Raw genomic sequence first — 57,671 nt, 5'->3', positions numbered from 1 at the left:
AGAGAGCGTTTTTAAAGATTGTTTCAACAATTTTTTCGCTAATAAAATGTAACGATGGTTTCTTTCTACATTTTCCATATCACTTTCTACTTCATGCTCTTCTATTTGCTCTATTTGTTTCATTAACATTTTGGCAACTGTTAATCTGTTAATTTCGTTCGTTCCTTCAAAAATACGACTAATTCTAGCATCACGATATAAACGTTCTACCTCGTACTCTTGCATATAACCGTATCCACCATGAATTTGTACAGCCTCATCTACAATATTGCCCAGTGTTTCAGAAGCATTTACTTTATTAAGTGCACATTCAATTGCAAATTGGGACATTTTTTTCATAAGATCTTCATCACTCTCATGAATTGCTTCATCAATTACACCCGCTGTGCGGTAAGCTGCACTTTCTGCTCCATATGTAGAAATAATCATATTGGCAATTTTCTCTTGAATCATTGTAAAGTCCACTAATTCAGTTTGGAACTGTTTTCGTTCTTTTCCATATTGAACCGACAAACCGATTGCTTGTTTTGCTGTTCCAATATTTCCAAAAGCAAGTTTCAATCTAGCGAAGTTAAGAATATTAAGAGCTACGTGATGCCCTTTCCCAACTTCCCCTAAAACATTTTCAGCGGGGATGACAACATCTTCTAAAATAAGCGTCGCTGTTGAAGAACCTTTAATCCCCATCTTCTTTTCTTCTAGTCCTATTGATACACCTTCACATGTTCTTTCGACAATAAACGCTGTCATTCCTTTATTTGTCTTCGCAAAAACAACGTATACATCTGCCATATGAGCATTTGTAATCCACTGCTTCTCACCATTCAACTTCCAAGCTGTACCATCTTCATTCAATACTGCACTCGTTTTTGCACTTAATGCATCAGAACCAGCATTTTGCTCAGTTAAAGCATAAGCACCAATCCATTCTCCTGATGCGATTTTCGGCAAATACTTTTCTTTTTGTTCTTTCGTTCCGTAATATATGTAAGGCAACGTACCTACACCAGCGTGTATATTAAAAGAGACGCTAAATGCACCAGCGTAACCCATTTTCTCTGCTACAAGACCTGAGACAGCCTTTCCTAACTCGAACCCGCCATAATCTTCTGGTACCTCAATGCCTAATAATCCAAGTTCCCCAGCTTTCTCAAATAATTGACGAGAAACTTTATAGTTATGTTGTTCAATGTTCTCAATTTGTGGAACAATTTCTTGTTTAACGAATTGTTCTGTCGTTTTTGCAATTAAATCTTCATCCCCTGAAAAATCTTCTGGTGTAAAGAAAGTATTGTTCACATCTTTATTGAGTGAAAAAAATTCATCCCATGGTAACTTCGTTTTCTCCATCTGAATCCCCCTATCATTTCGGCCTTCATTGCTCTTTGCATATGCTCGTCTACGATGAGTGGAATATCTTATTATTGAAAACAGAAGGCGATGAATTTTCACATCAAGCAGTTCGTTTTGCCAAAGATGTATTCTCATCGCCTAAGTCCTTCTACCTATTGATCTTCAGATAATACGGTTTTCGCAATTCCAGTATCTAACTCTTCAAAGTCATGATATGAAATTGTTTCATATAACTCACTTCTCGTTTGCATATTAGAAAGTGCATCTTTTTGAGAACCTGTCTCTTTAATTAGCGTAAATACATTCTCATATGCTTTTGCAGCAACTCGAAGTGAAGTTACAGGGTAAATAACCATTTGGAAGCCCATATTCGCAAATTCCTCTGCACTATAATATGGTGTTTTTCCGAACTCAGTCATATTTGCTAGTAAAGGTGCATTCACTTTGCTAGTAAATAAACGGAATTCTTCTTCCGATTGAAGCGCTTCTGGGAATATTGCATCTGCCCCTGCTTTTACATATGCGTTCGCTCTTTCAATCGCTGCATCTAATCCTTCCACGCCGCGAGCATCAGTGCGCGCTACAATATATAAGCTCGGCGCAACTTCTTTAATCGCTTTAATCTTTTGAACTAATTCCTCAGTAGTAACAAGTTTCTTACCATTTAAATGTCCACATTTCTTTGGTAATTGTTGATCTTCAATTTGAACAGCCGCTACTTTCGCTTCTACCATTTCTACAGCTGTTCTCGCTACGTTTAGTACTCCACCAAATCCTGTATCAATGTCAACAAGAACTGGTAAATCTGTAGCTCTTACTAGATCCCTTGCTCTCTCTGCTACTTCAGTAGACGTCACGATACCTAAATCTGGTAGCCCTTTACTTGCAGTGTAAGCAGCTCCCGATAAATATAGAGCTGAAAAACCTGTATTTTTCGCAACAAGAGCCGCCATTGCATCATGAGCACCTGGAATTTGCAAAATATCATTTGCTTCTACTAAAGCTCGGAAGCGATTCGCAAGCTCCTCTTGTGTTGACTGTTTATTCACAACCCAAGCCATTCTATATTCCCCCTATTATTAGATTAAGAATAGATCTACAAATTCGTTGACATTCATATTTTCTAGTTTCTCTTCATTTAGACAAGTTTCATGAATTTGTTCTTGTTGCTTACTAGAATAATGCCCTGCCATATTTGCAGTGAATTTTTGAACAACTTTTGGAATTGCTTCGTCTCTACGGAAACGGTGGCCAAGTGGGTATTCACATTCCACATTTTCTGTTACAGTACCATCTTTAAAATGAACTTGAACAGCGTTGGCGATTGAGCGCTTGTTCGGGTCAAGGTAATCTAAACTGTACTGCTTGTTTTCAACAACAACCATCTTATTACGTAATTCATCTACACGTGGATCATTCGCTGCTACATCTTCATAATCATCCGCAACGATATCTCCTTTTAATAAACCGATTGCAGTAATGTATTGTAAGCAATGATCGCGATCAGCTGGGTTATTTAATGGTCCCTCTTTATCGATAATACGAATTGCTGATTCATGAGTTGTAATTGTAATACGATCAATTTCATCTAATCTTTCTTTAATTTCCGGATATAATTTCACAGCACATTCTGCAGCTGTTTGTGCATGGAATTCTGCTGGGAATGACACTTTGAATAATACATTTTCCATTACATAAGATTCTAGCGGTCTTGCTAATTTTAATTCTTGCTTGTTAAATAACACATCTTGGAATCCCCATCCTGGTGCAGATAAAGCTGTTGGATAACCCATTTCACCTTTTAAAGCAGTCATTGCAAGATGAACACCGCGGCTCGTCGCATCTCCTGCTGCCCATGATTTACGTGAACCAGTATTTGGAGCATGACGATATGTACGAAGACTAGAATTATCAATCCACGCATGTGATAATGCATTAAAGATTTCTTCACGCGTTCCGCCAAGCATTTTCGCAACTACTGCAGTTGTTGCTACTTTTACATATAATACATGGTCAAGACCAACACGATTTAAGCTGTTTTCTAAAGCAAGTACACCTTGAATTTCATGTGCTTTAATCATCATTTCTAGTACTTCACGTACTTTTAATGGTTCTTTTCCTTCTGAAACACGAACGCGGCTAATATAATCTGCTACTGCTAAAATTCCGCCTAAGTTATCAGATGGATGTCCCCATTCTGCTGCAAGCCAAGTATCGTTATAGTCTAACCAACGGATCATACATCCGATATTAAATGCGCCTTTTACTGGATCTAGCACATAAGATGTTCCTGGTACACGTGTACCATTTGGCACGATTGTTCCTGGTACAACTGGTCCTAATAATTTCGTACACTCTGGGTATTGTAGTGCTAAAATTCCACATCCAAGTGTATCAAGTAATACGTAGCGAGCCGTACTGAATGCTTCTGCACTTGTAACCTCTTTATTTAATACATAGTCCGTAATTTCTTCTAATAATGCATCTTTTTGTTTAATTTCATTTGTTTTAATCATGCTATTCTTCCCTTTCTGTCGAAAATTCGTTATTATTAATGATGGGTGTCGGTCAAACACCCATCTGGCGGGCGGCGCTAACAACTCCCCAGTTGTTTTTATTTACTAAATGCATGTCGCTCGCCAATATAATTTACACGTGGACGGAACAAACGATTGTTCGCATGTTGTTCAATAACGTGCGCACATAGTCCTACTGTTCTAGAGCTAAAGAAAATTGGTGTGTATAGTTGAATTGGAATACCGAGCATCCAATATACTGGAGCAGCATAATAATCAAGATTCGGATAAATTCCTTTTTCTTTCTCCATAATCTTTTCTCCAGCTTCACACATTTCATATAGTGTATAATCACCTTTTACATCACATAGCTGTTTTAAAGCTTCCTTCATCATAAGTGCTCTTGGATCCATCTTCTTCATATATACGCGATGTCCAAAGCCCATGATTTTTTCTTTGTTATAAAGTTTCTTCTGCAATAGTTCTTCAAATTTCTCAACATTGCCAGCTTCTAAAAGCATGTACATAACCGCTTCATTTGCACCACCATGTAAACTTCCTTTTAAAGATGCAACTGCACCTGTAAGAGCACCGTATAAATCCGATTGTGTTGATGCAATTACGCGAGCTGTAAATGTAGAGTTTGGCATTTCATGTTCACTATATAAAACAAGGGAACGATCAAAGATCTTTTCCTCGAGTTCAGTTGGTTTTTTACCAGTTAACATATAGAAGAAATTCGCACTATATGACAATTCCTCAAGGGGCTGAATTGGCTCCTCATTATTTAAAATATGATAGCTATTCGCTACAATATTTGGCACTTTACTTAAAAGCTTGTACCCTCGACTTTTATTCACTTCTAACGAGCGGTTTTCGATATCACTATCGTAACCAGCTAATGCAGACACACCTGTACGTAACCCATCCATAGGATGCGTTTCTTTAGGCAATGCCTTTAGCACATTAAATACACCTTCTGGCACTGCATATTCTTCTTTTAATTTCTTTTCAATTGTTGCTTTTTCATTCTCATTCGGTAGATGTTCTTCTAATAAAAGGTGCACAATGTCTAAATACTCTTTTGTTTTTGAGAGTTCGATTAAATCATACCCTTGAATTACAATTTCACCTTTTACTGTGTCAAGAAACGAAATTTTCGTCTCCGCTGCTACTACACCATCTAATCCCGGGGAAAATTTTTCTTCAGCTTTCATCATTATTTCCTCCAATCCTAATAGATCTTCGTGCACATAACTGTAAGCCTTTACAATACTGTGAAACTACATTTCTATTTCAATGTATCAGAGTTTTTAGAAGATTTCAATTTATTTTATAATGATAAGTTTCCAATACTTTTACCGATGTAATAATACAATTTTTCAAAAATAACTTTCATCTTTTATAAAGAAAGGACAGACATCTTTTTACGACTTTCTAAAACGAAATATAACAATTATCCATATAATCCCACTAAATATACCTTTAATCTCTTTTTCTTTAACAAACATAAAAAAACGAGCTGCACTCATGCACAGCTCGTTTTTTTATAATATTTATTTCATATTCCCATAAATATAATTCTTATATAGAATTTATTTATTTTTAATAAAATTATTATTTTACATAATTAAATTAAATTTCTTCCGTTTCTTTACGATAGCTTACAACTAAATCATAGTTTTGAAAGTACCAAAGATCATCAAAATCTATAAAAAATAAAATACCGTCTTTCTCAACTGACACTATTTCCCCATCTGATTTCTCAGAAACAATCCCTAAAGAATAGCCGGGCTGAATTGAGCTATTTCCTCCGTATCTTACAATAAAGTGAAACTTTAATCAGTGGGGGTTTTGTCCCTCCCCCACTGATTATTAGTTGAACCAATCGGGCATTTACGAGCAGTTAATCTCCTGCTTAACTTCCTTGTATTTGCTGAATTTTGAGGTGGAGGTCTTACTGCTCGTTAATGCGGGGTAAATCAAATAGATTCATCATGCTTTATACGCAATTCTTCCTTAAACCATTGTAGAGCATCACGATCAATTGAAATTTTCATGTTCGCTCCTCCTGTTTACGCAAAATCCTTTTTGCCTAATCGTTGTTTTACAAAAATGACAAATATAATTAAAGCTATTAATCCTGAAATTGCACTACCTGCGAATAAAATACGATAACCAAATATTTGTGAAACAAATCCAAGTAAAATTGCACCTAATCCAATACCTAAATCAAATGCGGTAAAGAATGAAGCGTTAGCAACTCCTCTTTTACTCGGAGCAACAATTGTAAGCATCGCTGCTTGCAAAGCAGGTTGTGCTGAACCGAATCCAACACCGTATAATGCCGCTGCGATAATTACACCCATTAAACTATTTGAAATAGTTAATACAACTATAGCTAAAATGGTAATACATAGTGCCGGGAGTATGATAAATACTTCTCCATACTTATCTAATAATTTCCCTGAAATCGGACGTACAATTGTTAAAGCAATTGCATATACAAGAAAGAACGTCCCAGGATTCACATCAATTGATGACGCAAATAACGGTAAAAACGTTGTTATGCCTCCGTATGCAAACGATAAAAAGAAAACAACAATTGTAATTGATAAAACGGATTTTTCAAATAGCTGGATTTTCCCTTTTTCTTTTTGTGGCGTGAATGGCACTTTCGTTATTAACGATAATACGACTGCCATAAAGGATAAAAGAGTTGCTAATAAGAATAGGCCATGAAATGAATAATTTTGTACAACCCATAATCCAATCATCGGGCCGATTGCCATCGCAATTGTCATCGCCATCCCATACCAGCCCATTCCTTCTCCGCGGCGTGAATCTGGGATAATATCAGTTATAGCTGTCCCAACAGCTGTTGTAGAAACGGCCCATGTCACGCCATGAATAACGCGTAAAACCGCTAAGAATATAATAGTTGTTGCTAAATTATAAGAAAACATTGTTAGTCCAAAAAAGATAAGTCCCCAAATAATAAAAGATTTCCTACCATATTTATCTAACATACCTCCAATAATCGGTCGTATCATTACTGCCGCTATTGTAAACATTCCCATCATCAGTCCAACTTGTGATTCATTTCCACCAATCTCTTTAATAAAGAGCGGGAGCGTTGGAACAAGTAAATAAAACCCTGTAAATAAAAATAACATCGCGATAGTCATTTGAATAAATGATTTCGTCCATAATCGTTCCATTAAAATCCCTCCATAAACACGTAAAATATTGCAATCAACACATCAATTGTATATTTTTCATGTTCCCTTGCCCTCCGCTAATAGACGTATCTTTTCATACTAAATGGTCCACGATCAATTTAATTTGGTCTTACGACTTTGTACGTATGTTTCATTCGAAAGTCTTATCCATATGTACCTTTATAGCTGTTAAAAGAATATACTACTTTATCATTAAAACTTAGGAGTGATTGTTTTCATGTGGGTATCACCAAGAATAACCGCCGTTGTCCCATCAGTTCCCTCAGTACATGTGCCTGCCGTCCATACAGCCAGTTCCGATGTTGGTATCGAACTCCCCGCTTCCTGGCAACAATATCAATTCCCTGGCCAAGTCAGTCCGTCATTTTGGCATCACGGTACACACCCTAGTAGTACCTCTTATTATCACCCTAGCTATCCCCAAGTAGCTCCAACTCAAATTTTCTATCATTTCCCATCAATTTACTTTCAACATTTCTATGGTACTTTTAACATTTAAATATAACTACGAAAAGAAATTCTCCCTAAAAATAACAAAAAGCACGTAAGGAACCATTTTTACGATCCCTTACGTGCTTTTTAAATACATTCTTATATATTTTACTTGTTATCCATTATCGGAAACGGCCTCTCCAATGTTCCCTCCGGTACTTGGTTGCGTTGGATTCTCTTGGCCGCCACCAGTAGTTGGTGGGGTTGGAGTTCCTTGACCACCTCCAGTAGTTGGTGGGGTTGGAGTTCCTTGACCACCTCCAGTAGTTGGTGGGGTTGGAGTTCCTTGACCGCCTCCAGTAGTTGGTGGGGTTGGAGTTCCTTGACCACCTCCAGTAGTTGGCGGGGTTGAAGTTCCTTGACCGCCTCCAGTAGTTGGTGGGGTTGGAGTTCCTTGACCATTTCCATTATTTTGTTCATTTTGCTTATTTAATTCATCTTGTTTCTTTTGCTCTTCTTGCTTCTTTAGCTCTTCTTGTTGCTTAAGTTCATCTTGTTTCTTTTGCTCTTCTTGTTTTTTAAGTTCTTCCTGTTTCTTTAATTCTTCTTGCTTTTTCTCTTCTTCAGTTTTTTGCTGTTGGTCTTGTTTTGGTTGTTCCGTTGTATCCGGTACGCTCGTATTTGGAGATGAATCACGTTTTTCACCTTTTATACGTAACTCGCTACCTTCTTGAATAACACTACTTGGCATTTTAAAGCGTGATTTATCTGTAGCCATTTCACTCATCATTGATTTAAAGATCAACTGTGCAATTTTCGTATTTTTACTACTAATATACTCGTCTTTACCATCTTTCATATATCCAGTCCATACTGCCATCGTATATTGCGGTGTATATCCTGCAAACCAACTATCACGAGTTGCACTTTCTGGAATTCCATATTGTGCTAGTTGTTTTGAAGAATAGTTAGTTGTACCTGTTTTACCAGCTACATCTAAAGAGGCCACATTTGCCGATGTACCAGTACCTGATGTAACTACAGAACGAAGCATATCAGTAATCATATATGCTGTAGAATCCGCCATAACTGGTTTTGGTTTTTGTCCAAAACTTTGTGACTTGCCATCTGGATAAACTACTTTCTTAACAAAATGCGGCTTCGTATACTTACCGTCATTCCCAAATGCCGCATAAGCACCTGCAATTTCAGTTGGTGACGCTTCATTTGTACCGATCGCTGTTGATTCTGTCGGTGCTACATTAAATGTAATACCTAATTTCTCAGAGAACTCTTTCGATTTACTAATACCTACCTCTTTAGCTGTTTTAATAGCTGGGATATTACGTGACTTTGTTAGTGCTTCACGCATTGAGATTGGCCCTAAATGACTTCTATCTGCATTTCTCACTTCTTGGCCAGTTGAATACTTAAATGGAGAGTCATCAATTTGATGATAAGTAGCCCATTTTAAATATTCAATTGCAGGAGCGTAATCAAAAATTGGTTTCATCGTTGAACCAGCTGCACGATCTAATTCAATTGCCATATTATGCCCTTTAAATACCGCTTTATTTTCACCACGTCCGCTACCTATAGCACGAACTTCTCCTGTTTTCGTATCCATAAATGTGAAAGCACCTTGGAAGCTCTCATTTGGATAATTAATAATATTGTCATTTAAAATCTTATCAGCATAATTTTGTGCTTTTGGATCCAATGTTGTATAAATTTCTAAACCATCAGAACCAATATTAGCATCTGGTAGTTCTTTTTCTACTTCTTTCACAACCGCATCCATAAATGCAGGATATGGCATTGTTTGTACAGTTGCAGTCTTAAGTCCCTTTGTTACTGGAACTTTTGATGCTTCTTCCATTTCTGCCTTTGTAATATAACCATGTCGATTCATTAAGTTTAGTACAGTATTTCTTCTTTCTGTTGCCCTTGGAACATTTTCTGATTTCGTTGGATCATAGTTATTTGGTGCTTTCGGTAAACCTGCAAGCATCGCAACTTCTGGTAATGTTAAATCTTTCAATTCTTTACCGTAGTAGTTTTGTGCTGCTGTTGCGATTCCATATGAACGATTACCTAAATTAATTTTATTTAAATACATCTCTAATATTTCATGTTTTGAATATTGCTGTTCTAGCTTATACGCCAAATATATTTCCTGAACCTTACGCTTTGACGTTTTTTCCATCGATAAGAAGTAATTTTTAATAACTTGCTGCGTTATCGTACTACCACCTTGAGAGCCATAATCTCCCTTAAGACTAACTAAAACTGCACGAGCAGTACCTTTAAAGTCTACTCCACTATGCTCATAAAAACGTGCATCTTCTGTCGCTAAAAATGCATTTTCTACCAATTTAGGAATTTGATCATACGTAACATTCGTCCGTTTTTCTTTCCCGTATTCATATACCAAATTCCCGTCTTTATCATAAATTTTTGAGGATAACGGATTAACAAGTTTTGTTTTCTCAAGTTTCGGCGCGTCCTTTATCATAACGAAAAAGGTAGCCACCCCTGCCACTAAACCTACAATACCAAGTAGTAAACAACTAATTAAAAATTTACGGAAAAACGATGTTTTACCTTTTGGTTTCGTTTTTTTAGAAGCTGGCTGTTTTTTCTTTTGAACTTGTCTTCGCTCCTCTCGAGAACGATAATTTTCTGACATGTTACTTTCTCCTGCCTTTCAATTCTCCCGTTGATTTACTTAAAAATATTGAGGTCACTTTCACAAATACATTTAGTCAAGAAAGTATATTGACCTGGAGCATTCAATATTTTCCTAATTCACAGATTATAAATTTTAGAATACTTCTTATACAAACTATTTTCACTTCTATTTTTCTAATAATACTGCCCCTTAAAGCATAGAATGTAAGAAGTGAATTTTGAATACCTCGTATAAATAATATACCTTTTTTTCAAATGGTCAATATTTTCTTATTGATAAATCAAAGGTGAAATAAAAATAGCACAACGATATGTACTTCGTGTGAACTTCCTTATAATTACGTATAACAAACATTTAATATATTGCATATAAGTATAATACTCCTTTAATTATTAGGATTTCAACACGACAATCCCCTTCTCTACAAGAAACCATCTAAAATGAAAAATAAGGAGTTGCGTAATGATGAAACTATCTCCCGTTATTTCAAAAAATTTAGTTGCTGTTGGCTATAATCCTTTTTCTATGATTTTACGTATTCAACTAAAGAATGGTATGTATGATTTCTTTAATGTGCCAGAAAGCATTTACACCGGTTTATTAAACGCACACTCTAAAAGTTATTATCATAATACTTATATTAAAAATTCTTACCGCTATACTAAAATTTAAACTTGATTGGCATACAAAAAAGAAAGGAGAATCAAATCCCCTTTCTTTTTTGTATGCCAATCGCAATTTACCTTCTATTTCTTTTATTAATTTCATCGTACGCTTGAACTTGTCTTTTAAGTCGCCTATCGGCTTTTTTATCATGTACGACAAGAACTGCGTGTATCGCTCCTGGAACCCAAAAAATTAAGGTTAAAATGAAATTAATAATCGCTTGAAACGGCTTTCCGCAAAATAAAACAGCTACCGGCGGAAGTAGAATTGCTAATAAGTACATCATGTCTGAAAAACTCCTTACTGTTTATTTTTCAATTCTTACCCATCCATCTCCTACACTATCAAACCTATGAAATCATTTTATTTCTAAAAGCGTATATAAGAACTCATCATTACAAAAATCACATATAATAGTATAACTAAATGAGGGGCCTCTCACTAACGTTAACAAGCTATTTTCACCTGTTCGTTTATATGTATATTCTACGCCTATATGAAAAAGCCTACAAAAAGAATTATCACATCAATCTTGTCCTACTTCTAAAATTGAAATACTCCAAACTTCATTTAAAAGAGTATTTCATTTCCTTTTCTTAGATTCCAATCTTTGTTCCTCTACTATTTCTGTTAATCCAATTGCTGAAATTACAGTACCTATTGCCTGTATCCAAATACCTATTAGCCCTATTATACGTTGATCTTCTTTATCTATATTACTGTCTTCATTTCCCTCTTCTTCTTTTGATATATTGTGAATACCTTCATATGCTTGTAATCCTGCACCTAAACTTTGCATTGAATTCCCTAATACAATAATCCACTGTATTCCATTTTTCTCATTCAATGCTACTTCTACTCCTAAAAAAGCTCCAATTGATTGCAAACTATTTCCAGTAATTATAAGGAAATCATTTTCTTTCATTTGTTCATTTAGATTAAAATACGTTCCTATTACATTAGAAATATTACCTAAAGCTAATAACTCAATCCCCGTCTTTGCTAGCGCTTTATTTTTATTATCTATAGCTACATCTTGCTTCTCACATTCATCTTTCGCATCAATAGTTGCTATAATTTGTAATATATATCCGAGGGCTTGTAATGAACTCCCTACAATAACAAGATCCGACTCAATCTTTTCTTCTCCTGCAAACCCTCTAGTTATTCCAATAGCTGCTATAAGATTTCCTCCTACTTGAAACCATGCCCCTGTCAATTCTAAATCGCGTAGGTTCATTTCCCATCACCTATATTAAAATTTTCTAGTACATTCGAAATAAACAAATATCACCTTTAATTCATTATTTTATTTTTCATATGTAATTTTGTGCATCACTTTATGTACTAATAATACAAAAGAGCACATTTCAGGTGCTCTTTTTGACAGGAGTTTCTCGATGAATGTATAATTTGCAAATGTTTCCTACATACTTAAATATATGCTTGTCCTTCAAAACTGTGAATATAACATTTAATACCTATCTGAACATTAAATGTATACCGGACATGTCAATGAATCTCCGTTTTTATCTATTGATATATTTAATATATAATGAATTGCTTTATGTGACCACATTTCAGGTGTAGGAGATTCTTTTACATATTGAGGTGCACATAAGTGAAGCATTGGAGTGCTAATACTTCCACCTGGATCTAAAGCAACTACTGCCATGCCACTTGGCAGTTCCATTGCCATTGACTGCGTGATACCTTCAATAGCAAACTTCGAAGCACAATATGGCGCAAGTTCAGCCTCGCCTTCTCTTCCCCAACTAGAGCTCATATTAATAATAATTCCTTCTTTCCTAGCTATCATCGCCGGGACGAACGCCCTAATGACATTTACTACCCCGTTCACATTTACACTCATTACACTTTCAAATTCTTGAGCGGTAACTTTCCATAGCGGTGCATTTTGATTAACAATCGATGCATTATTTATTAACATATCGGGAGCCCTATACCTATTAATAATACGACTTGCCCATTTACTAACTTGGTGATGATTTGAAACATCAATTATTTGAAAATCATGTGAAGCACCGTAATATTTATTAAGCTCTTCAATTTTATTTTTTGAGCGTCCACACCCTGCTATGTTCCATCCCAATTCATGAAACCTATCAACCATTGCACGTCCTAACCCTTGCGTTACTCCAGTAATAATTACAAGTTTCCCAATGTCGTTTCGCTCCAACTTCATCTCCTCCTTTCCATTAATATTACTCTTTTTATTCTTATTCAACTTCTCACTTAAGTATCAATTCATTTCATACTTTAGAAGTATTTTTGATATTACATATTACAAACAAAAAGAGTAACTATCATAGTTACTCTTTTTGTTTGTATCGTTATTATTTTTAAATTGTATCTTCTCTTCCCTACATTTCTCACATCGATAAATATAGATTACACCTTAATGAAAGTATATTTATGTTTATGGTTCGATTTATCCAAATACTTTTCAATCCACTTTTGCAACTTAACAGAGCCCACCTCTATCAAAGAATTTCCACCTAGTCTTATAGTATACTTTTATTTAGATTCTCAATCTCATTTTGCAACTTTTTAAATTGCTCAAAATGCATTGTTATAGATTGAATACTATTCCTTTCAACATTTTGCTTTACTAATAAAACGCCTGTATCGTGAAAAATCGCTTCAAGTTCTTTCCTTATAGATACTTTCGTAATATATGCTGTTTTAATTGCCGATAAAATTGCTATTTCATTAAACTTTAATTTTATTTCATTAGGACAAAATGCTTTTTCGATCAATGTAACATCATTACTATAAATAAAAGCAACAAGTTTACTTGATTCTGCATCTGTTAAATCCACTGTTTTTATAACATTATCCATTACATTTTGCTTCCTTTAATTCCGTATATATTAATTATTCAAATTTGTTCTTTTTAAAATTCAACTCTTCGTTAATTTTAACATACTTTTTGCTCGATTGATTAAACAAAGCTTCAAACATTTTTCTATTCCGGAATATTTGTCAAATGAACCAATTAGACTGTACCTTCATATAGTAATGCAAACAATTACTTATAAAGCAGGTGAAAATTATGCCCTCAGTTGTTGGGAATTTAGTTGTACAAAATAGTAACGGATCTTTTAACTTAGGTGATTTCTACAACGTTTCTCCAAAAGAGAATACGAAAGCTTATAACGGCTCTGGCGCATCTAACGTTGGTTTCGTAGTGAACACTTTTAGTGGGGTTAGCGCGACTAATACATTTGATTCTGATCTAGCAGATCAAAACCAAGTTGGTACGGCCTAACCAGATCTGTAATCATTTTTGTATAACATTTTAAAATTTGTCTATACTATACTCAGGCTGATACACAGCTATCGTCGATTTTTTGAGTGCCAATCTTTTTCTCCCTTTCCCTGGGACTAAGCAGCTAGCTTGCATCTAGCTGCTTTTTCATTTAGTTCTTCACCTCTTCAAAAAAATTAGGCTTTTACAGGTAGCCTGACTCACAGCCGAATTTTGAGGTGTAAATCTAATTGCCCGCAAATAGCTGGATAAATTAAAGAAGCTAAATTTCAAAATCCAGCTTCTTTCATGTTACATCAATTATATCCAAAATAGAAAATACATACGTTTTATAAAACGCATCTGTACAAACCACATTCTGCTGAATTGGATTTATATGAACCACTGTCATATAACTTGTAAGTATGTACCCTTCTTCAAAATATGTCACTAACATCTCTTCTTCAGAAAATAATGAAGTTAACAATTTGTCAGAAATACTTTCTTTCGCTTCATTCGTTATTAGTGGTCTTTGGACTTTTAATTTTTCTCCAATAATTTTTCTCATACTTAATAATTGTTCCGACATTACTGTAAACGGAACCCACTCTCTTCCTTTTTCCTGTATCTTTACATAATTCATTTTCTTTACTCCTCAATTTTCTACATCTATCTATTCATAAAAACAGAAACTTTACTTCTAAATACACTTTATCCATCTCTTATTTATATGTAGCGTAGCTTTCTAATTCAAAACTATTTATGCATTTGTAGAAATCTCCACCCTAAAAGAACATTTGTTCTAATTATACACAAACGAACGTTCTTTCGAAAGTGCAACATGTAAATTTTTCAAACAAAATGCAACTTTAATCTATGAAATTTATTCATACTCATTGATTACTTCCTTTTATTAATCAAATTTCTTTGCACTTCCTATCACATCATAGAATACGTGCAGCAACAATAAAAGCGACTCCACCTAATGTGAAGTCGCTTTTATTGAACTAATTATATTTCTAATTTTACTTTTCTATCCTAACTAACGTTCTTTCTGGAATACAAATTTCAGCTACATCTCATTAACCATCCTTCAACAAAAGCATATACTTTTATTATGAACGAACTCACAAAGCTTTAGAAACTTATGATGTAAAACAATTCATTCCTCATAAGTTTCATACATATCGACAATTACTACCATTCTTTAAATTATGTCCTCTATTCAATTTCTAAGAAAATATATTTAGTTTATATTTAACAAAATTAATTAACTACAACATTATCATTTCAACATTTTGCGAAGTAATTGCTTATTCCTTTTTATTTACACCAAAATTTTCTATTGTAATTCTTAATATTTAAATGTAATATTGTATTGTCTTACTATCTATTTATAACTCACACACTAACGAGAAAAGGGAACTCTATATGAGTTCCCTTTTCTATTGAAAATTAAAAAACAGAAATATAGCACTATGCTAAATCTCTGTTTTTCTTCTAAACCTTACTTCTCATCTAAGAATTTAAATGTATCTTTAAATTCATTATCTGTTACTTTAATATCCGCTTCTTTCAATAGATCATTGATTACTTGTTGTTTCCATTTACCTGTCGTATCTTGTAGTCTTTGTTGTTCTAAATCTTTTCGAATCGTATCTTTCACTTCATCAAATGGTTTCAATTCTTTTTTATCCGTCACTTTTATTATATGATAACCATATGATGTTTTTATTGGCTCACTTACTTGTCCTGCATCTAATTTATATGCAGCTTCCTCAAATTCTTTCACAGTTTGACCAGGGGCAAAACCAGCTATTTCTCCGCCCTGTTCCTTTGAACCACTATCTTCCGAATATTGTTTCGCTAAAGCAGTAAAATCTTCACCATTATTTATTTTCTCTTTTACTTCTTTCGCAGTTTTTTCATCTTTCACTAAAATGTGACTTACCTTCATTTCTGGTTTATGGTTATCTTTCACATCTTTATCTGTGACAGTCGCTCTAATCGCTTTCTCAAGTGCAATTTCTGGCTTCATTCTCTCTTTTAATTCATCTTCATTTTTTAATCCTACTTGCTCTAAAGCCACTTTAAACTTGTCACCCATTTGTTCCTTCGCTGCTTCTACTTGTTTTTTAGCTTCTTCATCTGAAACTTCATATTTATCTAGCAATGCCTTATTTAACATCATTTGAGATAAAGTACTTTTTCCATATGTTTGCCTTAATTCTTTACTTAACTCCTTCTCTGTCACGTTTCCTACTTTTGATGTTGCAACATTTTCTGAGGAACCACACGCAGACAATGTTAGTGCCACACATGTAATAATAGTTCCCATAAATAGCTTTTTCTTTTTCAATTCAAATACCTCACTTTGATAAATGTATATTAGGAACTATACAGCGCTATTGTGAAATTAATGTGTTTTCCGCAAGTATTTCTCTTCATGCCAGAGACAAGCTTTATTAAATACAAAAGCCGGCATAAAGCCGACTTTTTAACATCATTTAATCTGCACATGTTCTTCTTTGATCCATTTGTTCCCATCTATATCTATATATCCATCTTGACGATTCCAAATACGATAAGGGACCTTCCCATCGACCGCACCTGTATCATTCCCGTTTGGTCCATCGTACGTTCTAATTTCATATCCAGGTGTGTATTTTGAATATGCATAAAACCATTGTACATTAAAATGTTCTAACTTAGCCCACTGCTGATCACCACCCAAACAAATCATATCTTTTTCGCCACCTCCCCAATAACCTTTAAAGATTAAATATGGGATTTTTTTCGTAAGTCTTCCTGTAAACTGTGGATTCGCAGGTTTTTCATATAAATTAATGCCGTATCCATCATCATATTTTGAAACTGCAATACCAATTCCATTTGGTTGCTTACTATCTCCAATACTAGATTGATTTGTTTGATTTGAACCTATAAACCAAGAAAGATTTTTATTCCCAATTAATTGATTTAAATCACATTTTCCAATACCAGGAACATTTCCTGAATCAGTATATTGCCAAATATCACAAGGATATGCTGGTTTATTCCCTCCATAACGAGGAATCCAAATAAAATCAGCATCAATATTGCGAGCTCCAAATGATACATACGTGTGATGTCCTACATATAAACCAATTTTTTTTGCACCTAATCGGCGTAATTCATCAATAAATGCTTGAGTCCCACCTTGTATATCTACCATTGTTTGAACTTCTACATCTGCCACCCAAAATTTGGCGCTTTTATCGCCACGATTCCAAAAATCTTGCGCTTCTTTTTTTGCATCTGAAATAGATATAAAACGGCAAAATGCATAATTTCCAAATGGAATACTACGTTTCTTCATTTCTTTCACATAACCTTGATACATAAAATCGACCGTATTCGAACCATCTTGAACTCTAGCAATAACTAAATCTATCTGAGACGCTGCAATATCCCAATTAATATTTCCATTCCATTTCGAAATATCTACAATATAACCCATTACTAATCAACTCCTTTTTATTATCTTATTCAAAGCTTGTATTATTGCTAGACCCGTATGCCTAATAGTAAGCTTCTATAAGACAAATAAATATATTTTCATCATTTTTTAAAACTAAATAATTTCTTTTTATCCATAATAATCAAGTTCTTCTTTTTTGCATTTGTAAACGATAGACTTACGTTTATTTCATACTAAATATTGGGATAAAACTATAAATAATGTGCATACTATATATAAGCAACTTTTGCTTATACTCATGAATGACCTCCAAGATTTTACAATTTGTTATATAGAGACAAGTTAATTACTGCTTATTCCCTCGTACTAGTATTTTTTCAAGCTTATTTTTAACATGATATATATTTTTTCACAGCACTATTTTGATACGTATTAGAAAAGACTTTTCCGATTTAGGAAAATGCCCTTTCCTTTTCACCGTTTAATAAAACAATTTAGAAACAGTATGCTAAATTTCCCCACCGTACTTTCAAATGATATGGTGAAATAAAACTCCGTATATATAATAATCAAATACAATAAAATTACATATTATATTAATATGTCTTCCTAATTAAAAAGAAATAAACATATAACCCCTATTATATAAGGAGTTGATTTAATGCAAAAAGTCCCTATTGTATTCAAAGTCCCCCCGAATTCAAAGCTAACAGTTACATTCTACGGCCCTTGTAACGAAGTAATTACAAATGTATCTTTAATTAATCAACTACTCATCCCTACCTGCCAAACTGCATCTCAATATCCAGACTTTAAGAAATATATAACTGAAGTCCGATCATTATCAAATTGTTAATCGTATAATTTTATGATTTATCATTTCGAACAGTACGATAACGAAGTAATAAAAAGAGCCGCATCTTTCAAAAGAAACGGCTCTTTTTTCATTTCACAAAAACATGACTTCATTAAAAAACTAAAATAACTCATTAATTGATATTCTATTGATATTTTGTTGATATTTTACACATATTAATGAAATGAGCATATATTATCGTATGGAGATTCTTCACTCATAAAACCTATCTTTTTTTGAGCATACTTTATTTGTATGCTCCTTTTTTATTCTTTACTTAACGGGTTATCCTGTTAGCATTTCCAAATATCCACCTAGACAAACATTGAATATTTCAAAAAAAGATTTTCTTATTATGCACTATGAATATAAGTTTAATAATTTATCTGTAGCTACATTTTCAGTATCACTTAAATCGACAAAATAATGAAGTTGCCACAGTTGACTCTTCTTAGCTTGATTACTAACAGGCTTATCCCAAATAGGGTAAACCCTCATAGCCATTTTCCCTTTTTGGTTTTGAGTTTTTAATATTTTTTCTTTTAGAAGAATCTCTTTTGGAAAAATAAATTGTCCTAGTTTATTATCCGCTATACAAGTGATAACTAAAAGGTTAGGAGCCGAATCATAAGAAAATGCCTGATTGCTCATGGAGGCATTCTTCTCCCAAAAAGAAACAAATTGTCCAATCTTATTAGGCGTAATTTTTGATACCCTAAATCGTATGCTTCTATTATTTAGCTGAAATACCCATCCTGCATATTCTGAATTTTGCTTTTCTTCTTTTCGTTTAGTAATTAATAAATTATTAGGTTTGTAAATTATTTCATCTAGTTTTTCAATTATATTACTAAAATTTGTCATGTAAACGCACCTTTTTTATTTTTCAGTATACCAAGAACATTTGTTCTTGTATATCGAACTTAAACAAATGATGGCTTTGAATAGTCTTTCAAAGATTATTTGATCTACTCCATCCATAACTTCAAATTTACCTTTATAGTATTTATTACATTGCTCTTCCAATTTCTTGTATTTTTCATTATTATATTAATATATCAACAAAAAACGAGGTACATATTACATGAATCCATCCAAAATTGACTTCGGCTCCATAGAGCAACCTTTCTTCCTATTAGTTTTATATCTTATCGCAATTCTTTTAACACTCGGCATTACATTTAGTATATGTCATTCCCTTTTACTAAATTTAAATGCACCGAGATGGGTAGCAAAACTGTTAGCTATCGTATTAACTCTAGGTGTTGCTTATCAAGTATTTATAAACTTATTCTAGTATATTACCTTCTAAACAATTTTAACTAAAAGGCCCTACCATAAGGTAGAGCCTTACAAAAAAAGATAGTCCATAAACAGTTATGACATGTCTTTTATTTTATTGGAGATGGGAATCTTGCAGCTTCAAAATGAGAACCATCTTCTGTACTACTAATAACCCCATCTATACTACTTTGTGCAAAAATCTCGACAATATCACCTGCATGTAATTGAAGTATTGTCGAAACACTTACGACATTACCGAAATTTATTGGACCAAAAAAGTCGTTATCTATAGCAATTGCCGCATTTCCATTCACTCGAACTTCTACACGCGCTCTATAATTTAAATTTGTATCGTTCGGAAAGAAACCAATCGTCCCAATTACGGAATAAACTCCTCTAGTCTTCGGAGTAAAATCTGATGTTGCTGGGTTATATTCGTTCGCTAAATCAAATTGTTCATTTTGAAATAATACTTTAACAAAAGTATTAGCTGGAAGGTTTTGATTAACTGTATTTACAGCTCTAAAAGCAGATGCTCTTACAAGGTTGTTCTCCTTATGATCGCAAGAACAGTCATCACATCTTTTACCGCACTTATTATAATAATCACTTCTTTTTTTACAGCAATCATGATTTTTCTTTTGGTAACTCTCACAATTCTTACAGTAGTAATAACAAGACATATATAGTGCTCCTTTCTACTCCATTACTGCATACTATGTATGCTAAACTTGAAAAGTTTGGACAAGTTGTTGCTATTACAAAAAATAAAAATGCCCCACCATAAGGCAAAGCGAAGAGAAAGTATAACTTTTAAAAACAAAGCACTCATGTAATATTTCGGTTATATTAGTAATACAAATTATCTAGTTTCATCAACTCGGATTTTCAGAAAAAATTCCTACATGCGATTTTATTATTATTAAATAGATTATATCGTTCAGTGAGATATGTAATATTTCATATTTCATTATTTCAATATCCCTTTATTACCGGTAAGTTGCTACCAATCTCTTAAATCCCCTTTAAAATCAACAATATCCTCTATACCAAATATTTTTCTCCCTCTAGAATTATTCTTAAACATTATATTCCAATATTATTATTGTAAATTTTTGACCTATACAAACGTAAGATTTTTGTGTATTCTATGGACAAGGAGTAAGGTAAGAGTTACTCTTTGCCATTTTAGGAAAGGCCCTGTTGGAGACAACAGGGCCTTTTTTCATAAACTAAATCGGTAAGATCCCCTTACCAGTAAGCTTTCTTTACCTGAACATCATGACACCGCTACTCTTCTTCGACTGTTTCGTTTACAAACATCAGACACTATTTAACAGTACATCGTTCATTTATCCAGTGCTTTCAAAACAGCTTGTACACCGTTAAAATACTTCATGCACTACAAATAAATTATCCGTTCTTGTACAGGGCGAGTATAAATTTTGGAATTTCCTGATATTAAATTACTTACAAGGTTTTATACCACTTATACTTTTGGAGACGGGAATCTTGCAGCTTCAAAATGCGTACTATCTTCTACATTACTAATAACTCCAGCTACGCTACTTTGTGCAAAAATTTCGACTAAATCCCCTGCACTCAATTGAATTATGGATGAAACAGCTACAACATTAGCAAAGTTTATTGGACCAAAAAAATCATTATCTATTGCAATTTCTGGATTTCCATTAACACGAATTTCTATCCACGCTCTATAATTTACGTTTAAGTTATCAGGAATGAAAACAATTGTTCCAATGACAGAATAAACGCCTCTTGTCTTTGGAATAAAAATTGATGTAAAAGGTAATTTACAGCTTTTTTTAAAGAACCTAAAAGCCGTCCAAAATAACAGAGGACGGCTTTTAATTATTTTTCAAACTCTCTTCTACCCTTGTACTTCGTTCACCAAACACAATCATTTGTCTTTCCTTAGGGCTACGATGGTAGGATATTGTTTTTAAGAGACGGACCTTATCTCTTAATCGTTTCCTCTCGCATATCATCAAAGAGTTTCATGAACCTGAGATTACTCTTCAAGAACATCTTCAGAAAATTTATGACGAAAAAGGACGGTATGGCGATGGGTATAATAATTATGATTGGGTCTGCCCAACATATAACGGTAACCCCTGCAATTTCAGAAGTTTGACACAGCTCTGGAAAAAGCTTATAAAGAAAAGTGAGGTTCCTGATATTCGGTTCCATGATCTGAGGCATACTCATGCAACATTAATGTTGCAAATAAGGTATTCACCCGAAGATTGTCAGTGAACGATTAGGACATAAAAGAGTAGGTATCACACTGGACACCTACTCACATCGCTTACCAGGACTTCAGAAAACTGCGGTGGATCAATTTGCAAACGAATTATTCGGAATGAAAAACTTTTGTTAGAAGTTTTCGTTTCCGGGCAAAAACACCGCCTAAATAACCCAAAATATTATAAGTGAAAAAGGAGCAACAAAACATGAGAGAAATCAAGTCTGACAAGGAATTCAAAGACATCATCGCAAGCGAGGAGCCAGTAGTTGTTAAGTTCTTTACTACATGGTGCCCAGATTGTGTACGTATGGACAACTTTATCGGAGATGTAATGGAAGAGTTCAAGAAGTTTGAATGGTATTCTATTAATAAAGATGAGTTCCCAAGTATTGCTGAAGAGTATCAAGTAATGGGTATTCCAAGCCTACTTGTATATCAAAATGGCGAAAAACTAGGTCACTTACATAGTGCAAATGCAAAAACGGAAGAGCAAGTTACTGAGTTTTTAGAAGCATACTAAGAAACGAAAAACCTCTGAAAAATCATCAGAGGTTTTTTCGTTTTCAAATTGTTCTTTGCCTTTGTCTCTTTCTGGAAGGTGAACATTTTTATTCTTTTCTCCTCTTCTTATTCAAGAATTTCTTTATCATTTCTTATATATTACTCACACGAGGAATTACAAAGAGTCATTTTGTGAAAAATATATATGAAAGAAATTATGAGAATCATTATTCTCGCCCTCTTTCCTTTTGCCATAATCATCATTAATTATTTAACAACTTTCCGCTTTGTACTTTTCAACATTTTTTTCCTTAACGAAACTTTGTTATCCCCTTCTTAAAAAGCTATAAAACGTCAACAATGTTTGTATAGACCCACACGAGTTTCGTTTGATACTCTATGTATAGAAAGAAACTCCTTGTAGAAAGGTGAGTGATTAAAATGGATTCTCTTTCTCATAAAGAAGCTGATAAAGGTGCTATTGTCAGCATTATAGCCTACATATTTTTATCCTCTATGAAAATCATCATCAGTTATATTACCCTCTCTAGCGCATTACGTGCTGACGGTTTGAATAACTTAACGGATATTGGTGCTTCTTTAGCAATATTAATTGGCCTGAAAATTTCTCGTAAGCCTCGTGACCCAGATCATCCATATGGGCATTCGCGTGCAGAACAAATCGCATCACTTGTTGCTTCCTTTATTATGGCAACGGTCGGATTAGAAGTTGTGATTAGTGCAATTCAATCGTTTTTAAATCCGAAACAAGCAGCGCCTAATGTACTCGCTGCGTGGGTTGCTTTATTTTCTGCCATCGTAATGTATTTCGTATATAAATATACGAAAAAGATTGCGATTCAAACAAAGAGTAAGTCGTTAGAAGCCGCTGCAAAAGATAATTTATCAGATGCTCTCGTAAGTATTGGTACAGTAATAGGTATTGTCGGATCACAGTTCAAAATGCCTATTTTAGACCCTATTGCTGCTTTAATTGTTGGTCTTATTATTTGTAAGACTGCATGGGAAATTTTTGTAGAAGCTTCTCATATGTTAACGGATGGAATTGATCCTGAGAAAATGGATGAATACGCTGATGCTATAGGGCATATTTCAGGTGTAGAACATATTGTAGATATTCGTGCTCGTATGTATGGGAATCAAACGTATGTAGATATTACAATTGAAGTAGATGCTCGAATGGATGTTAGCGAAAGCCATTGTATTACTGACAATATTGAAGATATGCTTCGAAAAAAATTCGGAATTTACCATGCTCATATTCATGTGGAGCCCATGCAAAAAGAACCTATTATGACATAGGTTCTTTTTTAATGAACGCCTTATGAAATATAACACATAAAACGAGCCAGCTACCGCCCGCTGCCCATCCGGCTAATATGTCAGATGGATAGTGCACGCCAAGATAAATTCGGCTAACTGAAATAGATAATACAACGAAGCTTGCTATAAAAATAATCAGCAACTTTTTATGCAATGAAATACGATCTTCTGTAATTGTGACGTATGCAATAAATCCTAAAAAAGCAGTAGCATTCATCGTATGACCGCTCGGAAAGCTATATCCAGTTGCTGTAACAAGCTGCGTCACATCAGGTCGTGCTCGTTCATACCATAGTTTGAGCATACTGTTCAAATAACGTGATCCGTAATAATTAATTGTTAGAAGTAATGCACTTAATATTTTTTTTCTAAGAAGAAAATACATTACAAGTATAATGAGTAACGGGAAATATATTCTTTTTGAACCGATAAAGGACACCCAAGTAAAATAGGTTGTCAAATAATCGTTTCGGAAACTTTGAATAAAGTGTGCGACTACATTATCAAATTTTTCAATACAAGCGGTATGATACGAAAGTGATAGTGCGACAAAACAAATGAGTAGTGTACAACTTAACAAGTATAAATGTCGGTATCGTTTCACATACATAACCTCACTATGCAAAAAAATGGAGCGGTTGTTTTAGTTTTCCTCTCCATTTCTTTTTTATGCATAGTTTATTAAAAAATATTATTGTTAATTTTTTGCTGCATTGCTGGGATATCCTCACTTGTTACTGTAAAGCGAATAACCTTCTCATCAAGATCAAGCGCTTCAGCGAATAAACCAGCTAATCCACGTGATTTTCTATCTACTTCCATAATAATTTCTAATCGGTCGTGAGCACTTGGCAATATTAATAATTCTAATTCATCTAATTTTCCATAATGCTCACCTGAGACTGGAATAAACTCAAATTCTTGCGCGAATGGAACTTGCTTACGTAATCGATACGGTAATTCTTCGCATTCTATATGACGCACTTTAAAACCTAATTGATTTACACTATTTAATACACTGTTCAATAGCGCATTCGGCAACACTTGAATATAATCACGGTCACTTGGATCAATACTACGTTTAATATCAAGGCCTGTATGAAGCCAAACCGTTTTCATTCCAAGTGTTAGTGGTACTTCAATTGGCATTAAAAACGAAAATGGAATTTCCACTTTTTCATTTGGCTCTACAGAAAATGGATCTGTTAAACGAACTCGCTCCAAATCATACGTTGCCGTTACTTTTTTATCATCCACTTCTCTTACATATGACGTCGACAACGTTAAGTAAATGCTTTCAATTTCTTGGCTAACTGAACCTCCAGTTATATGAACCTTCCCTACTATCTCTTCTCCAACTATATACTCATCTTTTTCAAGAACAGTATCTACTTTTGCAGTACCAATACCAACGCTTGCTAAAAACTTTTGAAACATGGAGTCTCCATCCTTTCTAAAGCGTAAGCTACATCTTTTTTCAAATCTTGTACATTTTCATAGTATGGCGCTTTCATTTGTAACATTCGCAGTAGCATGTCGCGATTATATTCTTCCAGCACTAACTCTTCATACCAAGGTTTTTCCTTTTTTTCAGTCGATTCATAACTAGCATACAATAAAAATAATGCGAAATGACCGAGCGCATAAAAATCGCTACGAAAGTGAATTTCTCGCATCAAAGCTTGTTCACCTTCATAAGTTGTAGCTCGCTCATCACCCCCACCTTTCAATTTAGCCAATCCAAAATCAATAATACTAATCTGATTTTCTTTCATTAATATGTTTGGAATACGTAAATCTCGGTGAATGATACCTTTACTATGAAAATACGAAACAATTCCTAGTACTTCATATAAAATTTCAAAAACTTCACGTTCATCATATACTTGCCCATCTAAGAAAATATAATCTTCGAAATTTTCTCCCGGCATATACTCCATCACAAAAAAGTTCTTTTTCTCCCATATGAAATGATCATGTAGATTAGGAATTGACGCATGATTTAATGTTTGTAAAATCACTTTCTCTTTCTCAAATGATTTTCTACCAGACTCATATCTTTGTTTACTTTGCCTTAATTGTTTTAAGACTCTATATTTATTTATTTGTAAATCATTAACGACATATGTAATCCCATAACTGCCCATTCCAATTACTGATTCAATCTTATAACGCTCTGCAACAATTGTATTTTTTCGCAGTGGTCTATCAAATAAAGCTAGTATACGACGCCATTTCATCAGCTACTTGAAAAGAAGCTACGGCTTTTACGTTTTCTTTTATAATGCTGATGCCCATAACCAGATGAACGTCGTTTATTATCGCTACTTGAATACGAGCGCCCTCTATGACGATAATCACTACTTGAATACGAACGATGTTTTTTCTTTCCTAATAAAGAATCAATAATTTTTTTGAACATCCCTTCACCTCTTGTATAAAAACTCCTTTTAATTATACCAACAATTCTTGTCTATATTTGTGACAAGTTTGTAAAGAGTAAAAAACGACGAGTTAAGCCCGCCGTTACTTTCAATCTTCCTCTTCATCAAAAACTTCATCAATCATGCATTTCTCTAATAAATACTCAAATGTAATATCTGCCAGGTCCTCAATTTCTTCTCTTTTTGGAACGTACCCTCTTTCAATTAGTCGCTCATAAAAAAACTCCGCAATCTCTTCCGTGTCAATTACGACTTCAATTTCCTTCATGAGCATCACTCCTTTATTTCTGTTTTATGAAAAAATCTCAAAATTATGTATATGAGATTAGAAAAATAGTTTTTCTTTTTTTATAAGTCATATCATGTAGGTAAAGGGCATACGATGTTAGTACAAGCTATCCAAAGGGGGAAATAATAATGGAATACCAATACGAAGTAGAGCAAACAAAAGAAGAGTTCATGCATGAAGATCAATGGGCAGACTCTCTTATTAAATGGCTTTTTATTTTTTTAATAATTGTAGGCATACCTTATACTGTATATATTGTTGTTCAATTTATTCTCTCTTTCTAGTTAACTATTTTTTCTCTGTCAATTTAACTAAATAATTTTGAACAACATCCATAACAATTTTATATTCTTCATCTTTAAATGTATCGAATAATAAATGATAATCATTATAAATATCTAATAACCCATCAATAATTTCTTGGCGATTCGTCTTTACACTTACTTTTTTCGAATTGTTAATCGACTTCAATTTTCCTAAATCCAATTTATTCATACCAGCCTTATCTTGTTTCATTTTCTTCAAAATTGCATTTGCCGTTTGTGCATTGGCAAGTAATGTTAAATCCGATTCATCAGCTTCTAGCCATTCACCATCAGTAATTCGTGACAATTCATATATAGTATCTTCCCATGCATCATTTTTATATCTCCATACTTCTGTACGAAAACCAACAATACGAAAAACATCTTTATCATATCCAGTTACTTGCACGAGATCACCAAACGTAAAGTTATAATTTAATTCAATCCACTCTGTGTCGCCCTTTTTCATTTCTTGCTCTGTAACATACTGCAAAGTTTGTTCTACATAAAATCCATCGTGATTATTTACTTCGTATACGTAAACTCCATCTAAAATCTTCATATTTGTAATTTTCCCAACGGTTCCATATAGCGTAATCACGACTATGTCCCCTACGTTATATTTAGGTTGTTTTTTCTTTGCCATCTATATCTCTCCTTTTTTAAACGTCGTGATTTTGATAACAGTATATGCAACCTACATAAAAACGCTTATCACAGAAGCTTATATTCATAAATTTTTTCAATAAAAAAGTAGAATTTGTATATAACTCAAAAAAGCTAGTATTTAAACTAGCTTTCACTTTTCATTTATGTTCTAACAGCAAGACGTATTGTAAATAAAAAACATAATGAATACTTCACTTCTTTCAAAGTAATATATTCATTATGCTTTCATTTTCCTAAAACTTCATATCGTTATCTCTCTTGTATATATAAATCCCATGCTTCATCAAATATAGACATACTTTCTAGCATTCCACTTAACTCTAAGTATGAACTAATGACATCATAGTCTTCAGATTGCTTTGGAAAACTTAAATCATCATACATCGCCTCTGCTAAATCTGATATTTCATTTTTAAATAAAGCTGCACGGTGCTTCATCATATAATGGTAAAATGTCTTTTTCAAAAATATTCCCTACCTTTCTAACTTGGGTACATTATACAAGGCGAAAAAGAAAAAAACCAGCATAAAAGCTGGTTAAAAGTCGAAATAATTCCTTTTTAATAAACGTGGTCTTCCCATCAACTCTTCGTATGTTAGTTGTTTTGGCAAATCTTTCGTATAAATTAAAAACAACTGATCTTCAATTTCTTTTACAGTATGGTCTGATTGATAGTCCATTCCACATGAGGAACAAGTAATACATGGTGTCTTTTGGATTTCAATGGCTTTCGTACCATCTGGTAACTCCCAATATACAGTATTCAAGCTTTCTTTCGCTTCTGTACTGTCACACCACATACAATTCATACTGCGTCACCCTCATTTTTTTTGTCATCATCTAACTTTGCCATTTGCGCTTGATATTTTTTATCTTTCAATTGATCACGCTTATCACGTTTATCTTTTAAAGAAGCATGCGTTTCATTGACTTCATAATCTTTGCGGCGATTCATACGTTGTAAATCATCTGGAACAAGATTAAATTTCTTATCACTCATCAATCCTGCAACACCGATATCAGAACGTTTCTCTTCATAAGTCGGATAAATTTCTTTAAAGTAGCCTTCTGCTCTTCCTGGGATATAGTTTTCTGGTTCTGGATACGTTGTAATAACCCCTTCAAAGTTACGAAGAACAACTTTATCCGCACTTTGTGAAATTAAATAGTTTGGCTGAAGCGCAATTTTTCCACCTCCGCCCGGTGCATCGACAACGAAAGTTGGTACTGCATAACCAGACGTATGTCCACGTAAGCCTTCAATAATTTCTAATCCTTTAGAAACTGGCGCACGGAAATGACCGATACCTTCTGATAAATCACATTGGTAAATATAATATGGACGAACACGAATTTTCACTAAATCATGCATAAGTTTTTTCATAATTGGAACGCTGTCATTAATTCCAGCTAAAATTACAGCTTGGTTTCCAATTGGAACACCTGCATTTGCAAGCATTTCACATGCTAATTTCGATTCTTCTGTAATCTCAATAGAAGTATTAAAATGCGTATTTAACCATACTGGATGGTATTTTTTAATTATGTTACACAGGTTTTCTGTAATACGCTGTGGGAATACAACTGGTGCTCTCGTTCCGATACGAATAATCTCAACATGCGGGATTTCTCGTAAATTCTTTAATACATATTCTAAAATTTTATCATTAATTAGAAGTCCATCACCGCCAGAAATTAAAACGTCACGTACTTGTGGTGTTTCACTAATATAAGCAATCGCATCATCTAATTGCTTTTTCGGTACGCCCATTCCAATTTGTCCACTAAAACGACGACGTGTACAGTAACGACAATACATAGAACATTGATTCGTTACTAAAAATAGTACGCGGTCTGGATAACGATGCGTTAATCCTGGAACTGGTGAATCTTCATCTTCATGAAGAGGATCTTCTAAATCATATTTTGTTTTATATAACTCTTCCGAAATCGGTACTGATTGCATCCGAATCGGACAGCGTGGGTCATCAGGATTCATTAGCCAAGCATAGTACGGTGTAATGTTTAACGGGATCGTTTTCGTTGAAATTTTAACGCCTTCTTCTTCTTCAGGTGTTAAGTTAATTATTTTCTTTAAATCATCTAAAGTTTTGATCGTATTCGTTAATTGCCAAACCCAATCATTCCATTGTTCTTCTGTAACATCTTTCCATAATTCAATATCCTTCCAGTGACGATTTGGTTTGTATACATCATGTAACATTGCTATTCCCCCTTTTTATACGCTCATCCTTTATATAAGCAATAATTATGCCAACTTCATATTCTTGATAAGTAAATGCGAGAAATACCCTATTATATAAGAGAATAAATATTTTTAAGTGCTGTACTAAAACGATATTTACTATCATATTCATTACTTGTTATATATGTAAACGCTCTTTTATTGGTGCAAACACACAAAAACCGCCGATTATTCGGCGGTTTTGTCGTACTTGCTCAGTTTATATTGAAGCGTTTGACGCGGAATTCCTAACATTTTTGCTGCTTGCAAAATATTCCCTTCCGTTTCAATTAACGCTTGATCTATTAATTCCTTTTCTGTTTGATGAAGAGCTTCCCTAAGCGGTAATATACTTTTCTTCTTAGGAATTTTCTCTTTCCGAAATGTACGCGGTAAACAATTAGCTGTTAATGAATTTCCTTCCGCAATAATGACAGCATGTTCTATCGTATGTTTTAATTCACGAACATTTCCGGGCCATTGATAAGCTTGTAATCTTTCCTTTGCCTCTTTATCAATTTCAAGTACTCCTTTTTTATAACTTTTATTATATTCTTTCAAAAAATAAGACGCTAATAACAATACATCTTCAGTTCTTTCGCGAAGCGGCGGAATATATAACGAAAACACATTTAATCGATAGTATAAATCAGTGCGAATTTTATTTTCTCTTAAACATACTTCTGGTGGCTGATTCATCGCCGTAATAACGCGAACATCTACTTTTCTCGTCTTATTATCACCAATGCGGCGAATAACGCCATCTTCTAATACACGTAGCATTTTCGCTTGTAAATCGAGTGGCATTGAATTAAGTTCATCTAAAAACAATGTTCCTCCATCTACAAGTTCAAATAATCCTGCTCGTTCAATTGCCCCTGTATAGCTTCCTTTTGTAGTTCCAAACAATAAACTTTCTAATAGCGACTCTGGCAAAGCTGCGCAGTTTTGTGCAATAAATGGCTTGTTTTTCCGTTTAGAAGCTTCATGAATTGCTTGCACAAATAGCTCTTTCCCTGTTCCTGTTTCACCATATATTAAAACATTTGCATCAGTTGGGGCTACTTTTTGAGCTAACTCTTTCGTCTGTTTAAAGCGGGAATCATTTGTCACAATTGTCTCGAATGCAACATGCTTTTTTACCGTTTTTTTATTAGTCGATCGTTTTATTTTCGATTGTAGATCTACAATCGTATCAGTAAGCTTTTGAATAGTAGAATAATCTTTCGCAATTTCTACAGCGCCAGCAATATTTCCATCTATTAAAATAGGTAACGTCGTATTTACCGTACAAACATCTTCTCCATTTAAATTTTGATAATGCTGAACTTGATGTACAATCGGTTTTTTCGTATGTAACACTTTCATTAGCGTACTCGTTTCCCTAGATAATGAAGGGAATGCTTCTAATAAATGTTTTCCTAGCACATTCTCAATTTTCGATCCATCATGTTTTGCAGCAACTGTATTATAAAAGATTGTAATACCATTTTCATCCACTGCATGTATTGCCTCATCAATACTGCCCAAAATCGCTTCAATGACTTCTTGTGTCGAAACTGCTAGCAATGTCATCCCCCCTCTTGCCGAAAATCCGGCAAATGCATGCCAGATTTTCGGCATCCCTCTGTGCGATTATAAGCATGACGATTCCGTTCTATTATTTTGATGAAATTTGTATATATTTCTATTGCTTATTTATGGTTAAGTGAAACTTTAATCAGTGGGGCTTTATTCATCCCCACTGATTATTAACCCGACTCCCACCTAACTTCTTTGCTTTACAGCCGAATTTTGAGGCGGGAGTCTTACTGCTTTCGAATAGCTGGATAAATCTTTCACCCATATATTCATATCTTCCAACTTATCAAAAATGTAGCAATTATTCGCAAGCCTTCCCGTATATGTATAGCCTAATTGATGAAAGGCTGCATTCATACCGAAAGATAGCGAGCGAGCAATTGTATAAGAACAAAAAATAGATTTTTCTTGGAGCTCTTCCTCCAATTTAATTAACAGACTTTTCATGAAACCATGTTTTCGATATTCAGGTAATGTAGCACAATTCGTTAATTCTGCATTACCTTCTTTCACGTTCATTTCAGCAGATGCTGTACTAATAATTTTCCCTTCGAATTCATAAACATAGTAAATTGTATCGTCTTCCTTCATCGTCTGCTTTACATAACTCGCTTCATTTAAAGGTGTCGGATAAACTTCAAATACTTTTCCAAAGACAATTGCTAATTCTTCCGCGTCCTCTTCTGTCGCTTTTCTTAACACAAATTCCTCTTGGACTATTTTTTCTTTCACTTCTTTTGCTTTTACACCACTTAAAATGGTATCTTCCTCAGTCCAATGAATACTATTTCGTCTTTCATCATTATGATATTTCACGAAGAAGTGCGCATCGTGTCCTTGAAAATAATGAGGTATCGTTGCTTCCAGTAAGAAACCGAAAGAGAGCCATGTTGAAACATGCTCTCCCTTTCCTTTAATAATACATTTAGTGAAAGAATGTTTCTCTGCTAATTCATCGATTGTTTGTATAATACGTTCAACATTTCCTGTATAGTGATCAACTCTAACACGTTTATTAAAATAATCTAAAACCCCTTCTACTGTGTAATGCTTTGTCTGTTCACTAAAAGATTCATAGTATTTCATTTCTTCACCTCACACCAATCTAGTAATGTACATGCAATTATTTTTGCGGTAGCAATCATTTTATCAACTTCTATATATTCGTTTGGATAATGTGCTACTTTCGTCTCTCCTGGACCAAATACTATCGTTGGTACGTTAGCGATTTGTGTGAACAAACCTCCATCTGTTCCCCATGGCGAAGCTTCTATAATCGGTTCGTTCCCTTCGATTTCAACAAAGTTATGTTGAAGCGTTGTAATAAGCGGATGATTTTCTTCTAGTTCACCAGGAACCCATCTCGCTCCAAACCATTCTACTTCTACAGGATTTTTTACAAACCAACTATCCACATCTTTTAATTCACCAATCCAGCCTTCAAACTCTTCTTTTGCTGCCTCTATAGTCTCATTCGGCGCAATACCACATCTTCCTTCTAAAATTAATGAATCGGGAACAGAACTTGGCCAGCTTCCCCCTTCAATTTTCCCAACGTTAATTGGAATTGGAATCGGAATCCCCTTAAATAACGGATCTGTAATTCGACCATTTCTCTTCTCTTCTAATTTTCTCAAATGATCTACAACAAACATACTTTTTTCAATTGCACTTACTCCTTCATACCGTGTACCACCGTGTGCTGCTTTTCCTTTTATATGTAGACGAAACCACATTGACCCTTGTTGTTTCGGAAAAAACTTCATATTAGTCGGCTCAGGAATAATAACGCCATCTGCCTTATATCCTCGTAAAATAGCAGCTAATGTTCCTGCCCCACCGCTCTCTTCTTCTATTACACTTTGAAAATGTATATCACCTTTTAGTTCAATACCAGATTCAACAATAGCTTCCATCGCAAGCATAAGTGAGACATTGCCGCCTTTCATATCTGTTGTTCCACGTCCATATATGCGGTTTCCTATTTTCTCTCCACTATACGGATGATGGTCCCACTGATTTACATCCCCTTCTGGCACGACGTCAATATGCCCGTTTAAAATCATAGATTTCCCTTCGCCACTTCCTTTTAAAGTCGCTACAATGTTCGGGCTATCTGTAAAGCTTGTACGAGGTGATACGAAATAAGGGTGATCTTTCATTTCATTAAAAGCAGGCTCCCAAATATCAAGGTCTAGACCTAACTCACGCAACTTTTCAATAACAATTGCCTGCGCACCACTTTCATCACCAGATACGCTCTTTTCTTGAATTAATCGTGTTAAAATTTTTACGCTCTCTTCTTCATGACTCTCAATATAATCACAAACTTGTTTTTTTAATTGCTCCATATATTACAACTCCCCTCATTCAATTACTAGTAAATTTGAGCTTATATGAAAATCAGCTGTCGTATGTCGTTTTACATCTTCTACAGTGTACGGACTCATTAATTCTTGTAAGACAAGTCCTCTTGGAGTCACTTCCATGACAGCCATGTCTGTAATAATTAAATCTACACATTTTTTCGAAGTTAATGGCAATGTACATTCCGAAACAATCTTTGCATTTCCGTATTTATCAACATGATTCATCACAACAACGACCCGCTTCGCTTTTTGCGCTAAATCCATCGCTCCTCCAATACCTGGAACGCGTTTTCCTGGTACAATCCAGTTCGCTAAATCACCATTTTCACTTACTTGTAACGAACCAAGTATCGTAACATCAAGTAATCCTTTTCTAATCATGCCAAACGCCATGCAGCTATCGAAATAACTTGCTCCTGTAATAAGAGATGTTGGTAAACCAGCTGCGTTACATAAATTCTCATCTTCATTCCCTTTACTTGGCGTTGGTCCCATACCGACAATACCGTTTTCCGCGTGAAACATAACATTCATATCTTCTGGTAAATGATTCGGTACAAGCGATGGAATTCCAATACCTAAATTTACAATCATGCCATTTTGAATTTCTCTCGCTGCACGTCTTGCAATCTTATCTCTCACTTCTACGCCCATACCCATTTCCAATTCACTCCTTCCGATGGCACGATATAATTTACAAATACACCAGGGACGACAATTTCTTCTGGATCTAAACTTCCAAGTGGAACAATTTCTTCTGCTTCTACAATCGTTATGTCCCCAGCCATAGCTACGTGCGGATTCATATTACGAGCGCTTTTATCAAATACAAGATTGCCAAACGGATCCGCTTTTTTCGCATATACAATTGCGACTTCAGCCGTTAAAGCTGTTTCAACTAAATATGTCTTTCCATTCATTTCAACTGTTCGTTTTCCTTCTTCTACAATCGTATCAACACCAACATCAACTAAAATACCACCAAGCCCTACACCGCCAGCGCGAATACGCTCTGCTAATGTTCCTTGCGGAGAAAATTCAATTTGTAATCTTCCTTCATTTAATTGTCTTCCCGCATTTGGATTTGACCCAATATGAGAAGTAACTAAAGATTTAACCCTTTCATTCGTAACAAGACGACCGATTCCTACATCAGGAAATCCAGTATCATTTCCTATTAAATTTAAATTTGTAATGCCTTTATCTAAAACAGCTTGAATTAAAGATGGAGGGGATCCGATCCCGCCAAATCCCCCAAACATTAATGTCATATCATCATGGAACAAAGAAATTACTTCCTCTATTTCTTTTAATTTACCGAATGTATTTGTAATAGTTGTCATGCGATACTATGCCCTCCTTTTTGCATCATCTCTTCCACGCTCTTTACAAAAATTGAAAGTAATTCATCTAACTCGGAATATGTAGTTGTCATTGGTGGTGCAACAAGCAGTGCACTATCCTCTTTCCCTGCTTGCCCTGAAACAGCTTGGTATAAGAGAAGTCCATTTTTAGCTGCAACTGAAATGAGCTCCGACGCTTTTGTAAACGGTTGCAATTCTATTCCAATTAGCAACCCTTTTCCACGCACATCGGCAATGATTGTCGATTGTTGCTGAACTTTCTGTAACCCTTTTATTAAATACTCTCCCTTTTCCGCTGTTTTTTCAGGTAAATTATGTTTCTCCATATATTCAATAACAGCTAAAGCCGTCGCTGCAGACAATGGATTTGCACTTAGCGTATGCCCGCTCATAACAGAGCGTGATCCTCGTAAAATCGGCTCCATAACGCGGTCACTTACAACTGTCGCTGCCATCGGTGTATAACCCGCTCCTAATCCCTTACCAAGTGTCATAATATCCGGCTCTACACCCCAGTGTTCCATCGCAAACCATGCACCAGTACGACCAAGCCCAGTCATTACTTCATCCGCAATAAATAAAATATCGTAATGACTACAAATATCTTTAATTACTTTATAGTATTCTTTCGGCGGGACAACCGCGCCTCCAGCAGCTCCGATAATCGGTTCAGCAATAAAAGCTGCAATATGCTCTGCACCAATTCGATCAATCGCTCTTTCTAGTTCAGTCGCACAAGAAAGTTGACATGTTGGATATACCTTTTGTACAGGACATCTGAAACAATATGGAGCTGGAATAGTCGGATAATCTTCCAAAATAGAAACGAAACGTTGTCTGCGCAGTGGATGCCCAGACATAGATAAAGCTCCCATTGTAATCCCGTGATAGCTCATCCACCGTGACAAAATTTTATGTTTCCCTTGAATGCCACGCTCCTGAAAATGCTGAATTGCGATTTTCATAGCTGTTTCATTTGCTTCCGTACCACTATTCACAAAAAAGCTCCAGTTCAAATCTCCTACACATAAATCACTTAACTTCTTCGCTAATTTTTCAGCTGGTTCACTCGTAAACTGTGATCTATAAACGAAAGCGATCTCCTCTGCCTGTTTTTTAATAACTTCTGCTATCTCTGCTACGCCATGTCCAATACCTGCCGTAATCGCTCCGGACGAACCATCAAAATATTTATTTCCGTTTTGATCATACAAATACACACCTTTTCCATGTGAAATCATCGGATACGGCTGACCAACAAGTGGTTTAATTAAGTAATCGCGCATAGCGCTCCCCCATTTCTCCAATTTGTATATGTATATGAAGAAAATTGACGTTTCTTTCATAAAAAAGAATCCTCTGCAAAAGCAGTGAATTTATCAAAAAACTATTATAAAATATACAAATGATTGCTAAACATTATTTTAAAAACAGAAAATTCAGAACTTAAATTGAAGACCAACCCTTACCTGTACGCTTAAATACCCCTTCCTGATTTAAGATAACAACAAATTGAATATTTTTTTAACATAATATCAGCTTCCCTCAATTGCTGACATTGTGTAAACTTCGACGGAACTCCCGTTATTCTCCTTCCTATTATCCTACTTTATATTGCATATTTTCAAACAAAATTCGACATATTACTTCGCCTCATTTATCGTAACTATTACTTAACAAATAGTACCACCTGTTTAGAACAATAAAAAAAGAACCGATTAACCACATTAATCAGTTCGGCACGACGCTCTTTTATCGGTATTACCTTATCCAACGCATCACTAAAATTAATAGAAATACTCATAATGCAAATCCATAATTCGTCCCACAGCCTATAGCACCAAATCCTCCATAACTTCATTCCCAATAACCATTGGGATATCCACATCCCAATGGTTCCACTCCTTCCATCAAAGTCAAACTACCTTTCCTTTATAATTTATGTAGGACAATTATCAATTTGTATGTGTGTTTGCCTATAAATAAAAAAATCCCCATTTTAACTTTTCCTTCTAGAAAGGCAAGTTTTTTGCATAACCTCTTTCTAGCTTCGCATATATTTGTAATGATGATAAAGGAGGAATGTTCATGACTCAATCCGAAATTGAAAAATACGGACAAGAAGCTGCACGTTACGAACAGCTCGCTCGTTACTATCAATATAGCAATCCTAAAAGATATGTAGAACTCTATATGAAATACCATGATGCAATTACAAAACTTGTACAAGCATATGAAAAGAGAGATTCACAAGAAGCGACTTTACCGTCACATATGAGAATCTTCCACACAGCTCCCCATACACCAGCAGTTGATATTATAATAAACGGACAAAAGGTTATTAAAAATATTTCTTTTAAACAATTCAGTCCTTATTTATCATTGGTGCAAGGTAAATACCGTATTGATATTGTCCCTGTCGGAAACGAAACTCCAATATTCTCAGCATTAGTACCAATAATGGGGAATCACACTTATACCCTTGCAGCGGTCAATAGCGATAATCATCTCCAATTACAACCTATTCTTGATAATACTCATTTACCATCTGGTCAAGCAAAAATACGCTTTGCACATTTTTCACCAGACACTCCTGTTGTAAATGTAAATTTAAAAGATGGGGATCATTTATTTGAAAATGTACTCTTTAAACAAATAACAGATTTTTTACAAGTTAGCCCTGGTACAGCAGATATTGAAGTTTCACTTGCTGATACAAAAAAAGTACTATTAACCATTCCAAAATTCAACGTTGAACCAAATACAATTTACACAATTTCAATAGTAGGTTATTCAACTGAGGATCCAAAATTAGAGACCGTTATACTTACAAATTAAAACAGTCTACACCATTCGTATGGTGTAGACTGTTTACTTTTGAAACGTAATTTGAAATTCTGTCCAATCGTTATTCGAACGACACAATATGGATCCGTTATGTTTTTCTACAATTTGTTTACATACAAATAGTCCAATACCAGTTCCTAGCTTTTTAGTAGTTACAAATGGCTCAAAAATGGTCTCTACATTTTCTGCTGGAATCATAGGCCCATTATTTTTTATAACAATGCGAACAGCCTGATCCTCTTCAAATACATCAATGATAATTTTCCGCTCTTCTTTCACCGATTCAAGAGCATCAATCGAATTCATTAAAATATTTAAAACTACTTGCTTCACTTCACTCCGGTAACCAACGAGTGGAATAGGATACGGCAAATTCTTTTCAATCAAAACATTTGCATTAACTAAACTTGGATATAAGAATTGTATAATATCTTGAAATAAGTCATTTAGCCAAAAACGTTCAGATTCATTCCACATTTCTTTTTTCGATACAAGTAAAAATTGCGAAATCCTAAAATTTAATTGATCTAATTCATGCGAAATAATATCTAAATACGATAGATTAGGATGGTCTGTCTTCAATAACTTTACAAATCCCATAATCGAAGTTAGCGGATTACGAAATTCATGTACAAAACTAGCCGACATTTGCCCTAGAATCGTAAGCCTTTCTTTATGTGTTTCATTTATATATTGCTGTTTTTCTTCTAAATTTCTCGATATAATTTCTGAGTATTTTAAAACGGTATAATAAATTAATTTGTCAAAACAAGTATGTATTTTGGCCATAATCGGTTTCAGTTCACGAGCGCTTACATCCAATTCGCACATTGCTTCAAAAAGTTCATTTCTTCCCACATTTGCATTGTAGACAAAATCTCCAATATTCGCATCTGCCCCTGCACGCTCAATGGCAATTTTCTCACATAATGGCTGAAGATAATTAATGTCTTTATCTTCCATAATGAGTTCGATAATTAACTCTAATAAATTTTCTCCATTTTGAACTACCTCTTGTTTAAATGGATCTTTTTCGGAAATTATCATTTTGTTTTTCCAGTTCTCTACGAATTGGTGCCTGTTGTTTTTCAAGTGCGAACAAAATACTTCTTTAATATCCTTATCGATTGGAAAAACCTCCATTCCCTCATTTCCATACGACGAATACCCTTTATATTTTGAATATTAACACAAAAAACACATTTCGTTAATAGATTTTTGTCACATTTTGTTAATTTCTGTTGATAAAATTTATTTTTCCTTTCTTATTTAAATAAGTTGTATTCATATATCCCTTTTCCCTTCTCATTTTTTTAATTATTTTCCTGTTCAAAACTACTTTTTTTTGCATCCTTTTTAATTCTTGCGTACAATAAGAAGTGAAAGGTGTGAAAAATATGGTAAATAAAAATGTGGAAGACTATCTCCAAGAAGGCATATATGGCCAAAAGCAAAACAAACCAGAAGAACGTAATATGTACTTAACTACATTACGTGAGCGTGTAGAAATCGCTTTAACAATCGGTCAAGTAATGCAAAGTAATGTGTATACAGAAGTAACAAGTAGCATGCGTTCTTCTCAATCATTACAACTATTCCTAAATGGTAGCATTGCTTACCCACATTTATCAAAATACATTAAATTAGCAAATGAAAAAAATGTACCTTTTACAATTGTTCAAAATAAAGGCACAGAAACACCAATCGGTTTAGTACTATCTCACAGCACTGCTGTAGATAAAGAACATATTTATGTCGAAGATGATATTTTCAAACAAGAAATGAAGTAAAATAAAAGGTACACTTGATTAAAAAAGTGTACCTTTTATTTTTTAATACATATTAATTTCATTTCTGTCATTTCTTCTATTGCATATTTAATCCCTTCACGGCCTGTGCCACTCTCTTTCACACCGCCATAAGGCATATGATCTACTCTGAACGTTGGAATATCATTAATCATGACACCACCGACTTCTAATTCATCAATTGCACGCATTGCTTTACATAGATTGTTTGTAAATACACCTGCTTGTAATCCATAACGTGAATTATTTACTTGTTCTAAAGCCTCATCAAATTCTTTAAATGTATTTACAGTCATAAGTGGACCGAATACTTCTTGGCACTGAACAGATACATACTCTGGAACATTTGTTAATACAGTTGGTTCAAAAATCCTTGCATCACGTTTGTTACCACCGTATACAACATTAGCTCCTTCCTTAACTGCCTCTTCCACCCATGAATTTATACGTTCTACATCGTTTTTTGAAATAAGTGCTGATACATCTGTTTCTTCATGAAGCGGGTCTCCTACTACAACGTTTTCCATTGCTTTCATTAATTTTGTAATAAACTCATCCATTTTGCGTTCATGCACAAAAACACGTTGTACTGAAATACAAACTTGTCCATTATTCACAAACGCGCCCCATTTTACACGTCCAATTATTTCGTCTGTCAATTCAACATCTTCATCAATAATTACTGCAGCATTCGATCCTAATTCTAACGTCACTCGTTTCAACCCAGCTTTTTCCTTAATTCCAATACCTACTTTCGGACTTCCTGTAAAAGTAATACTAGCAACGTTCTCATCTTTTACTAATGCCTCACCTACAACAGATCCAGGTCCAGAAATTATATTGAAAGCTCCCTTTGGTAAACCAGCTTCTTCAAATAATTCTACCAATGCATACGACGAAAGTGGTGTTTGGTCGGCAGGCTTTAGCACAATAGTATTTCCAGACGCAATTGCTGGGCCTACTTTATGTGCTACTAAATTAAGTGGAAAATTAAACGGTGTAATAGCACCAATAACCCCGATTGGTTGTCGAATTGTATACGCTATACGGCCGTCTGCTCCTGGCGCAGCATCCAATGGTAACGTCTCACCATATATTCGCTTCGCTTCTTCAGCTGCAAACTTATATGTTTGAACAGTGCGATCTACTTCTCCCCGTGCAGCACGAATTGGTTTTGCAGCTTCTTTTGCGATAATCTCTGCAAACTCTTCTCTTCTCTCATCCATTCTTTGTGCAACCTTTTCTAAAATAGTTGCACGGTCGTACGCAGATAATTTTTTCATTTCTTTCATTGCATTTTTAGCCGAAACTATTGCTTCCTTAACGTCATCTTCTGTACCTTGCGCAATCTCCGCTAATGTTTCTTCAGAATATGGTGCATACAATGGTTTATACGTCTCTACTGATTTCCATACCCCATTTATATATAAATGCTTTTTCATAGTGGTTCTCCTTCCAAATATATGTATACAATAATATATTGCATTTATTTCACCTGGTGAAAGGTCTGACCTATGTAATTGTATCATAGCCCTAATACAGCAAAAAACATTTTGCTCAAAAAAAACCCTGCTACAAAGCAGAGTTTACGAACTAATTTGTTCTTGGAGCGAAATCTTTTTTTCATCTCCTACAATAACAATCGATTCTGAAGGTTTCGTTACTTCTAATCTCTTAATATAGTGTCCATCTAATTCTTTCACACAAAATTTATAATTTTCAATTTCAATGGTATCGCCTTCGGAAATCTCAATATTTTTTGTTAGAATCCAACCGCCAATCGTATCGACATCATCGTCGTCAATAGTCAAACCTAATAATGCGTTCACTTCACTAACAAGTACTTTTCCCTCTAAAATCGTTTTCGTCTCACTAACTTGTTGGATTTCCGGTTGTTCATCAGTATCGAACTCATCTTGAATATCCCCTACAATTTCTTCTAAAATATCTTCAACGGTTACAAGACCTGATGTACCACCATATTCATCAATTAATATAGCGATATGTGTCCTTTCTCTTTGCATTTTTAAAAATAGATCATGAATTGGGATGGATTCAATAACTAAAATAATTGGCCTAATATATTGCTCCACTATCTTTTCACTAACAACTCGATGCTTCACAAAATCTGTAAATATATCTTTAAAATTCACAAAGCCTATTACATGGTCCTTATCACCATCAACAACCGGATACCTCGTATATTTTTCATGAGACATTTTTTGTAAAGCCTCTTCAGCAGGCATTTCTTTATTTAAAATATTCATCTCTGTTCGTGGTACCATTATTTCTTTCGCAATACGATCATCAAATTCAAATATTTTATTCACATACTTATATTCAGATTGATTAATCTCACCATTTTTATAACTTTCTGAAACTAACAACCGCAATTCTTCTTCTGAATGCACTTCATCATGCCCTTTTGGTGGTTTCAACCCAAAAAACTTTGTAATTAACCGAGCTGATCCATTTAAAATCCAAATGAATGGGAATGCAATACGATAAAACAAAATGAGTGGCTTAGCAACAAAGAAACTCACTTGTTCTGCTTTTTGAATCGCAAATGTTTTTGGAGCTAACTCTCCTACTACCACATGGAAAAATGTGATAAACAAAAACACTAAAATTATAGCGAAAATGTCTGCGAGTTGAGTAGGGACGTTCCAATTTGCAAACAACACATCAAACATATGCTTTAGCGCAGGTTTACCAGACCACCCAATCCCAAGAGCTGTAACAGTTATTCCTAATTGACAAGCTGATAAATATTCGTCTAAGTTTGTAATGACTGTTTTGACAGATATTGCACGATTATTTCCTTCTGCAATTAAATAGTCAATTCGTGAACTCCTCACTTTAACAATTGCAAATTCTGCTGCAACGAAAAATGCCGTTAAGGCAATTAAAACAATCACTATACTTATACTATATATGTCCAAATACTTTTCCTTACTTACAGTGTAAGCAAGGAAGCCACCTCCTACTTAAATTTATTCAAGTGAAGTAAGCATTCTTATACTCTAATAAAATTCTACATTATTAACCACCTTTTTATATATTATATGCATACATAAAAAAGATATTTATAATTATGATAATCTAATTAGCTTATTATCGTCAAACTGTAATAAACACAATTTTCTAATAACTTAAAATAATTTATATAAATCGTATGTGCTAAACAGCTGAACTTCGTGAAAAAACACTTTCTTTGCCGATTCCACACTTCTTTTGTCACACCTGAAGGGAACTTGCTACATAACTAGAAATCATTCAACAGGATATATATAGGAGGGATTATTTTGGAATATAAAACACCATTTATCGCAAAGAAATTAGGTGTTAGCCCAAAGGCTGTTGTCCGGATTGCACAACAATTAAATCTTACAATAAAAAAAAATAAATATGGTCATTTCATTTTCACACAAGGTGATTTAGATATAATGTTAGAATACCATCGTTCTCAAATGGACCAGCCTCAAAACTCTCAAACTACTCAAAAAACATCTTCAAATGATGTAGAAAAATTAAAAACTCAAGTAAACACAATTGTTCAAAACACATCATCGAATGATTTTGAGCAATTAACAGCTCAATTAACCACAATCACGAGAAGACTAGATCGAATGGAAGAACAAATGCAAAATAAAGCAAATGATGTCGTTACATACCAACTTTTACAACATCGCCGCGAAATGGAGGAAATGTTAGAACGAATTCAAAAACTAGAAGCTACCCTAAAAAAAGAAGAACCAATATACATTACTCCTGATGCAAAACCAACATATGAAAGAGAAAAGAAACCGAAGCGTCGTAAAATGATTTTTAGTATATTTGGACTATAACATTTTAGACCCTTATTACAAAAATAAGGGTCTACTTTTTCGTATGAAGAAAGATGACTGTAATATGACACCCTTCTTCATACTATACATATTCATATATTTTCATTTTGTTAACATAATATTTTTACTGTATTCTGCAATAAGTACCTGCGCATGAGCATTCCCTTGAATAATATCACGGAATTCTTTCAAGGAATACAGATGTGTAGCCCCTTTTCGAGCATGAATTCGCACTGGTACACCTTGTAAAGTATCATGAAACTGGAATGGACTATCTATCGGTTCAATTGGAAAACCGAGTGTAAGTAAATACATATACATTCTTTTTGTAACTGCTGCAATATACCATTCCGCTTTCGTCTCTAACGCATGCATAAATAAAATAGCTGCCAGCCTTTTGAAATGTCCTCTCCCCCGAGACGTTTTCGCAATACTTAACTTTCCTATTTCATACACATTTTTCAAATCTTTCACTAAATCATTTTCAGAAAACGGATAGAAAAACTCAGAATTTGATTGTTCAGGTACTGTAAACTTAATACATTCTACTGTACCAATATGATGTTCATCTTCTATTAATAAAAATCGTGATGGATTTAAATTACGTTCTATAAACATTAAGTTTCTTTCTTCACAAAAATCTCCCCACAGTTGCTCGAACCAAAAATGTTCTTCCTTTGTTTGAACACGCTGGAACATATTTACCCGCCTTTCCCATCGCCGTTCTTTTTTTGATAACGCTTTCACTTACTATCATATAAGAACAAATCTTCGTATGCAACTAAAAATATTTATGTCTTATTATATTCTGCAAATTGAATTAAATTCCTATTTCACACTCTTTTCCCCCGCATGTACCATTTCTTACTTTCTTATACAATCATACATACAAAGAAAGTTAATTGCTCTAATAAACGATGTTTATCATTTCAAGTTCGCCCCATGTTATGCTTATTTCCTTATGGCATATAATTCTTCTTAACCTAAAGAAATCCTTCATTAAAAAGGATTTCTTTTACATTTTATTACTTTTTAACCATTTCTCAAAAATTTGAATCATCCCATGCTTCCCAGCCAACTTCTCTTCTCCTTGTTTCGTTTTATATGGATATAGTTGTAAAAATACTCCACAACCGGATTCAATTTTTTTACTATGCATATGGCTACCTGGATATACACAAATCACTTCATAAATCGCTCTTCGCTTAAAAATTCGTTTACCATTCTGTTCTTCTACATACTTAATAGACCAGTATTTATACATTTGCTCAGTTGCTTTCGTATTACCGACAGGCTGAAAAATATTGTACATAGGGCTGTATTTCACTTCGATAATAATAGAAGATTTATATACATACTTCTCTTCTTCCTTTACATAACAATCTAAACGAATATCCGGTTTCTTTGTGTCCTCTCCATTATAAAAATTACTTCCTTTGCTTAGTGCAATAAGAGGGTGTGTTTCAATTAAATCATTAAACGCGACGTGCACTTTTATATCATCTCGATGTAAAATCACTGTCGTTCCATCTTGTAATCCGTCTAAATAAAAATGTTCTTGTATTTGTTCACGGATAGGATTCTTATCTTCAAATCCGATTTGTTCTAATATAGAAATAACGATAAAAAAAGCGTAATACTCATACACTAAAAACGTTGGTTTATATACGAATAATAAAGATGGGGGTTGTTCCGTATGTTGCGGTAACAATTCTAAATGGTGGATTAATTGTTGATGTGGTATAGATAAAGTGTTCGAATTAATGGTAGCTGTTTCAGAAACTTCCCGCCAAAATGGAGAATACAATACATTTCGAAAGTATTGCACGCTTTCATATACGATATGAGCTAATATTTTATATTCTTGTATTTTCACAGAACTTTTCCGTAAATCTGCTTCTTTCAATAAATGTAGATTTCTATATTTTTGTTTTTCCCTATCCGTCACGGATCCATTTCGTTCAATCGTTTTCATAATTGTTTTAACAGCTTGAAATTCGTCTGACTTTTTCTTCTTTTCTCCTTCTAGTATTTCAATAGTTTTACGTACAAAACTTTCTGCTTCAAGTAAATAATAATAGAATTGCATCGTTTTAAATTTAAGAAATGCATTTTCAATACTATTTTTTTGCTCCTTAAATTTACGGTTGTAATATTTCGCATAAAGCTTTCTTTCTGTCATAATGGCAGTTTTTCTCGTTGTCTTCCGCTCTTTCCTTTCCCATTCATATTCGTGTACAAATTCCGCATTCGATTCTACTTTCTTAAAAATTTGTTTTATTCTTTTCATTTTTTGTGGCAACTTTCTTAACAATACCAAATAAGAAGAATCTTCAATATCGCTAAGTGCTGAGAAAGTTTTCTTGTAATAACCTCTATCTAAAATTAACTCGTTTAAAATTGACTTCACATAATCTTGAATCATTTCAAATTGGTCATCAAAAAAGTTTTTAGGAACAACTTGAAACGCACCATAATAAGTTTTATCTTCTATACGCACTTCAAAATGATATAATCCACAGCGCCACGGATAAAAAAATTCAGTTTTTCCATGTTCATACACTAATACTCTTTGTTTTTTTTCATTTAATTCATATTGTGACTCTTTTATATTCTTTTGTCCCTCATATACTTTATTCCATATGAATGTAATATCCATTGGATTTTGATAATGGAAATGCAATTTCAGTGGTTTTAATTCCTGTACTTTATAAATACATTGAACTAATGCTGTAGTAGACGTACAAAGCCGGTTTAAAAGGATAAAATCGCCTTTCCCCTCAGTACCAATAATTAGCTTCAATACAAACGGGAGCGTTTCTTTCGTATCGACGATTGCTGTTTCATAACGCTCCTCATTTTGCATAGCCATACAGCTCCAGTTCTCTACGCTTTTGTCTTATATAAGCTAAAGAATGTTCAAATGTAGATACACGATTTGCAAGCGGAGACTGTAAAAGTGGTATCAATGTCGCTCCCCTTTTTGCTTCTTCAGAAAGTAGAGAGCCCACTGTCATTTCTGTCCCCCTTAATTTCGTTAATACACGCTGCTTTATTTGCAAATCAAAACCTTCTTCCCTGCTAATCATATAGGACTGATTATTTTGGAACGGTATATTTTGCAAATACGTAGCGATTGCGCTTGCACATCGGAAAGAAATTCCTTTTGAAATATCGTGTGATGATAATACATCATGTAACTTATCCAATAACTCTAATTCCTCTTCAGTAAACACTTCGATCATCTCTTTATTCCTAAACCAATTGAGTCGAAATTCTCCCGTTGTTACTTTCAGTGGGGGCTGCTGAACAACTTTCTCATGTTCTATATTCATCTCGCAAAACGGAATTTTTTGTAATGTAATCAAATTTGTTCGATCTAATAATCGATCGGAAAGCTCTTTCGTCGTTTCATCAAAGTTTACAGTGCCTACGAAAATAATATTCTCACCAATTTCCACTGAAGGTGGAATTTGATTTTCTATTTCTTGTACTTTCTCATACAAACTCAAAATACGATTTTTCTTTTCAAGTTGAAGAACAGATAGAAACGGAGTAAACCAATGCTCAATATGTGACATGTTCATTTCATCGAACACAATTATATACAATTGATTTGGGTTTTCTTTAGCCTCTAACAATGTCCGAACTAACTTCGTTTCACTTTCAATAAAATTACCATTCGGATGAAGGTAACCGAGAATATCATGTGGTTCTTGATACGATGGTGAAATCGGAATCCAAATTAATTCTTCACCATAACGTAATCCAAGTGCTTCTGCATAAGCTTGCACAAAGCGTGATTTCCCAACACCTGGTATACCACTAACAATTGTTAACATATTGGTTTTAACACTAATGTGAAAATTATATATATCTGTATCATCCAAATATAGCCCTTTATTACGAACCATACTTTGTACATACTGTAAAAAAGAGGATTCACGCTCATCCCATTCCCAGTCCTCCTTTTGCATTTTAATATCTTCTACTTCAACTAACTTACCTTCTTCAACAATTCGTTTATTTAGTTGGTCATACACATTTTCACTTACAAAATATAAATGATCATCTACTGCTATTTCTACATGTTTCATCCAATCGTCTATTTCAATATATTTGCATTCTTTTCTTTGCTCAAAATATGAAATTGAACTTATTGATGATTTTAACGATAAATTTCCATATAGCCTTCCTTCATGCCACAATAATTCTGGAGGCTCAAAGTCTTTTGGTAATTTAGGCATAAGAAATGATAAGTAACCATTGCTTAACTTCCGTTCCAAAGACGCTCTCTGTTTATAATTTGAGACCTTTGGTGAAGGAATCAATTTATATGAAGATGCTATTTCCCGAGGCTCTTCTGTGCATATTAATTCCAGAAATAAATTTCCACGATCATAATAAAGACGAAACATAACCAGTTGCTTTTCTACTTTACGCTTCTTTAAATCAGTAAAGATTTTTTCATTCTTTTTATTACTGCATAATCCTTCAAACAAATATTTTCCAGTCGGAAATAACTCTTGTAAAGTTAAAGGTATTGGAGAAAGACATTGTACAAAGAAATTTTTCCCATTCTTCTCTCCCTCAGCTTTTGCAAACCTCCCAATAAACCTCATATAATACATTCGCTTTATAAAACTTGGATGAAGAGCTTTATGTAATTTCAACGTAGTCACCTTCTTTTTTTCATACTATTCTTATTGTATGAACTACAATCTAAAACTAGAAATAAAAAACCTGACGTCATCCGTCAGGTTCAAAATTAAAACATATATTAATGAGAAGGAAATGCTTTTTTTTCTTGTAAAATGGCATTATGAGCGATTTTCATTTTAGCAAGTACGTACCGTAATCGATCTTCGGCATTTTCATCTTTATTTTGCTGCAAACTCGCCAAATTCTCTACAGAACTCGCTAAATTTTCAATCACGCCTCGAAGTTCAGGATGATGATTAAAAAAAGATTCTTGTACTAATACTTTCCTTAAATCACTAGCTAAATCCATAATTCTAGACAACTGTTCTTTTTCTTCCATTTTCATCCCTCCTGAATATCTTATGTATTAAATATTCTCTAGACAAGGAAAAAAGCCCTTTAAATTAAAAGGACTTTTACATTTTTATAGTTCCTGTCAGTAACATATAAAGTGATGTGATAGCTGCAATAACAATTGCCCACATCACATATCTCTCTATACCTACAAAACAACGATTCCCTTTTTCTTTTCTTGCAAACATGTACACGATAATCCCGATTCCATATACAATCGAAACAAGTAATAAATTCTTTAAACCAGCTGCATAAATTAACCATACAGAGTATAGGGAAGCAATTAATGCTAACAATCCATTTTTTACTCTCGCAACTTTCAGCTCTTTCGTGATGACTAATTTCAATTGAAATAGCGCTGATAATAAATACGGTAATAAAATTGATGTTGACGCAATAAAATACATAATTTGATATGTCGATTCTGAAAACAGAACGATTATAAATATAATTTGGGCAACGATATTTGAAATCCATAATGCCATATGCGGCGTTTGCTTCTTATTTGTTTTCGTAAAGACTTTCGGAAATACTCCATCTTTCCCTGCTACGTGAGAAATTTCAGAAACAAGTAAAAACCAGCCAATTAATGTACCTACAAGTGACGCAACTAATCCAATATTAATTGCCATTGCACCCCATGGCCCAACAACATGTTCTAATACATGTCCCATTGAAGGAGTCTCTAATACTGAAAGTTCTTTTCTTGTCATAGCTCCCATTGACAGAACAGAAATTAAAATATAAATAGACATTACTAAAATAAGTCCAAGTACTGTCGCTTTTCCAACGTCTCTGCTATTTTTTGCTCTTCCAGATAATACAACTGCTCCCTCAACCCCAATGAACACCCAAAGCGTTACGAGCATTGTATTTTTCACTTGACCAAGTACAGAGGAAACTGAGATTGTTCCTTCGCCCCAAAAGTCATGTGTAAATGTATCCCAGCGAAATGCCGTTACCATCACGACAATAAATAATACGATCGGAACTAACTTTCCAATCGTTGCGATAACATTCATAATGGACGCTTCACGAATTCCAAATAAAATAAGAAAATGAAGTGACCATAATAAAAGAGAAGCACCAACGATAGACGCAGCGTTATTTCCTCCTTTAAAAATCGGGAAGAAATAACCTAATGTACTAAACAGTAACATAATTGTTGCGACATTTCCTAAAATCCCTGCCAACCAGTATCCCCACGCACTGTTAAAACCAATATACTCACCGAATCCAGCTCGTGCATAACTATAAATCCCGCCCTCAAGCTCCGGTTTTTGTCTTGCTAATGTTTGATATACGAGCGCAAGTGGAATCATTCCCATCGCTGTAATACACCAACCAATTATTGTTGCACCACTATTTGCTCCTACTGCTAAATCATGCGGTAAACTAAAAACACCGCCACCAACCATCGTTCCAACTACTAATGCGATTAATGGAAAAAATCCTAACTTCTTTTCTATCTGTACCACCCCATCTGTCATTCTAGGTGCTATGTTCGTTCAACTATTAAAGTCACCTTTTTCTCTAATAGACGTTTCTCTTATATTCTTTCAGGAAAACATTACTTATTCTAAAAGAAAATGAAGAAAAATGGAATACTTTTTTGAAAAAATGTATAAGTATGCACGAAAAAACCGTTCATTTTGTTATGAACGGTCATTTCACACATATAAAATTGTATATTTTTTGTAAAATTAACGAAGTAACTTCTCTTTTTGTAAAAATTGTTTCGCTACTTCTTCACTACTTTTACCATTTACATTTACTTCATAATTCATTTTTCGCATTTCTTCATCTGTAATCTTTCCAGATAATTTATTCAGTACTTTTTCAAGTTCAGGATATTTCTGTAACGTCTCTTTTCTTAATAATGGTGCTCCTTGATAAGGCGGGAATAACCCTTTATCATCTTTTAGTACTTTAAGTCCATATTGCTCCAATTCGCTATCAGTTGAATATGCATCAATTACGTTAACATCACTCGATTGAATTGCACTATAACGTAGTTTCGGTTCCATCGTTTTAACATTTGAAAACTTATAATTATATAATTTTTGCATACCTTTATAACCATCTTCGCGATCAGCAAATTCTAATGTAAATCCAGCCTTAGCCTCCTGTGCAATATTTCTCAAATCAGAAATTGTATTTATATTATATTGATTTGCTATATTTTTCGGCATGGCTAGTGCATATGTATTGTTATACTCCATTGGTTGTAACATTATCATATTATATTTCTTTTCCATTCCGATGCGGGCCTGCTCGTATACTTCATCACGATTTGTACTCTTCGGTTCTTCTTTCACGAAAGTAGATAAAGCTGTTCCCGAAAATTCTGGGTATATATCTATTTCTCCTGATTTTAATGCTTCAAATACAAATGCTGTTTTCCCAAGACCTGGTTTTAATTCTACGTGTAAATCTGTATCCTGTTCAATAAGCTGCTTGTACATTTGAATTAAAATTTCTGGTTCAGATCCTAGTTTGCCAGCAATAACAATATCTTTCTTTTGTGTATTCCAAAGAAATGGTGAAACGACAACTACGATGACAATACATACCGTCAATATAACGCGCTTAGGAGCGCGTTTTGGACGTTCAAGCATGCGAAGTACTATATCAAAGAATAAAGCGAGTAACGCGGCTGGTACGGCTCCTAAAATGATAAGTGCATGATCATTCCGGTCGATACCGAGTAATATGAGCTTACCAAGTCCGCCAGCACCTATTAAAGCTGCTAATGTTGCCGTTCCAACAATTAATACCATCGCAGTGCGAATACCAGCCATTATAATTGGCAATGCAAGTGGAAGTTCTACCTTCCACAATCTTCTCCAGCTATTCATCCCCATAGCTTTTGCTGCTTCTATAAGAGATTCATCTAATTCCCGAATTCCTGTATACGTATTTCGTAAAATAGGTAATAGTGCATAAACAACTAATGCGATAATAGCCGGAAGCTTTCCGATTCCTACTAATGGAATTAAAAGTCCAAGTAAAGCAAGTGATGGCACTGTCTGCATAACAGCAGAAGTCCCTATTATAAATTCAGCCATTCGTTCTTTTCTCGTTAATAAAATGCCAAGCGGCACCGCAATGATTACTGCAAAAAATAATGAAATAAGCGATATTTGTAAATGCTCACTTAATGCACTCAGCAATTCTACTTTTCGTTCTTGGAACGTTTGAATAAAATCAGTCACTGTTTAGCCTCTCTCCTTCATTTGTTCAACAATGTAATTTACTATATGACGACTTGTTAACGCTCCAACATATCGACCATTTTCTTCAACCGGTACAGAACCTTCAGCTTGTACGCGGACTAGGGCTTCTTGTAAAGGAGAATTTAAAGATAAAACATTCCCTTCTACTCGTATGCTATCGTCTAGCGGCAATACATCTTCTACAATCTTCCCTTCATACCAAGGTCGTCCACGATTTCCAATGAACTCCTCTACAAACTCATTTTTCGGATTATGTATAATGCCCTCAGGTGTATCTAATTGAACTACTTTTCCTTCTTTCATTATACAAATGCGATCACCAAGTGATAATGCCTCTTGCATATCATGCGTTACAAACACTATCGTTTTTTGGATTTTTTTTTGCAATTGTACAATGTCCTTCTGGAGCTGTTCCCTGCTTAATGGATCTAAAGCACTAAATGGTTCATCCATAAGAACAATTTTCGGATTAGCAGCTAACGCCCTCACTACACCTACACGCTGCTTCTGCCCTCCCGACAATTCATCGGGCATGCGATCACGATATACATCTGGTTCTAAGCCAACCATATGTAGCAGTTCATCAACACGCGCTTTTATTTTATTCTTACTCCACTTTCTCATTTCAGGGACAACTGCAATATTTTCAGCAATTGTCATATGTGGAAACAGCGCAATTTGCTGCAGTACATACCCGATATTCCAACGCAGTTCGTTTATATTATAATCTTGAATATCTTTTCCATCGATCAAAATTGATCCTTCCGTCGTTTCAATTAAACGATTAATCATCTTCATTGTCGTTGTTTTCCCGCAACCACTCGGACCAATGAGAACAAAGAATTCTCCTTTTTTAATTTCTAAATGTAATGAATCAACTGCTTTTGTGCCATCTTCATACGCTTTTGACACATAATTAAACTGAATCACAAACACAACTCCTTTATTGCTGTTTCCTTTATTTTGATGGAATACGGACTTCATTTCAAATGATACGCTTTATTATATAAAAAAAGAGCCCTCATTTGAGCTCTAGCGATCGAATAATATCGTCTTCATAATAGCAACATATTCACGTACATACGCTTTTTTCTTGGAACGACTCGGTGTTTCAGCAGCCAAAGCTTCCATCTTTATTCCTAAACGCTTTGCAATTATTTTCGTTCGATATAAATGATACGTATTACTTACAACTACCGCATGCTTTACATCATATAAATCCATACTAAACTTTAAATTTTCATACGTATTTGTAGAGCGGTCTTCAATTAAAATACGACTCTCATCTATACCGTGTACCATTAAATAGTTTCTCATACTATGAGCTTCCGGTATATCTTCATCTTCCCCTTGACCACCTGAAACAATTACTTTCACCTCAGAGTGAGAGTATAAATATTCCAACGCCACATCCAAACGGTTTTGAAGAGATAAAGACGGTCTATCTCCAAATAACTTTGCACCTAATATAAGAACGTATGGAGAGTGATTACTCAATTTTTCACGAGCAACTTTATTCATTCGAAACGTCATATAAATGATGTATAGCGGAGGTAGTAATAAGATTATAAGCAATATCCATTTGTTCATAAAAAAGTTAACACTCCCTTTCTTTTTATTATATAGAAAAAGAAAAGGAGGCAGAATTATTTTTTAAACAATTGATTTATTAGACACATTCGCTTCCATTTTACGTTTTGAAATTACATAATAAAAAGCAATCCCTAATGATAGGATCAATATACAGCTTAGTACGTAAAACGGGACCATTACCCCTGCTTTAGATACGCCTGCCGTAAACAACATTAATAATACAATTCGAATTCCTGTACCAATTAATCGAAATAAGCTGTCCACACGTCCCATTACTTCATTTGGGATTTCTTCCATCATCAATACATTTCTCGCCACTCTTGTTCCAGCATTTCCAATCGCATGAAAAATCGCAAGTCCATATAATAACATAATGGAAGGCTCAATAATCATTGCGGTAATTGAAATTACATAAATGAACATCGTCATAACGATTGAAACTTCTATTTTGACATATTTCATCATGATTGGAATACTTATTCCCGCAATAACAGCCCCAACACCGTACATCATGCCTTCTATCGCGTATACAGAGGCACTAGCTTTGAGTATATCTGAAATATAAACTGGTATTAAATAATTTGCCATCATGACACCGATAAACGGCATATAAGTCGCAAGTAAAATACTTGCAGAAACAAATGTACTAAAAATCAACTAAAAAGCTGATAAATCAACGTTTTTTATAACTATAAAAATCACAAATAGTCGTTTGATTTTACACATTTGTTACCAAAACGTTACCACAAAACAAAAAAGCACAGCGTGTATAAGTAGTGTTGGTAGCACTCTTATACCGTCCGCCTACTCTCGATAGGCAAACACTTGCTGTACTCTTACGAACTATTTTACAGTACGTAAGGGCTCCTTAGCAACAGTTTGCTTACACTTGGCATTCTGTTGCTTTTTTGTTTATACAAAGGGGCCTATATAATGAAGAAACGTATCGATGTTATCGCAAATGAAGTATCCTTCCACAACTTATCATCATTCACAGATGTGGAAGAATTAAACAAAACTGTACGTACATACCGTGACACTATCCGTATGTCTATTAAGCGTACCGATGTACAATCTAAACTAATTGCATTACTTGAAATTTTAAAACGCCACAGTTGTAAATATGTAGGTGTTAGTTTCCTATGCAAAAATAGAATTGCTGCAAAGATGGAAGTTTCATATAAAACTGTACAACGTTTAATGAAGAGACTTGTGGATTTAGAGATGATTAAGCAAGTTGCTATGAAGAGAACAAAAGATATGCTTCAAACTTCTAACGCTATTATCATTCAACCAATTGTGGAAGAAATGTCCGACAAGGTAGATACAAAAAGTCCTACAAAGTGTCCTACCATTAAAACAACCCCTATTTCCTTAAAACAAAATATAAAAGATATAAACAAACGTAATAGTAATAAGAATAGCAATACTCCAGAAGAGAATATTGAACAAGCTGATTTTGTCGCTCACTGGGTACCAGAACGTTTTGTTTCTTTAACTAGCTCTTTTTACAGTGAATCTAAAACAATTCAAGAACTGTGGAAGGTCGTAAGACAATGCAATAAAGTTACAAACTTCTCTACAGGTGATAAAGCATTTGATAAGGACCAAGAGCTTACAATCGGCTTAAAAGCTATTAAAGAGTTTGTTATGAAAATTAAATCTGGTACAAAAATGAATAGGGGTAAATTTGCTTATTTCAATGGAATTGTAAATACCTTAATGGACAAGTTCTACTTTGATAGCGAGTTTATGGGAAATAAGTAATAATTTCCATATAAAAAGTGTTATAATATTCATTATTATATTTTTAGTTAGTTTAAATTTCAGAGGGAGAATTTCTATTTTATGAGGATTTATGAAGCGATTATTTTATGTATGAAAACTTTCGCAAGATATTTGATTACAAAAATAAGAGAATATAAAGTGCATATGTTTGTGATTTTAGTAGTGCTAGCAATCTTTATTTGTGCATTTAGTTTAGAAATAAGTAATAACAAAGCTAATAGTTTTTTAGATAAGAGTTTCTGGTTGGATAGTCTGTTGCCAAATATAATAGCTGACATGATAGGAATAATTTTCACTTCTTTTATTATAGCGGGCTTATTTTCTCGAAATAACAAACGAGCAGAGGAAAAAAGAATTTATGGTATATTAGGGAAAGACTATCAAAAGCTAATTAATATTTTAAATAGAAACTATTTATATTTATTAAAAAAAGATGAAATATATTTATCTTCTTTCATTACAGATTACCCTATCAATTTCGAATTAAAATCAATAGCAAGGAAAAAAGATTCAACTATTGATTTTTCTTTATTAATTAAAACTTATAATGCATGGGATGTCTCAACAGGTAGCCTAGTATATGATAATTTTATTACGATGGTTCCTAAAATTGAAGAATGGGATAATCTCGTTTGGGATCACTTAAAGGATGTCGAGGAGTTATTTCGCAGAAAAAGAAAAATGGAATTCAAATTAAAACAATTGGATGAAAACTCAGATGAATACAAAATGAAAATGCTTGAATATGATAAACTTAAAATAGAACTTCAGGACGCAGTATTTATAGATACATCAATAGATAATAATTTATTAGATGTAGATGTTTCTGACGCTTTCACTGCTTGTTCCAAACTTTATAAAAGTAAAATTCAAGAGTTTTATGACAAATACAACTTTATAATCCCAATTGATATAAGAGTGTCATTTGCAGAATTAGAAAAAAATTTGCTACATGCTTCGGGTACAATTCATTCCTATACCCGCCCTTTGCCTTCTAGCATTGCTGAAAACGTTAATACTGATGAACTTAAGAAAGAAATTTTACGCACTCTTGTAATTATCTCTCAAGAACTTGTACATCTATCAGGATATTTCAAAAATGTTAAATGATTATAAGATAATTATTGTGTAAAAAAGAACTTGCGGACAGTAATTGTAAATGAAATTTTAAAAGAAGCATTTATATAAATAAAACCGTCTCTTATTCAGAGTCGGTTTTTCTTTCTTTAACATTACATTTAGATTCTGCCTTGAACACCCCTATATCTCCAAAGCTTTTGAAGTATTTATAATCTCATTGGAGATGACGAACATAGATGTACAAACAAAAATAATTGTATGTACTGATGCTTTTCGATTAAATATGAAATTTAAAGTCGATGAATTTGTTGATGTGAAATAATACAATATTTACAGTTGTTGCATCAAATTGGTATGATTTAGGTATCACTTCAAGGAGGTCATTACATGAGTTACGATACTATTGCTTCATTACAACGTATGCAGCAATTAGAGCAAGCTCAAGCTGCATCTGGGAAACGTTTAGTTTTAAAACGAGTAACTCCTAAAGTAGATATTGTTATTTTAGTTATTACTTTTCTATTAGCTGTTCCAACACTTACACTTTCAATATGGATATGGGCCACTTATTTTTCAATCAAGGAATTTACGTTGAAAACATATTTAGTGAAAAACGTTGCAACTGGCGAACAATTCTATGTGGAGAAACAAGACTTCAAACAATATAAGAGAAGTTTAAAGAATAAGGGAAAACAAGTTAGAAGAATATCTGATTTGTAATAAATAAAAAAAGCCGTCATAATGACGGCTCTTGTTTTTACTTAATAGTTACATGTTCCTCACGAATCCAACGATTACCACCAATATCTATTGCGTCGCCAACTCTTCCCCAAATACGATAAGGAGTAGAACCGTCAATATTTCCAACATGGTTAATACATTCTGGCTCACTATGAACTGCAATCCCCCAACCTACAGGATATTTAGAATGCGCATAGAACCATTTCACATCAAAATGTTTTAGGTAAGCCCACTGCTTTTCATTCCCAAGGCAGATCATGTCTTTTTCTCCACCACCCCAGTATCCTTTCTGGATTAAGTAAGGGATTTTTTGTGTAATACGTCCAGCAAAAATAGGATCAGCAGGATTTTCATATAGATTCACACCATAACCATCATCGTATTTCGATGTTGCATGTCCAATTCCCTCTGTTTGAATAGGCTGAATTGGATCAATTGGGTTAATTGGATTTAGTTCATTACCACCAATAAACCAAGATAATGGCTTGTCTCCATTTAGAACATTTAAGTCAACTTTTCCTA

General features: G+C 34.1%; 55 protein-coding genes and 6 pseudogenes (1 of these 61 running past the window's edge). 15 read left to right on the top strand and 46 right to left on the bottom strand.

The window, feature by feature from the left end:
* From MR071_RS14020 to MR071_RS13990, 6 genes and pseudogenes are all read right to left on the bottom strand, one after another.
* On the bottom strand, positions 1 to 1,350 hold the 5' portion of the coding sequence (locus MR071_RS14020) for an acyl-CoA dehydrogenase family protein (RefSeq protein ID WP_242236491.1). 360 nt of this gene lie to the left of the window's left edge; the window shows 1,350 of its 1,710 coding nt (coding positions 1–1,350); its start codon is at positions 1,348 to 1,350; the stop codon falls past the left edge of the window.
* 155 nt (positions 1,351 to 1,505) lie between these two features.
* Positions 1,506 to 2,414, bottom strand: a complete 909-nt coding sequence (prpB, locus tag MR071_RS14015) for a methylisocitrate lyase (RefSeq protein ID WP_242236489.1) — start codon at positions 2,412 to 2,414, stop codon at positions 1,506 to 1,508.
* An 18-nt stretch (positions 2,415 to 2,432) separates the two neighbouring features.
* A complete protein-coding gene (gene prpD, locus MR071_RS14010) occupies positions 2,433 to 3,869 on the bottom strand; it encodes a 2-methylcitrate dehydratase (protein WP_242236487.1) in 1,437 nt (478 codons plus the stop codon).
* A 98-nt stretch (positions 3,870 to 3,967) separates the two neighbouring features.
* Positions 3,968 to 5,089 (bottom strand): citrate synthase, encoded by a 1,122-nt coding sequence (mmgD, locus tag MR071_RS14005; protein ID WP_142395903.1) that lies wholly within the window; start codon positions 5,087 to 5,089, stop codon positions 3,968 to 3,970.
* A gap of 415 nt (positions 5,090 to 5,504) precedes the next feature.
* Positions 5,505 to 5,699 (bottom strand): annotated as a pseudogene (locus MR071_RS14000) (HesB/YadR/YfhF family protein); the annotation flags it as partial.
* A gap of 245 nt (positions 5,700 to 5,944) precedes the next feature.
* Positions 5,945 to 7,090, bottom strand: coding sequence for an MFS transporter (locus tag MR071_RS13990; RefSeq protein ID WP_242236485.1), 1,146 nt, complete (start codon positions 7,088 to 7,090; stop codon positions 5,945 to 5,947).
* A 238-nt stretch (positions 7,091 to 7,328) separates the two neighbouring features.
* Here MR071_RS13990 and MR071_RS13985 point away from each other — a divergent pair, with 238 nt between their 5' ends.
* Entirely contained in the window at positions 7,329 to 7,610 is a 282-nt protein-coding gene (locus MR071_RS13985; RefSeq protein ID WP_242236482.1) for a hypothetical protein, read from the top strand.
* A 101-nt stretch (positions 7,611 to 7,711) separates the two neighbouring features.
* Here the strand turns inward: MR071_RS13985 and MR071_RS25795 are convergent, their stop codons facing one another.
* Entirely contained in the window at positions 7,712 to 8,005 is a 294-nt protein-coding gene (locus MR071_RS25795) for a magnesium transporter MgtE N-terminal domain-containing protein (protein WP_375337511.1), read from the bottom strand.
* A gap of 322 nt (positions 8,006 to 8,327) precedes the next feature.
* Positions 8,328 to 10,058: pseudogene (locus MR071_RS13980) on the bottom strand (transglycosylase domain-containing protein); the annotation flags it as partial.
* Positions 10,059 to 10,697: 639 nt separating this feature from the next.
* Between MR071_RS13980 and MR071_RS13975 the strand changes: the two are divergent.
* Positions 10,698 to 10,907 carry a KTSC domain-containing protein gene (locus MR071_RS13975; protein ID WP_002157941.1) on the top strand — a complete coding sequence of 70 codons (210 nt, stop codon included), beginning with the start codon at positions 10,698 to 10,700 and terminating at the stop codon, positions 10,905 to 10,907.
* Between the two features lie 67 nt (positions 10,908 to 10,974).
* Here the strand turns inward: MR071_RS13975 and MR071_RS13970 are convergent, their stop codons facing one another.
* The 4 genes from MR071_RS13970 to MR071_RS13955 form a co-directional block, all read right to left on the bottom strand.
* On the bottom strand, positions 10,975 to 11,187 hold the full coding sequence (locus MR071_RS13970) for a YqaE/Pmp3 family membrane protein (protein WP_002065263.1): 213 nt from the start codon (positions 11,185 to 11,187) through the stop codon (positions 10,975 to 10,977).
* 297 nt (positions 11,188 to 11,484) lie between these two features.
* Positions 11,485 to 12,141 carry a DUF6944 family repetitive protein gene (locus tag MR071_RS13965; protein WP_242236476.1) on the bottom strand — a complete coding sequence of 219 codons (657 nt, stop codon included), beginning with the start codon at positions 12,139 to 12,141 and terminating at the stop codon, positions 11,485 to 11,487.
* Positions 12,142 to 12,393: 252 nt separating this feature from the next.
* Positions 12,394 to 13,101 carry an SDR family oxidoreductase gene (locus tag MR071_RS13960; protein ID WP_242236474.1) on the bottom strand — a complete coding sequence of 236 codons (708 nt, stop codon included), beginning with the start codon at positions 13,099 to 13,101 and terminating at the stop codon, positions 12,394 to 12,396.
* Between the two features lie 325 nt (positions 13,102 to 13,426).
* Entirely contained in the window at positions 13,427 to 13,765 is a 339-nt protein-coding gene (locus MR071_RS13955) for a hypothetical protein (protein WP_002148138.1), read from the bottom strand.
* 212 nt (positions 13,766 to 13,977) lie between these two features.
* On the opposite strand from MR071_RS13955, the gene gerPF reads away from it, so the two are divergent.
* Positions 13,978 to 14,193 (top strand): spore germination protein GerPF, encoded by a 216-nt coding sequence (gene gerPF, locus MR071_RS13950; RefSeq protein WP_001141569.1) that lies wholly within the window; start codon positions 13,978 to 13,980, stop codon positions 14,191 to 14,193.
* Positions 14,194 to 14,479: 286 nt separating this feature from the next.
* Here the strand turns inward: gerPF and MR071_RS13945 are convergent, their stop codons facing one another.
* The 3 genes from MR071_RS13945 to MR071_RS13935 form a co-directional block, all read right to left on the bottom strand.
* Positions 14,480 to 14,815, bottom strand: a complete 336-nt coding sequence (locus MR071_RS13945) for a YolD-like family protein (protein ID WP_242236471.1) — start codon at positions 14,813 to 14,815, stop codon at positions 14,480 to 14,482.
* Between the two features lie 864 nt (positions 14,816 to 15,679).
* Positions 15,680 to 16,531, bottom strand: coding sequence for a peptidylprolyl isomerase PrsA (locus MR071_RS13940; protein WP_242236457.1), 852 nt, complete (start codon positions 16,529 to 16,531; stop codon positions 15,680 to 15,682).
* Between the two features lie 144 nt (positions 16,532 to 16,675).
* Entirely contained in the window at positions 16,676 to 17,671 is a 996-nt protein-coding gene (locus MR071_RS13935; RefSeq protein ID WP_242236455.1) for a glycoside hydrolase family 25 protein, read from the bottom strand.
* A gap of 622 nt (positions 17,672 to 18,293) precedes the next feature.
* Between MR071_RS13935 and MR071_RS13930 the strand changes: the two genes are divergently transcribed.
* Entirely contained in the window at positions 18,294 to 18,488 is a 195-nt protein-coding gene (locus tag MR071_RS13930) for a hypothetical protein (RefSeq protein WP_105587099.1), read from the top strand.
* Positions 18,489 to 18,848: 360 nt separating this feature from the next.
* Here MR071_RS13930 and MR071_RS13925 read toward each other — a convergent pair whose 3' ends face one another.
* Positions 18,849 to 19,352 (bottom strand): MepB family protein, encoded by a 504-nt coding sequence (locus MR071_RS13925; protein WP_242236453.1) that lies wholly within the window; start codon positions 19,350 to 19,352, stop codon positions 18,849 to 18,851.
* 220 nt (positions 19,353 to 19,572) lie between these two features.
* On the opposite strand from MR071_RS13925, the gene MR071_RS13920 reads away from it, so the two are divergent.
* A complete protein-coding gene (locus MR071_RS13920; protein ID WP_105587101.1) occupies positions 19,573 to 19,785 on the top strand; it encodes a hypothetical protein in 213 nt (70 codons plus the stop codon).
* Between the two features lie 94 nt (positions 19,786 to 19,879).
* Here the strand turns inward: MR071_RS13920 and MR071_RS13915 are convergent, their stop codons facing one another.
* Positions 19,880 to 20,455, bottom strand: a complete 576-nt coding sequence (locus MR071_RS13915; RefSeq protein ID WP_002127263.1) for a C1q-like domain-containing protein — start codon at positions 20,453 to 20,455, stop codon at positions 19,880 to 19,882.
* Positions 20,456 to 21,261: 806 nt separating this feature from the next.
* Positions 21,262 to 21,582, bottom strand: a pseudogene (locus MR071_RS13910) (ABC transporter permease); the annotation flags it as partial.
* Between the two features lie 197 nt (positions 21,583 to 21,779).
* Between MR071_RS13910 and MR071_RS13905 the strand changes: the two are divergent.
* The 3 genes and pseudogenes from MR071_RS13905 to MR071_RS13895 all read left to right on the top strand — a co-directional run bounded on the left by MR071_RS13905 (position 21,780) and on the right by MR071_RS13895 (position 23,865).
* Positions 21,780 to 22,173: pseudogene (locus MR071_RS13905) on the top strand (tyrosine-type recombinase/integrase).
* Positions 22,174 to 22,246: 73 nt separating this feature from the next.
* The gene (locus tag MR071_RS13900; protein ID WP_242236450.1) at positions 22,247 to 22,561 is read left to right on the top strand and encodes a thioredoxin family protein; all 315 of its coding nucleotides are present in this window, start codon (positions 22,247 to 22,249) and stop codon (positions 22,559 to 22,561) included.
* A 422-nt stretch (positions 22,562 to 22,983) separates the two neighbouring features.
* A complete protein-coding gene (locus MR071_RS13895) occupies positions 22,984 to 23,865 on the top strand; it encodes a cation diffusion facilitator family transporter (protein WP_242236448.1) in 882 nt (293 codons plus the stop codon).
* Here MR071_RS13895 and MR071_RS13890 read toward each other — a convergent pair.
* The 5 genes from MR071_RS13890 to MR071_RS13870 form a co-directional block, all read right to left on the bottom strand.
* Positions 23,855 to 24,490, bottom strand: a complete 636-nt coding sequence (locus tag MR071_RS13890; protein WP_002148169.1) for a phosphatase PAP2 family protein — start codon at positions 24,488 to 24,490, stop codon at positions 23,855 to 23,857. The two genes, MR071_RS13895 and MR071_RS13890, sit on opposite strands and share 11 nt — an antisense overlap.
* 77 nt (positions 24,491 to 24,567) lie before the next feature.
* The gene (locus tag MR071_RS13885; protein WP_242236446.1) at positions 24,568 to 25,323 is read right to left on the bottom strand and encodes a sporulation protein; all 756 of its coding nucleotides are present in this window, start codon (positions 25,321 to 25,323) and stop codon (positions 24,568 to 24,570) included.
* Positions 25,305 to 26,126 carry a serine/threonine protein kinase gene (locus MR071_RS13880; protein WP_242236444.1) on the bottom strand — a complete coding sequence of 274 codons (822 nt, stop codon included), beginning with the start codon at positions 26,124 to 26,126 and terminating at the stop codon, positions 25,305 to 25,307. The genes MR071_RS13885 and MR071_RS13880 overlap by 19 nt, the downstream gene beginning before the upstream one ends.
* Positions 26,126 to 26,308: a hypothetical protein gene (locus MR071_RS13875; protein WP_002141661.1), complete on the bottom strand. Its 183-nt coding sequence runs from the start codon at positions 26,306 to 26,308 to the stop codon at positions 26,126 to 26,128. The genes MR071_RS13880 and MR071_RS13875 overlap by 1 nt, the downstream gene beginning before the upstream one ends.
* A 110-nt stretch (positions 26,309 to 26,418) precedes the next feature.
* Positions 26,419 to 26,598 carry a YozD family protein gene (locus MR071_RS13870; protein WP_002012644.1) on the bottom strand — a complete coding sequence of 60 codons (180 nt, stop codon included), beginning with the start codon at positions 26,596 to 26,598 and terminating at the stop codon, positions 26,419 to 26,421.
* A gap of 149 nt (positions 26,599 to 26,747) precedes the next feature.
* On the opposite strand from MR071_RS13870, the gene MR071_RS13865 reads away from it, so the two are divergent.
* A complete protein-coding gene (locus tag MR071_RS13865) occupies positions 26,748 to 26,903 on the top strand; it encodes a DUF3930 family protein (RefSeq protein WP_105587106.1) in 156 nt (51 codons plus the stop codon).
* Positions 26,904 to 26,907: 4 nt separating this feature from the next.
* Here the strand turns inward: MR071_RS13865 and MR071_RS13860 are convergent, their stop codons facing one another.
* From MR071_RS13860 to MR071_RS13815, 10 genes are all read right to left on the bottom strand, one after another.
* On the bottom strand, positions 26,908 to 27,570 hold the full coding sequence (locus MR071_RS13860; protein ID WP_242236442.1) for a hypothetical protein: 663 nt from the start codon (positions 27,568 to 27,570) through the stop codon (positions 26,908 to 26,910).
* A gap of 272 nt (positions 27,571 to 27,842) precedes the next feature.
* The gene (locus tag MR071_RS13855; protein WP_002119089.1) at positions 27,843 to 28,058 is read right to left on the bottom strand and encodes a YozE family protein; all 216 of its coding nucleotides are present in this window, start codon (positions 28,056 to 28,058) and stop codon (positions 27,843 to 27,845) included.
* Between the two features lie 72 nt (positions 28,059 to 28,130).
* On the bottom strand, positions 28,131 to 28,403 hold the full coding sequence (locus MR071_RS13850; protein ID WP_000995768.1) for a YokU family protein: 273 nt from the start codon (positions 28,401 to 28,403) through the stop codon (positions 28,131 to 28,133).
* A complete protein-coding gene (kamA, locus tag MR071_RS13845; RefSeq protein WP_105587107.1) occupies positions 28,400 to 29,818 on the bottom strand; it encodes a lysine 2,3-aminomutase in 1,419 nt (472 codons plus the stop codon). Before kamA ends, MR071_RS13850 begins: the two co-directional genes overlap by 4 nt.
* A gap of 210 nt (positions 29,819 to 30,028) precedes the next feature.
* The gene (gene rocR, locus MR071_RS13840) at positions 30,029 to 31,414 is read right to left on the bottom strand and encodes an arginine utilization transcriptional regulator RocR (RefSeq protein WP_242236535.1); all 1,386 of its coding nucleotides are present in this window, start codon (positions 31,412 to 31,414) and stop codon (positions 30,029 to 30,031) included.
* 192 nt (positions 31,415 to 31,606) lie between these two features.
* Positions 31,607 to 32,506 carry a putative beta-lysine N-acetyltransferase gene (gene ablB, locus MR071_RS13835; RefSeq protein ID WP_242236439.1) on the bottom strand — a complete coding sequence of 300 codons (900 nt, stop codon included), beginning with the start codon at positions 32,504 to 32,506 and terminating at the stop codon, positions 31,607 to 31,609.
* Positions 32,503 to 33,771, bottom strand: a complete 1,269-nt coding sequence (locus tag MR071_RS13830; RefSeq protein WP_242236437.1) for a peptidase — start codon at positions 33,769 to 33,771, stop codon at positions 32,503 to 32,505. Before MR071_RS13830 ends, ablB begins: the two co-directional genes overlap by 4 nt.
* Before the next feature lie 15 nt (positions 33,772 to 33,786).
* Complete coding sequence (locus MR071_RS13825) at positions 33,787 to 34,449, bottom strand: CoA transferase subunit B (RefSeq protein WP_105587111.1); 663 nt, start codon at positions 34,447 to 34,449, stop codon at positions 33,787 to 33,789.
* Positions 34,434 to 35,132, bottom strand: coding sequence for an acetate CoA-transferase subunit alpha (gene atoD, locus MR071_RS13820; RefSeq protein ID WP_002085805.1), 699 nt, complete (start codon positions 35,130 to 35,132; stop codon positions 34,434 to 34,436). The genes MR071_RS13825 and atoD overlap by 16 nt, the downstream gene beginning before the upstream one ends.
* On the bottom strand, positions 35,129 to 36,439 hold the full coding sequence (locus MR071_RS13815; RefSeq protein WP_105587113.1) for an aspartate aminotransferase family protein: 1,311 nt from the start codon (positions 36,437 to 36,439) through the stop codon (positions 35,129 to 35,131). The genes atoD and MR071_RS13815 overlap by 4 nt, the downstream gene beginning before the upstream one ends.
* Before the next feature lie 802 nt (positions 36,440 to 37,241).
* On the opposite strand from MR071_RS13815, the gene MR071_RS13810 reads away from it, so the two are divergent.
* Positions 37,242 to 37,991, top strand: a complete 750-nt coding sequence (locus MR071_RS13810; protein ID WP_242236435.1) for a DUF4397 domain-containing protein — start codon at positions 37,242 to 37,244, stop codon at positions 37,989 to 37,991.
* A 33-nt stretch (positions 37,992 to 38,024) separates the two neighbouring features.
* Here MR071_RS13810 and MR071_RS13805 read toward each other — a convergent pair whose 3' ends face one another.
* Complete coding sequence (locus tag MR071_RS13805) at positions 38,025 to 39,143, bottom strand: BA2291 family sporulation histidine kinase (protein ID WP_105587115.1); 1,119 nt, start codon at positions 39,141 to 39,143, stop codon at positions 38,025 to 38,027.
* 254 nt (positions 39,144 to 39,397) lie between these two features.
* On the opposite strand from MR071_RS13805, the gene MR071_RS13800 reads away from it, so the two are divergent.
* Positions 39,398 to 39,790 carry a YueI family protein gene (locus MR071_RS13800; RefSeq protein ID WP_105587116.1) on the top strand — a complete coding sequence of 131 codons (393 nt, stop codon included), beginning with the start codon at positions 39,398 to 39,400 and terminating at the stop codon, positions 39,788 to 39,790.
* Between the two features lie 35 nt (positions 39,791 to 39,825).
* Here the strand turns inward: MR071_RS13800 and MR071_RS13795 are convergent, their stop codons facing one another.
* Positions 39,826 to 41,250 carry an aldehyde dehydrogenase family protein gene (locus tag MR071_RS13795; protein ID WP_242236432.1) on the bottom strand — a complete coding sequence of 475 codons (1,425 nt, stop codon included), beginning with the start codon at positions 41,248 to 41,250 and terminating at the stop codon, positions 39,826 to 39,828.
* Positions 41,251 to 41,394: 144 nt separating this feature from the next.
* Complete coding sequence (locus MR071_RS13790) at positions 41,395 to 42,750, bottom strand: hemolysin family protein (RefSeq protein ID WP_242236430.1); 1,356 nt, start codon at positions 42,748 to 42,750, stop codon at positions 41,395 to 41,397.
* A 363-nt stretch (positions 42,751 to 43,113) separates the two neighbouring features.
* On the opposite strand from MR071_RS13790, the gene racA reads away from it, so the two are divergent.
* Positions 43,114 to 43,656 (top strand): chromosome-anchoring protein RacA, encoded by a 543-nt coding sequence (gene racA / locus MR071_RS13785; protein WP_242236428.1) that lies wholly within the window; start codon positions 43,114 to 43,116, stop codon positions 43,654 to 43,656.
* 102 nt (positions 43,657 to 43,758) lie between these two features.
* On the opposite strand, the gene MR071_RS13780 is transcribed toward racA, so the two are convergent.
* The 9 genes and pseudogenes from MR071_RS13780 to MR071_RS13740 form a co-directional block, all read right to left on the bottom strand.
* Positions 43,759 to 44,355 carry a hypothetical protein gene (locus tag MR071_RS13780; RefSeq protein ID WP_105587120.1) on the bottom strand — a complete coding sequence of 199 codons (597 nt, stop codon included), beginning with the start codon at positions 44,353 to 44,355 and terminating at the stop codon, positions 43,759 to 43,761.
* Positions 44,356 to 44,671: 316 nt separating this feature from the next.
* The gene (locus tag MR071_RS13775; protein ID WP_105587121.1) at positions 44,672 to 46,522 is read right to left on the bottom strand and encodes a hypothetical protein; all 1,851 of its coding nucleotides are present in this window, start codon (positions 46,520 to 46,522) and stop codon (positions 44,672 to 44,674) included.
* On the bottom strand, positions 46,512 to 48,329 hold the full coding sequence (locus MR071_RS13770; protein WP_242236426.1) for an AAA family ATPase: 1,818 nt from the start codon (positions 48,327 to 48,329) through the stop codon (positions 46,512 to 46,514). The genes MR071_RS13775 and MR071_RS13770 overlap by 11 nt, the downstream gene beginning before the upstream one ends.
* A 107-nt stretch (positions 48,330 to 48,436) precedes the next feature.
* The gene (locus MR071_RS13765) at positions 48,437 to 48,697 is read right to left on the bottom strand and encodes a hypothetical protein (protein ID WP_002085825.1); all 261 of its coding nucleotides are present in this window, start codon (positions 48,695 to 48,697) and stop codon (positions 48,437 to 48,439) included.
* Between the two features lie 76 nt (positions 48,698 to 48,773).
* Positions 48,774 to 50,201, bottom strand: a complete 1,428-nt coding sequence (locus tag MR071_RS13760; RefSeq protein WP_105587123.1) for a basic amino acid/polyamine antiporter — start codon at positions 50,199 to 50,201, stop codon at positions 48,774 to 48,776.
* 213 nt (positions 50,202 to 50,414) lie between these two features.
* Positions 50,415 to 51,926 (bottom strand): ABC transporter permease/substrate-binding protein, encoded by a 1,512-nt coding sequence (locus MR071_RS13755; RefSeq protein ID WP_105587124.1) that lies wholly within the window; start codon positions 51,924 to 51,926, stop codon positions 50,415 to 50,417.
* Between the two features lie 3 nt (positions 51,927 to 51,929).
* Positions 51,930 to 52,877, bottom strand: coding sequence for an ABC transporter ATP-binding protein (locus MR071_RS13750; protein WP_242236424.1), 948 nt, complete (start codon positions 52,875 to 52,877; stop codon positions 51,930 to 51,932).
* Positions 52,878 to 52,979: 102 nt separating this feature from the next.
* Positions 52,980 to 53,537 carry a YdcF family protein gene (locus tag MR071_RS13745; protein ID WP_105587126.1) on the bottom strand — a complete coding sequence of 186 codons (558 nt, stop codon included), beginning with the start codon at positions 53,535 to 53,537 and terminating at the stop codon, positions 52,980 to 52,982.
* A gap of 63 nt (positions 53,538 to 53,600) precedes the next feature.
* A pseudogene (locus MR071_RS13740) lies at positions 53,601 to 54,164 on the bottom strand (MFS transporter); the annotation flags it as partial.
* Positions 54,165 to 54,473: 309 nt separating this feature from the next.
* On the opposite strand from MR071_RS13740, the gene MR071_RS13735 reads away from it, so the two are divergent.
* The 3 genes from MR071_RS13735 to MR071_RS13725 all read left to right on the top strand — a co-directional run bounded on the left by MR071_RS13735 (position 54,474) and on the right by MR071_RS13725 (position 57,128).
* Positions 54,474 to 55,307 (top strand): cytosolic protein, encoded by an 834-nt coding sequence (locus MR071_RS13735; protein ID WP_105587128.1) that lies wholly within the window; start codon positions 54,474 to 54,476, stop codon positions 55,305 to 55,307.
* A gap of 81 nt (positions 55,308 to 55,388) precedes the next feature.
* Entirely contained in the window at positions 55,389 to 56,438 is a 1,050-nt protein-coding gene (locus MR071_RS13730; protein WP_242236422.1) for a hypothetical protein, read from the top strand.
* Positions 56,439 to 56,795: 357 nt separating this feature from the next.
* Positions 56,796 to 57,128: a hypothetical protein gene (locus MR071_RS13725; protein ID WP_242236420.1), complete on the top strand. Its 333-nt coding sequence runs from the start codon at positions 56,796 to 56,798 to the stop codon at positions 57,126 to 57,128.
* A 37-nt stretch (positions 57,129 to 57,165) separates the two neighbouring features.
* Here the strand turns inward: MR071_RS13725 and MR071_RS13720 are convergent.
* A pseudogene (locus MR071_RS13720) lies at positions 57,166 to 57,671 on the bottom strand (N-acetylmuramoyl-L-alanine amidase); the annotation flags it as partial.

Origin of the sequence: Bacillus cereus group sp. BfR-BA-01316, assembly GCF_022664195.1 — a bacterium.
Taxonomy (GTDB): Bacteria; Bacillota; Bacilli; order Bacillales; family Bacillaceae_G; genus Bacillus_A.
This window is presented reverse-complemented; position numbering and strand designations above follow the sequence as displayed.

What these genes read in the sequence shown, in the direction of transcription:
- prpB (WP_242236489.1), bottom strand. Translation starts at nt 2,414, where the DNA reads ATGGCTTGGGTTGTGAATAAACAGTCAACACAAGAGGAGCTTGCGAAT.
- prpD (WP_242236487.1), bottom strand. Translation starts at nt 3,869, where the DNA reads ATGATTAAAACAAATGAAATTAAACAAAAAGATGCATTATTAGAAGAA.
- mmgD (WP_142395903.1), bottom strand. Translation starts at nt 5,089, where the DNA reads ATGATGAAAGCTGAAGAAAAATTTTCCCCGGGATTAGATGGTGTAGTA.
- MR071_RS13990 (WP_242236485.1), bottom strand. Translation starts at nt 7,090, where the DNA reads ATGGAACGATTATGGACGAAATCATTTATTCAAATGACTATCGCGATG.
- MR071_RS13985 (WP_242236482.1), top strand. Translation starts at nt 7,329, where the DNA reads ATGTGGGTATCACCAAGAATAACCGCCGTTGTCCCATCAGTTCCCTCA.
- MR071_RS25795 (WP_375337511.1), bottom strand. Translation starts at nt 8,005, where the DNA reads ATGGTCAAGGAACTCCAACCCCACCAACTACTGGAGGCGGTCAAGGAA.
- MR071_RS13975 (WP_002157941.1), top strand. Translation starts at nt 10,698, where the DNA reads ATGATGAAACTATCTCCCGTTATTTCAAAAAATTTAGTTGCTGTTGGC.
- MR071_RS13970 (WP_002065263.1), bottom strand. Translation starts at nt 11,187, where the DNA reads ATGATGTACTTATTAGCAATTCTACTTCCGCCGGTAGCTGTTTTATTT.
- MR071_RS13965 (WP_242236476.1), bottom strand. Translation starts at nt 12,141, where the DNA reads ATGAACCTACGCGATTTAGAATTGACAGGGGCATGGTTTCAAGTAGGA.
- MR071_RS13955 (WP_002148138.1), bottom strand. Translation starts at nt 13,765, where the DNA reads ATGGATAATGTTATAAAAACAGTGGATTTAACAGATGCAGAATCAAGT.
- gerPF (WP_001141569.1), top strand. Translation starts at nt 13,978, where the DNA reads ATGCCCTCAGTTGTTGGGAATTTAGTTGTACAAAATAGTAACGGATCT.
- MR071_RS13945 (WP_242236471.1), bottom strand. Translation starts at nt 14,815, where the DNA reads ATGAATTATGTAAAGATACAGGAAAAAGGAAGAGAGTGGGTTCCGTTT.
- MR071_RS13935 (WP_242236455.1), bottom strand. Translation starts at nt 17,671, where the DNA reads ATGGGTTATATTGTAGATATTTCGAAATGGAATGGAAATATTAATTGG.
- MR071_RS13930 (WP_105587099.1), top strand. Translation starts at nt 18,294, where the DNA reads ATGCAAAAAGTCCCTATTGTATTCAAAGTCCCCCCGAATTCAAAGCTA.
- MR071_RS13925 (WP_242236453.1), bottom strand. Translation starts at nt 19,352, where the DNA reads ATGACAAATTTTAGTAATATAATTGAAAAACTAGATGAAATAATTTAC.
- MR071_RS13920 (WP_105587101.1), top strand. Translation starts at nt 19,573, where the DNA reads ATGAATCCATCCAAAATTGACTTCGGCTCCATAGAGCAACCTTTCTTC.
- MR071_RS13915 (WP_002127263.1), bottom strand. Translation starts at nt 20,455, where the DNA reads ATGTCTTGTTATTACTACTGTAAGAATTGTGAGAGTTACCAAAAGAAA.
- MR071_RS13900 (WP_242236450.1), top strand. Translation starts at nt 22,247, where the DNA reads ATGAGAGAAATCAAGTCTGACAAGGAATTCAAAGACATCATCGCAAGC.
- MR071_RS13895 (WP_242236448.1), top strand. Translation starts at nt 22,984, where the DNA reads ATGGATTCTCTTTCTCATAAAGAAGCTGATAAAGGTGCTATTGTCAGC.
- MR071_RS13885 (WP_242236446.1), bottom strand. Translation starts at nt 25,323, where the DNA reads ATGTTTCAAAAGTTTTTAGCAAGCGTTGGTATTGGTACTGCAAAAGTA.
- MR071_RS13880 (WP_242236444.1), bottom strand. Translation starts at nt 26,126, where the DNA reads ATGAAATGGCGTCGTATACTAGCTTTATTTGATAGACCACTGCGAAAA.
- MR071_RS13875 (WP_002141661.1), bottom strand. Translation starts at nt 26,308, where the DNA reads ATGTTCAAAAAAATTATTGATTCTTTATTAGGAAAGAAAAAACATCGT.
- MR071_RS13870 (WP_002012644.1), bottom strand. Translation starts at nt 26,598, where the DNA reads ATGAAGGAAATTGAAGTCGTAATTGACACGGAAGAGATTGCGGAGTTT.
- MR071_RS13865 (WP_105587106.1), top strand. Translation starts at nt 26,748, where the DNA reads ATGGAATACCAATACGAAGTAGAGCAAACAAAAGAAGAGTTCATGCAT.
- MR071_RS13860 (WP_242236442.1), bottom strand. Translation starts at nt 27,570, where the DNA reads ATGGCAAAGAAAAAACAACCTAAATATAACGTAGGGGACATAGTCGTG.
- MR071_RS13850 (WP_000995768.1), bottom strand. Translation starts at nt 28,403, where the DNA reads ATGAATTGTATGTGGTGTGACAGTACAGAAGCGAAAGAAAGCTTGAAT.
- kamA (WP_105587107.1), bottom strand. Translation starts at nt 29,818, where the DNA reads ATGTTACATGATGTATACAAACCAAATCGTCACTGGAAGGATATTGAA.
- rocR (WP_242236535.1), bottom strand. Translation starts at nt 31,414, where the DNA reads ATGACATTGCTAGCAGTTTCGACACAAGAAGTCATTGAAGCGATTTTG.
- ablB (WP_242236439.1), bottom strand. Translation starts at nt 32,506, where the DNA reads ATGAAATACTATGAATCTTTTAGTGAACAGACAAAGCATTACACAGTA.
- MR071_RS13830 (WP_242236437.1), bottom strand. Translation starts at nt 33,771, where the DNA reads ATGGAGCAATTAAAAAAACAAGTTTGTGATTATATTGAGAGTCATGAA.
- MR071_RS13825 (WP_105587111.1), bottom strand. Translation starts at nt 34,449, where the DNA reads ATGGGTATGGGCGTAGAAGTGAGAGATAAGATTGCAAGACGTGCAGCG.
- atoD (WP_002085805.1), bottom strand. Translation starts at nt 35,132, where the DNA reads ATGACAACTATTACAAATACATTCGGTAAATTAAAAGAAATAGAGGAA.
- MR071_RS13815 (WP_105587113.1), bottom strand. Translation starts at nt 36,439, where the DNA reads ATGCGCGATTACTTAATTAAACCACTTGTTGGTCAGCCGTATCCGATG.
- MR071_RS13810 (WP_242236435.1), top strand. Translation starts at nt 37,242, where the DNA reads ATGACTCAATCCGAAATTGAAAAATACGGACAAGAAGCTGCACGTTAC.
- MR071_RS13805 (WP_105587115.1), bottom strand. Translation starts at nt 39,143, where the DNA reads ATGGAGGTTTTTCCAATCGATAAGGATATTAAAGAAGTATTTTGTTCG.
- MR071_RS13800 (WP_105587116.1), top strand. Translation starts at nt 39,398, where the DNA reads ATGGTAAATAAAAATGTGGAAGACTATCTCCAAGAAGGCATATATGGC.
- MR071_RS13795 (WP_242236432.1), bottom strand. Translation starts at nt 41,250, where the DNA reads ATGAAAAAGCATTTATATATAAATGGGGTATGGAAATCAGTAGAGACG.
- MR071_RS13780 (WP_105587120.1), bottom strand. Translation starts at nt 44,355, where the DNA reads ATGTTCCAGCGTGTTCAAACAAAGGAAGAACATTTTTGGTTCGAGCAA.
- MR071_RS13775 (WP_105587121.1), bottom strand. Translation starts at nt 46,522, where the DNA reads ATGCAAAATGAGGAGCGTTATGAAACAGCAATCGTCGATACGAAAGAA.
- MR071_RS13765 (WP_002085825.1), bottom strand. Translation starts at nt 48,697, where the DNA reads ATGGAAGAAAAAGAACAGTTGTCTAGAATTATGGATTTAGCTAGTGAT.
- MR071_RS13760 (WP_105587123.1), bottom strand. Translation starts at nt 50,201, where the DNA reads ATGACAGATGGGGTGGTACAGATAGAAAAGAAGTTAGGATTTTTTCCA.
- MR071_RS13745 (WP_105587126.1), bottom strand. Translation starts at nt 53,537, where the DNA reads ATGAACAAATGGATATTGCTTATAATCTTATTACTACCTCCGCTATAC.
- MR071_RS13735 (WP_105587128.1), top strand. Translation starts at nt 54,474, where the DNA reads ATGAAGAAACGTATCGATGTTATCGCAAATGAAGTATCCTTCCACAAC.
- MR071_RS13730 (WP_242236422.1), top strand. Translation starts at nt 55,389, where the DNA reads ATGAGGATTTATGAAGCGATTATTTTATGTATGAAAACTTTCGCAAGA.
- MR071_RS13725 (WP_242236420.1), top strand. Translation starts at nt 56,796, where the DNA reads ATGAGTTACGATACTATTGCTTCATTACAACGTATGCAGCAATTAGAG.